The 57,471-nt window shown below is 61.0% G+C and carries 47 protein-coding genes (2 of these 47 cut by a window edge); 29 read left to right on the forward strand and 18 right to left on the reverse strand.

The window, feature by feature from the left end; all coding sequences use genetic code 11:
* A protein-coding gene (locus BLL36_RS04410; protein WP_076950264.1) for a DUF2937 family protein crosses the window boundary here: on the forward strand, positions 1–27 show its final stretch. The gene continues 516 nt to the left of window position 1, outside the view; only the last 27 of its 543 coding nucleotides appear in the window; the start codon falls outside the window, past its left edge; it ends in the stop codon at positions 25–27.
* A gap of 277 nt (positions 28–304) precedes the next feature.
* Here the strand turns inward: BLL36_RS04410 and BLL36_RS04415 are convergent, their stop codons facing one another.
* Positions 305–1,225: a LysR family transcriptional regulator gene (locus BLL36_RS04415; RefSeq protein WP_076950265.1), complete on the reverse strand. Its 921-nt coding sequence runs from the start codon at positions 1,223–1,225 to the stop codon at positions 305–307.
* Between the two features lie 176 nt (positions 1,226–1,401).
* Here BLL36_RS04415 and BLL36_RS04420 point away from each other — a divergent pair, with 176 nt between their 5' ends.
* From BLL36_RS04420 to BLL36_RS04430, 3 genes are read left to right on the forward strand one after another with little or no spacing between them, the layout of a single operon-like run.
* Entirely contained in the window at positions 1,402–2,142 is a 741-nt protein-coding gene (locus BLL36_RS04420) for a 5-oxoprolinase subunit PxpA (RefSeq protein ID WP_076950266.1), read from the forward strand.
* Positions 2,139–2,843 (forward strand): 5-oxoprolinase subunit PxpB, encoded by a 705-nt coding sequence (gene pxpB, locus BLL36_RS04425; RefSeq protein ID WP_076950267.1) that lies wholly within the window; start codon positions 2,139–2,141, stop codon positions 2,841–2,843. The genes BLL36_RS04420 and pxpB overlap by 4 nt, the downstream gene beginning before the upstream one ends.
* Positions 2,840–3,754: a 5-oxoprolinase subunit C family protein gene (locus tag BLL36_RS04430; RefSeq protein WP_076950268.1), complete on the forward strand. Its 915-nt coding sequence runs from the start codon at positions 2,840–2,842 to the stop codon at positions 3,752–3,754. The genes pxpB and BLL36_RS04430 overlap by 4 nt, the downstream gene beginning before the upstream one ends.
* Before the next feature lie 108 nt (positions 3,755–3,862).
* Here the strand turns inward: BLL36_RS04430 and BLL36_RS04435 are convergent, their stop codons facing one another.
* The 3 genes from BLL36_RS04435 to BLL36_RS04445 all read right to left on the reverse strand — a co-directional run bounded on the left by BLL36_RS04435 (position 3,863) and on the right by BLL36_RS04445 (position 7,204).
* Complete coding sequence (locus BLL36_RS04435; protein ID WP_076950269.1) at positions 3,863–5,041, reverse strand: vWA domain-containing protein; 1,179 nt, start codon at positions 5,039–5,041, stop codon at positions 3,863–3,865.
* Complete coding sequence (locus BLL36_RS04440; RefSeq protein ID WP_012722829.1) at positions 5,041–5,886, reverse strand: AAA family ATPase; 846 nt, start codon at positions 5,884–5,886, stop codon at positions 5,041–5,043. Before BLL36_RS04440 ends, BLL36_RS04435 begins: the two co-directional genes overlap by 1 nt.
* Before the next feature lie 241 nt (positions 5,887–6,127).
* Positions 6,128–7,204 carry a DUF748 domain-containing protein gene (locus BLL36_RS04445; protein ID WP_076950270.1) on the reverse strand — a complete coding sequence of 359 codons (1,077 nt, stop codon included), beginning with the start codon at positions 7,202–7,204 and terminating at the stop codon, positions 6,128–6,130.
* 125 nt (positions 7,205–7,329) lie between these two features.
* On the opposite strand from BLL36_RS04445, the gene cysK reads away from it, so the two are divergent.
* Both cysK and BLL36_RS04455 read left to right on the forward strand, forming a co-directional pair.
* Positions 7,330–8,304: a cysteine synthase A gene (gene cysK / locus BLL36_RS04450; RefSeq protein ID WP_076950271.1), complete on the forward strand. Its 975-nt coding sequence runs from the start codon at positions 7,330–7,332 to the stop codon at positions 8,302–8,304.
* A 242-nt stretch (positions 8,305–8,546) separates the two neighbouring features.
* Positions 8,547–9,485, forward strand: coding sequence for an aspartyl/asparaginyl beta-hydroxylase domain-containing protein (locus BLL36_RS04455; protein ID WP_076950272.1), 939 nt, complete (start codon positions 8,547–8,549; stop codon positions 9,483–9,485).
* Between the two features lie 128 nt (positions 9,486–9,613).
* Here BLL36_RS04455 and acnA read toward each other — a convergent pair whose 3' ends face one another.
* On the reverse strand, positions 9,614–12,355 hold the full coding sequence (acnA, locus tag BLL36_RS04460; RefSeq protein ID WP_076950273.1) for an aconitate hydratase AcnA: 2,742 nt from the start codon (positions 12,353–12,355) through the stop codon (positions 9,614–9,616).
* Positions 12,356–12,543: 188 nt separating this feature from the next.
* Here acnA and rlmM point away from each other — a divergent pair, with 188 nt between their 5' ends.
* Both rlmM and tusA read left to right on the forward strand, forming a co-directional pair.
* Positions 12,544–13,620, forward strand: a complete 1,077-nt coding sequence (gene rlmM, locus BLL36_RS04465) for a 23S rRNA (cytidine(2498)-2'-O)-methyltransferase RlmM (RefSeq protein ID WP_076950274.1) — start codon at positions 12,544–12,546, stop codon at positions 13,618–13,620.
* Between the two features lie 141 nt (positions 13,621–13,761).
* Positions 13,762–14,007, forward strand: a complete 246-nt coding sequence (gene tusA, locus BLL36_RS04470; RefSeq protein WP_076950275.1) for a sulfurtransferase TusA — start codon at positions 13,762–13,764, stop codon at positions 14,005–14,007.
* Here the strand turns inward: tusA and BLL36_RS04475 are convergent.
* Positions 14,004–15,398, reverse strand: a complete 1,395-nt coding sequence (locus tag BLL36_RS04475; protein ID WP_076950276.1) for an MATE family efflux transporter — start codon at positions 15,396–15,398, stop codon at positions 14,004–14,006. The two genes, tusA and BLL36_RS04475, sit on opposite strands and share 4 nt — an antisense overlap.
* Before the next feature lie 170 nt (positions 15,399–15,568).
* On the opposite strand from BLL36_RS04475, the gene pdxB reads away from it, so the two are divergent.
* Complete coding sequence (gene pdxB, locus BLL36_RS04480; RefSeq protein ID WP_076950277.1) at positions 15,569–16,711, forward strand: 4-phosphoerythronate dehydrogenase PdxB; 1,143 nt, start codon at positions 15,569–15,571, stop codon at positions 16,709–16,711.
* 55 nt (positions 16,712–16,766) lie between these two features.
* Here pdxB and BLL36_RS30975 read toward each other — a convergent pair whose 3' ends face one another.
* Complete coding sequence (locus tag BLL36_RS30975) at positions 16,767–16,940, reverse strand: PA1571 family protein (protein ID WP_165448106.1); 174 nt, start codon at positions 16,938–16,940, stop codon at positions 16,767–16,769.
* A 252-nt stretch (positions 16,941–17,192) separates the two neighbouring features.
* Between BLL36_RS30975 and BLL36_RS04485 the strand changes: the two genes are divergently transcribed.
* Entirely contained in the window at positions 17,193–18,980 is a 1,788-nt protein-coding gene (locus BLL36_RS04485; protein WP_162279232.1) for an ABC transporter transmembrane domain-containing protein, read from the forward strand.
* Between the two features lie 158 nt (positions 18,981–19,138).
* On the opposite strand, the gene BLL36_RS04490 is transcribed toward BLL36_RS04485, so the two are convergent.
* Positions 19,139–21,067 (reverse strand): transglycosylase SLT domain-containing protein, encoded by a 1,929-nt coding sequence (locus BLL36_RS04490; RefSeq protein WP_076950279.1) that lies wholly within the window; start codon positions 21,065–21,067, stop codon positions 19,139–19,141.
* A gap of 213 nt (positions 21,068–21,280) precedes the next feature.
* On the opposite strand from BLL36_RS04490, the gene BLL36_RS04495 reads away from it, so the two are divergent.
* Positions 21,281–23,200, forward strand: a complete 1,920-nt coding sequence (locus BLL36_RS04495; RefSeq protein WP_076950280.1) for an ATP-binding cassette domain-containing protein — start codon at positions 21,281–21,283, stop codon at positions 23,198–23,200.
* 182 nt (positions 23,201–23,382) lie between these two features.
* Here BLL36_RS04495 and BLL36_RS04500 read toward each other — a convergent pair whose 3' ends face one another.
* Positions 23,383–23,823 (reverse strand): universal stress protein, encoded by a 441-nt coding sequence (locus BLL36_RS04500; RefSeq protein WP_076950281.1) that lies wholly within the window; start codon positions 23,821–23,823, stop codon positions 23,383–23,385.
* A 105-nt stretch (positions 23,824–23,928) separates the two neighbouring features.
* On the opposite strand from BLL36_RS04500, the gene BLL36_RS04505 reads away from it, so the two are divergent.
* From BLL36_RS04505 to BLL36_RS04535, 7 genes are all read left to right on the forward strand, one after another.
* Entirely contained in the window at positions 23,929–24,366 is a 438-nt protein-coding gene (locus BLL36_RS04505; RefSeq protein WP_076950282.1) for a hypothetical protein, read from the forward strand.
* A 484-nt stretch (positions 24,367–24,850) separates the two neighbouring features.
* On the forward strand, positions 24,851–26,998 hold the full coding sequence (gene fadB / locus BLL36_RS04510; protein WP_076950283.1) for a fatty acid oxidation complex subunit alpha FadB: 2,148 nt from the start codon (positions 24,851–24,853) through the stop codon (positions 26,996–26,998).
* Between the two features lie 29 nt (positions 26,999–27,027).
* Complete coding sequence (fadA, locus tag BLL36_RS04515) at positions 27,028–28,203, forward strand: acetyl-CoA C-acyltransferase FadA (RefSeq protein ID WP_076950284.1); 1,176 nt, start codon at positions 27,028–27,030, stop codon at positions 28,201–28,203.
* 97 nt (positions 28,204–28,300) lie between these two features.
* Entirely contained in the window at positions 28,301–28,537 is a 237-nt protein-coding gene (locus BLL36_RS04520; protein ID WP_076950285.1) for a DUF1653 domain-containing protein, read from the forward strand.
* 114 nt (positions 28,538–28,651) lie between these two features.
* Positions 28,652–31,273 carry a type I DNA topoisomerase gene (gene topA, locus BLL36_RS04525; protein WP_076950286.1) on the forward strand — a complete coding sequence of 874 codons (2,622 nt, stop codon included), beginning with the start codon at positions 28,652–28,654 and terminating at the stop codon, positions 31,271–31,273.
* A gap of 129 nt (positions 31,274–31,402) precedes the next feature.
* The gene (locus tag BLL36_RS04530; RefSeq protein WP_076950287.1) at positions 31,403–31,924 is read left to right on the forward strand and encodes a DUF6586 family protein; all 522 of its coding nucleotides are present in this window, start codon (positions 31,403–31,405) and stop codon (positions 31,922–31,924) included.
* Positions 31,925–32,041: 117 nt separating this feature from the next.
* A complete protein-coding gene (locus BLL36_RS04535) occupies positions 32,042–32,275 on the forward strand; it encodes a hypothetical protein (RefSeq protein WP_005786160.1) in 234 nt (77 codons plus the stop codon).
* Positions 32,276–32,493: 218 nt separating this feature from the next.
* On the opposite strand, the gene sulA is transcribed toward BLL36_RS04535, so the two are convergent.
* Both sulA and lexA read right to left on the reverse strand, forming a co-directional pair.
* Entirely contained in the window at positions 32,494–32,967 is a 474-nt protein-coding gene (sulA, locus tag BLL36_RS04540) for an SOS-induced cell division inhibitor SulA (protein WP_076950288.1), read from the reverse strand.
* A gap of 10 nt (positions 32,968–32,977) precedes the next feature.
* The gene (lexA, locus tag BLL36_RS04545; RefSeq protein ID WP_003172575.1) at positions 32,978–33,586 is read right to left on the reverse strand and encodes a transcriptional repressor LexA; all 609 of its coding nucleotides are present in this window, start codon (positions 33,584–33,586) and stop codon (positions 32,978–32,980) included.
* A gap of 263 nt (positions 33,587–33,849) precedes the next feature.
* Between lexA and BLL36_RS04550 the strand changes: the two genes are divergently transcribed.
* From BLL36_RS04550 to BLL36_RS04560, 3 genes are all read left to right on the forward strand, one after another.
* Positions 33,850–34,557 carry a TetR/AcrR family transcriptional regulator gene (locus tag BLL36_RS04550; RefSeq protein ID WP_076950289.1) on the forward strand — a complete coding sequence of 236 codons (708 nt, stop codon included), beginning with the start codon at positions 33,850–33,852 and terminating at the stop codon, positions 34,555–34,557.
* Positions 34,558–34,683: 126 nt separating this feature from the next.
* Positions 34,684–35,694, forward strand: a complete 1,011-nt coding sequence (gene nagZ, locus BLL36_RS04555) for a beta-N-acetylhexosaminidase (protein WP_076950290.1) — start codon at positions 34,684–34,686, stop codon at positions 35,692–35,694.
* A gap of 93 nt (positions 35,695–35,787) precedes the next feature.
* On the forward strand, positions 35,788–39,096 hold the full coding sequence (locus tag BLL36_RS04560) for a DEAD/DEAH box helicase (protein WP_076950291.1): 3,309 nt from the start codon (positions 35,788–35,790) through the stop codon (positions 39,094–39,096).
* 101 nt (positions 39,097–39,197) lie between these two features.
* Here the strand turns inward: BLL36_RS04560 and BLL36_RS04565 are convergent, their stop codons facing one another.
* Genes BLL36_RS04565 through mfd form a run of 3 tightly spaced genes read right to left on the reverse strand, consistent with a single transcriptional unit; the run spans position 39,198 to position 45,943 of the window.
* A complete protein-coding gene (locus tag BLL36_RS04565) occupies positions 39,198–41,906 on the reverse strand; it encodes a DEAD/DEAH box helicase (protein WP_076950292.1) in 2,709 nt (902 codons plus the stop codon).
* A 9-nt stretch (positions 41,907–41,915) separates the two neighbouring features.
* Positions 41,916–42,482, reverse strand: a complete 567-nt coding sequence (locus BLL36_RS04570) for a CsiV family protein (RefSeq protein ID WP_076950293.1) — start codon at positions 42,480–42,482, stop codon at positions 41,916–41,918.
* 11 nt (positions 42,483–42,493) lie between these two features.
* Positions 42,494–45,943, reverse strand: coding sequence for a transcription-repair coupling factor (gene mfd / locus BLL36_RS04575; RefSeq protein ID WP_076950294.1), 3,450 nt, complete (start codon positions 45,941–45,943; stop codon positions 42,494–42,496).
* Positions 45,944–46,283: 340 nt separating this feature from the next.
* Here mfd and BLL36_RS04580 point away from each other — a divergent pair, with 340 nt between their 5' ends.
* Both BLL36_RS04580 and sthA read left to right on the forward strand, forming a co-directional pair.
* On the forward strand, positions 46,284–47,747 hold the full coding sequence (locus BLL36_RS04580) for a glyceraldehyde-3-phosphate dehydrogenase (RefSeq protein ID WP_076950295.1): 1,464 nt from the start codon (positions 46,284–46,286) through the stop codon (positions 47,745–47,747).
* A gap of 382 nt (positions 47,748–48,129) precedes the next feature.
* A complete protein-coding gene (sthA, locus tag BLL36_RS04585; RefSeq protein WP_076950296.1) occupies positions 48,130–49,524 on the forward strand; it encodes a Si-specific NAD(P)(+) transhydrogenase in 1,395 nt (464 codons plus the stop codon).
* Between the two features lie 42 nt (positions 49,525–49,566).
* Here sthA and BLL36_RS04590 read toward each other — a convergent pair whose 3' ends face one another.
* Both BLL36_RS04590 and BLL36_RS04595 read right to left on the reverse strand, forming a co-directional pair.
* Positions 49,567–50,289: a glycerophosphodiester phosphodiesterase gene (locus BLL36_RS04590; protein WP_076950297.1), complete on the reverse strand. Its 723-nt coding sequence runs from the start codon at positions 50,287–50,289 to the stop codon at positions 49,567–49,569.
* 43 nt (positions 50,290–50,332) lie between these two features.
* Positions 50,333–50,917, reverse strand: a complete 585-nt coding sequence (locus BLL36_RS04595) for a PilZ domain-containing protein (RefSeq protein ID WP_076950298.1) — start codon at positions 50,915–50,917, stop codon at positions 50,333–50,335.
* A 94-nt stretch (positions 50,918–51,011) separates the two neighbouring features.
* On the opposite strand from BLL36_RS04595, the gene BLL36_RS04600 reads away from it, so the two are divergent.
* The 5 genes from BLL36_RS04600 to queF all read left to right on the forward strand — a co-directional run bounded on the left by BLL36_RS04600 (position 51,012) and on the right by queF (position 55,809).
* Positions 51,012–52,262, forward strand: coding sequence for a lipoprotein-releasing ABC transporter permease subunit (locus BLL36_RS04600; protein ID WP_076950299.1), 1,251 nt, complete (start codon positions 51,012–51,014; stop codon positions 52,260–52,262).
* A gap of 7 nt (positions 52,263–52,269) precedes the next feature.
* Positions 52,270–52,953, forward strand: coding sequence for a lipoprotein-releasing ABC transporter ATP-binding protein LolD (gene lolD, locus BLL36_RS04605; protein ID WP_165448107.1), 684 nt, complete (start codon positions 52,270–52,272; stop codon positions 52,951–52,953).
* Positions 52,954–53,013: 60 nt separating this feature from the next.
* Positions 53,014–54,258, forward strand: coding sequence for a lipoprotein-releasing ABC transporter permease subunit (locus BLL36_RS04610; RefSeq protein ID WP_076950300.1), 1,245 nt, complete (start codon positions 53,014–53,016; stop codon positions 54,256–54,258).
* Between the two features lie 137 nt (positions 54,259–54,395).
* Positions 54,396–54,908 (forward strand): copper-resistant cuproprotein CopI, encoded by a 513-nt coding sequence (gene copI, locus BLL36_RS04615; protein WP_076950301.1) that lies wholly within the window; start codon positions 54,396–54,398, stop codon positions 54,906–54,908.
* 70 nt (positions 54,909–54,978) lie between these two features.
* Positions 54,979–55,809 carry an NADPH-dependent 7-cyano-7-deazaguanine reductase QueF gene (gene queF, locus BLL36_RS04620; protein ID WP_076950302.1) on the forward strand — a complete coding sequence of 277 codons (831 nt, stop codon included), beginning with the start codon at positions 54,979–54,981 and terminating at the stop codon, positions 55,807–55,809.
* Positions 55,810–55,945: 136 nt separating this feature from the next.
* Here queF and BLL36_RS04625 read toward each other — a convergent pair whose 3' ends face one another.
* Positions 55,946–56,212 (reverse strand): DUF4404 family protein, encoded by a 267-nt coding sequence (locus BLL36_RS04625; RefSeq protein WP_076950303.1) that lies wholly within the window; start codon positions 56,210–56,212, stop codon positions 55,946–55,948.
* 110 nt (positions 56,213–56,322) lie between these two features.
* Positions 56,323–56,931, reverse strand: a complete 609-nt coding sequence (locus tag BLL36_RS04630) for a phosphatase (protein WP_076950304.1) — start codon at positions 56,929–56,931, stop codon at positions 56,323–56,325.
* A 195-nt stretch (positions 56,932–57,126) separates the two neighbouring features.
* Here BLL36_RS04630 and BLL36_RS04635 point away from each other — a divergent pair, with 195 nt between their 5' ends.
* A protein-coding gene (locus tag BLL36_RS04635; protein WP_076950305.1) for an MlaA family lipoprotein crosses the window boundary here: on the forward strand, positions 57,127–57,471 show its 5' end (the start). The gene runs 345 nt beyond the window's last position; the window shows 345 of its 690 coding nt (coding positions 1–345); its start codon is at positions 57,127–57,129; its stop codon lies off the right edge, out of view.

A 57,471-nucleotide genomic window follows, 5' to 3' on the forward strand; every position in this document is an offset into this window, starting at 1 on the left:
GAAGAGCGTGACCTCAAAGGCCTCTGAAGGCCGACTCGGTCAATGTGGGAGCTGTGATAGCCATTGGTATCTACATCACTTTCAAGGCTGACATATCTCTCTGTAGTGAGCGGGCTTGTCCCGCGCTGGGTGGCGAAGCGGCCCCAAACCAGGCGAATTGGCTTTGTCTGAAACTGCGCGGTGTCTTTATTGGGGCGGCTTCGCCACCCAGCGCGGGACAAGCCCGCTCACTACACATTGCTTATGCGCCTCGGAAGATGTGTAGATACCAGGCTGCAATGCAGGCAAGCCAGCTCCCACAGTTTTAATCCGGTTTCGTCAGTACCATCCGCTCTTCGCCGACCTCTTCGGCATACCGCGCCACCACCTTCTGGCACAACCCCACAATCTCCTCCACCAACTCCACCCCCACGCGCCACGACACCACCACCTGCAAATTCGGCAGGCGTTGCGCCATCGGCAGCATCACCAACTCCCCGCGCGCCAGTTCCTCCCTGACCAGCACCGGCGGCAACGCGCCAATCCCGAAGCCATCGCGCAACAACCGGGTAATCGCCGAGACCGAGTTCACACAGTTCATCCGTGGTGCGGCCACACCGTTGGCCTGCATCAGGCTGATCACGTCCTGGTGCGGGTGGGAGTTTTTCGAGTAGGTGATGATGCGCTCCTGGGCCAGTTCGGCGAGGGAGGCATAGTCGCGGTGGTAGATCGACTGGCTGGCGACGATCCAGGCCATGGGGTGGCTGGCCAGCTCCAGGCTGCGCACGGTTTCGAGGCGCAGCAGGTCGGTTTGCAGGATCAGGTCGAGGAAGCCTTTTTGCAGCTGATCGCTGAGGTTCAGTGCGGTATCGGCGACCAACTCGATTTCCACCCGCGGGAAATGGTCCATCAGTTCCGCCACCAACGGGCTGAGCCAAGTGTGGATCACTGTGTCCATTGCGCCGATGCGGATACGCCCGACCTTGCTGCTGGACGTCTCCAGGGACTGCTTCAGGCCCTGCATGGTGACCATCATCTGCTCGGCGTAATCGAGCACCTTCAAGCCCTCCGGCGTCAGGCTGACACCGCGTGAATCGCGCAGGAACAACTTCACGCCCAACTCGCTTTCCAGCACGGCGATGCGGCTGGAAATCGAGGCCTGGGTGGTGAACAGCTTCTCGGCGGTCAGGCGGAAACTCTTGAGCTTGGCCACCCAGACGAAGGTTTCAAGAAACTTCAAATTCATGGGATCAACTTTTTCTTATGCATGGATCGGTTTTTATTAGTTGGACGCCGCACCTGGCCAGCGCCAAAAATCGAGCCATTCCACGATAAGCGCCGTTGGGGTACGAGGACAAGTTGCGCGTTCCGCGTAATAAATCCCACACTACAAAATAACAAAGCCTACAGGAGCACCCAGCCGTGAGCCGTCTTTTACTGAATTGCGACATCGGCGAAAGCTTTGGCAATTGGACCATGGGTCTGGATGCCGAGGTCATGCCGTTCATCGATTGCGCCAACGTGGCCTGCGGCTTTCATGCCGGCGACCCGAGCATCATGCGCAAGACCGTCAGCCTGGCGCTCAAGCATGGCGTGCAAATCGGCGCGCACCCGGCGTACCAGGACCTGCAAGGCTTCGGCCGCCGCTCCATGGCCTACACGCCGCAGGAAATCCAGGACCTGCTGCACTACCAGATCGGCGCCCTCGACGGCATCTGCCGTGCCCAGGGCGGGCGTGTCAGCTACGTCAAGCCTCACGGCGCGATGTACAACGACATGATGGCCAACCCTGTGCAATTGCGCGCGGTGATCCAGGCCGTAGCGGCCTACGGCGAACTGCCGCTGATGCTGCTCGCCACCCGCGACAACAGCGCGGCCCAGGCCTTGGGTGACGAATACGGCGTAACCCTGTGGTTCGAAGCCTTCGCCGATCGCGCCTACGACAGCCAGGGGCATTTGGTCTCGCGCCAGTTGCCCGGCGCCGTGCACCATGATTCCGAGATCATCGTGCAACAAGCCCTGACGATTTCCCGTGGCGAAAACCTGACGGCCAGTGACGGCAGCCCGTTGATCCTGCAAGCCGATACCCTGTGCGTGCACGGCGACAACGCCAGCTCGGTCGCGGCCGTGCAGCGCATCCGCGAGGCATTGAAGCCAGCATGAAGCCGCGCATTGAAGTGGTGGCCATCGACTGCCTGATGGTGCGTCTGTTTGATGAAATTGCCGAAGCCAACATGCCGTGGATGCTCGCCGCTGCCCAAGGCCTGCGCAGCGGGTTTGGCGCAGCGCTGGTGGACCTGGTGCCGTCCTACACCACCTTGATGGTGCATTACGACCTCAGCGCCTTGAGCCCGGCCCAGGCACGCGAGCTGATCGACCACGCGCTTACCGACCTGCAACCGCACACCCAGGGCAGCGGCCAGCGCCACGTGCTACCGGTGTGGTACGACCTGAGCGTCGGCCCGGAGCTGACATTACTCAGCCAGCGCAGTGGCCTGGCCATAGACGACGTGATCCGCCGCCACAGCGTCCATGAGTACCAGGTATTCGCCCTCGGTTTCGCGCCTGGCTTCGCCTTTATGGGGCTGGTGGACGAGCGCCTTGCCACGCCGCGCCTCAATACCCCGCGCAAACGTGTGGCCGCCGGCAGCGTCGGCATTGCCGAACGGCAAACCGCCGCCTACCCAGTGGTGTCGCCTGGGGGCTGGAACCTGATCGGCCGCACCCCGGCCAAGCTCTTCGACCGCGAGCGCGACGGCTACAGCCTGATGCAGCCCGGCGACACGGTGCGTTTCGAGCCGGTCGACCACGCCGAATTCATCAAACTGGGTGGCGATGACACGCCGTTGGAGGCGCAGGCATGAGCCGCTTGATCATCGAGGCCAGCACACCGCTGTGCCTGTTGCAGGACGCCGGCCGCTTTGGCGTGCGTCACCTGGGCGTGACCCAGGGTGGGGCGCTGGACTGGGTGTCGATGTCCTGGGCCAACTGGTTGTTGGGCAACGCGCTCGGCGCGCCGGTGGTGGAGATTACCCTGGGGGGCTTCACCGTGCAGGCCGAGGATTATTGCCTGCTGGCCCTGGCCGGCGCGGACCTCGGCGCCTGCATCGACGACCGCGCCATCAGCCCCGGACGCGGTTTCATCCTGCAAAAAGGTCAACGTTTGCGCTTCACCCAGCCGATCAACGGTGCGCGGGCCTACCTCGCGGCACCGGGTGGGTTTGATGCGCCGGATGTGCTGGGCAGCTGCGCCACTGTTGTGCGCGAAGCACTGGGTGGAATAGACGGTTTTGGCAAGGCATTGGCCGAAGGCGGGCGCCTGGCTTATTCCGGTACGGGCGGTGCGATGAAGGTGCTGAGGGATCCAGGCCTGCAGACCAAGGTCCCATTGGACGTGATTATCGGCGCACAGATCGGCCAGTTCAGCGGGCAGAGCCTGTTCGATGCATTCAATACCGAATGGGCCGTGGACAGCCGCGCCGACCGCATGGGCATGCGTCTGCTGGGTACGCCATTGCAGTACCAGGGCCCTTCGTTGATTTCCGAAGGGATTCCATTGGGGGCGATCCAGGTGCCTCCGGACGGGCAGCCGATTGTGTTGCTCAATGATCGCCAGACCATTGGCGGCTACCCGCGCCTGGGCGCCTTGACGCCCTTGGCGCTGGCGCGTCTGGCGCAGTGTCTGCCGGGGGAGAAGGTGCGGTTGGCGCCGATGGTGCAGGAGACGGCGCATCGGCAGCATGTCGATTTTTTGCAGCGTTTTGTAGACTGCTAAGAGCATCGCAGGCAAGCCAGCTCCCACATTCAGACTGTATTTCAACCCTGGAATACAGTCTGAATGTGGGAGCTGGCTTGCCTGCGATGACGCCGGTCAATACACCGCCTATTTCGAGAGAAACCGCATCCCTTCCTCAAGCCCGCGCAGCGTCAATGGATACATCTGGTCCTCCACCAACTCCCGCACGATCCCGGTCGACGCCGTATACCCCCAGGTGTCTTTCGGATACGGATTAATCCAGATCAGCTTCTTGTACTTGGCCATGAAGCGCTGCATCCACACATACCCGGCTTCCTCATTCCAGTGCTCCACGCTGCCGCCGGCCTGGGTGATCTCATACGGTGCCATCGACGCGTCGCCGATAAAGATCACTTTGTAATCGGCGCCGTACTTGTGCAGCAGGTCCTGGGTGGAGGTGCGTTCGGAGGTGCGGCGCAGGTTGTTCTTCCACACCGACTCATAGACGAAGTTGTGGAAGTAGAAGTACTCCAGGTGCTTGAACTCTGTCTTGCACGCCGAGAAAAGCTCTTCGCAGATCTTCACGTGAGCGTCCATCGAGCCGCCGATATCAAACAGCAGCAACAACTTGATGGTGTTACGCCGCTCCGGGCGCATCTGGATATTCAACAGCCCGGCATCACGCGCCGTGTGGTCGATGGTGCCGTCGATATCCAGCTCTTCTGCCGCGCCCTGGCGTGCAAACTTGCGCAGGCGGCGCAGGGCGATCTTGATATTGCGCGTACCCAATTCGACCTGGTCGTCGAGGTTCTTGTACTCGCGCTGGTCCCACACCTTGACCGCCTTGCCCTGGCGTTTGCCGGCATCGCCCACGCGAATGCCTTCGGGGTTGTAGCCGCCGGAACCGAACGGGCTGGTGCCGCCGGTGCCGATCCACTTATTGCCGCCGGCATGGCGTTCCTTCTGTTCTTCCAGGCGTTTCTTGAATGCTTCGATCAACTTGTCCAGGCCACCCAAGGACTGGATCTGTGCGCGTTCTTCATCGGTCAGCGAGCGCTCGAATTCCTTGCGCAACCAGTCTTCGGGGATCAGCGCCTGCAAATGGTCGTCGAGCTTTTCCAGGCCGTTGAAGTAGGCGCCGAAAGCTCGGTCGAACTTGTCGAAATGCCGCTCGTCCTTGACCAGGATCGCCCGGGCCAAGTAATAGAACTCGTCCATGTCGGCGAAGGTCACGCGCTGTTTCAGCGCGTTGATCAAATCGAGCAGCTCGCGCACCGACACCGGCACCTTGGCTGCGCGCATCTCGTTAAACAGGTTGAGCAACATCAGCGGTTACCGCGACGGCTCATGAACGCCAGACGCTCGAGCAACTGCACGTCCTGCTCGTTCTTCACCAGCGCGCCGGCCAGCGGTGGGATGGCCTTGGTCGGGTCGCGCTCGCGCAGCACCGCTTCGCCGATGTTGTCGGCCATCAGCAGCTTGAGCCAGTCGACCAGTTCGGAAGTGGAGGGTTTCTTCTTCAGGCCCGGCACTTTGCGCACGTCGAAAAACACGTCCAGCGCTTCGCTGACCAGGTCTTTCTTGATGTCGGGATAGTGCACATCGACGATCTTTTGCAGGGTGGCGCGATCCGGGAAGGCAATGTAGTGGAAGAAGCAGCGGCGCAGGAACGCGTCCGGCAGCTCTTTTTCGTTGTTGGAAGTAATGATGATGATCGGGCGCTTTTTGGCCTTGATGGTCTCGTCGATTTCGTAGACGTAGAACTCCATCTTGTCGAGTTCTTGCAACAGGTCGTTGGGGAATTCGATGTCGGCTTTATCGATTTCATCGATCAGCAGGATCACCCGCTCTTCGGACTCGAAGGCTTCCCAGAGCTTGCCCTTTTTCAGGTAGTTGCGCACGTCGTGCACTTTGTCCACGCCCAATTGCGAGTCGCGCAGGCGGCTGACCGCATCGTACTCGTACAGGCCCTGATGGGCCTTGGTGGTGGATTTGATGTGCCAGGTAATCAACCTGGCGCCGAAGGATTCGGCCAATTGCTCGGCGAGCATGGTCTTGCCGGTGCCGGGTTCGCCCTTGACCAGCAATGGACGCTCCAGGGTAATGGCGGCGTTCACGGCCAGTTTCAGGTCATCGGTGGCAACGTAGGCCTGGGTGCCTTCGAACTTCATCGGTCATTCCTCGGATTCATCAATGCCCGGACTATACCGCGCAGCCCTGGCGACTGTGAACGCAGACGGGTTATTCAGTCTCTGAATGGCCAGTCACTCCAGCTGTGGAGGCGTGCTTGCGTGGGAGTCGGGCCTCTGTGGGAGCCGGGCTTGCCCGCGATGCAGGCACTGCGGTGTAGCAGTTGCACCGCGGTGATGCTATCGCAGGCAAGCCAGCTCCCACACAAGTCCGCTCCCACATTTAGTCCGCGCTTGGCTTAGGTTGTTCATAGCGTGCGTTGAACGCCTGGATGAAGCCGTTGCGCAATATCGCCAGGAACGCAGAGAACGCGCTGACATCCTGCTGGTGCACGCTGCCGCTTAATTCAACCCGCGTGGCGAACTGGTTCTTGCGCTGGTTTTTCAACACCGTCTCGCTGGCGCCGACCACGGCTTCCCAGATCGAGCGGAAGATGTTCTTGTCCTTGTCTTCCACGTCCTGCTTCCAGTCGAAGACTTCCACATCGCGCAGCAAGGGCTTGATGTAGCCGCTCAGCTGGCCTTTTTCCGCCTGCGCTTCGACCACCACGTCGCCGGTGCCGGACTTGAAGTCGAACTTGCCATAGGCGGAGGCGAAGTCATTCATGCGTTTGAGTTGCAAGTCACGGGCGCGGAAGCGGAACTCGAATTCCTCGAAGTCACTCAGCGGGTCAAAGGTGGCCGTGGCTTCCAGCGGCGCCTGGCCTTGCAGCAGGGCCTTGCCTTCGAAACGCGCGTCGCGCTTGCCTTTGACGTCCACCACGTTGGTAAGGTTGTAGAAACTCGCGTTGACCGCCGTCGCGTTGATGTTCACCGCGGGTTTGGAGTTGAAATTGTGAAAGGCGATCTTGCCGTCCTCGATGCGCATTTCATTGAGGGTGATGGGCAGTAACTTGCTCAACTGTTCCTGCCAGTCGGTGCCTTTACCGGTCTGGGACGCCTGCTTGTTTGCACCGCCATCGACGAAGTTGATCTCAGGATTGACGAAATGCCCCTCGGCGACCACGGCATGGTCGTACCACAGCGAGTGCCAGCTCACGGCGAATTCGATCTGCGGCGCGTTGACGAACGGCACCGGTACCTTGCCATCCACCTTGACGATCTTCAGGCCATTGATGCGGTACGCACCGCGCCACAAGGCCAGGTCCACGTCGGTGATTTCGCCACGGTAGTCACCCATGTCGGCGAGCTTTTCATTCAAATAGTTACGCACCAGGTAGGGCAGCGCGATGTTCAAGGCAACCAGCACCACCACCAGCCCGGCGATGGTCCATAGCGGCCAACTGTAGCGACGTTTCATGGGGCAGTTCTCCTAGCAGTTAGGAGGTTGACTGTTCGGGAGGCGCCAACGTTCCTCCGACTGGACGCCTTGAAAGGTGAGGCTTACCCTTGGACCTTCCTGAAAACCGCCCAATAGGACCCGTCATGAGCCGCATCTTTGCAGACAACGCGCACTCCATCGGTAATACGCCCCTGGTTCAGATCAACCGTATCGCACCGCGTGGCGTGACCATCCTGGCCAAGATCGAAGGGCGTAACCCGGGGTATTCGGTGAAGTGCCGCATTGGCGCCAACATGATCTGGGACGCCGAAAGCAGCGGCAAACTCAAGCCGGGCATGACCATTGTCGAGCCCACCTCCGGCAACACGGGCATTGGCTTGGCGTTTGTCGCCGCCGCCCGTGGCTACAAGCTGTTGCTGACCATGCCGGCGTCGATGAGCATCGAGCGGCGCAAGGTGCTCAAGGCCCTGGGCGCCGAACTGGTGCTGACCGAGCCGGCCAAGGGCATGAAGGGCGCTATCGAGAAAGCCGCTGAAATCCTCGCCAGCGACCCGGCCACCTACTTTATGCCGGCCCAGTTCGAAAACCCGGCCAACCCGGCGATCCATGAGAAAACCACCGGTCCGGAGATCTGGAACGACACCGACGGCGCGGTAGACGTGTTGGTGGCGGGCGTGGGCACTGGCGGCACCATCACTGGTGTGTCGCGCTATATCAAGAACGTCCAAGGCAAGCCGATCTTGTCGGTCGCCGTTGAACCGAGCGTCTCGCCGGTCATCACTCAGGCGCTGGCCGGTGAAGAGATCAAGCCCAGCCCGCACAAGATCCAGGGCATCGGCGCCGGTTTCGTGCCGAAAAACCTCGACCTGTCGATGGTCGACCGCGTCGAGCTGGTGACCGACGACGAATCCAAGGCCATGGCCCTGCGCCTGATGCAGGAAGAGGGGATCCTGTGCGGTATCTCGTGCGGCGCCGCGATGGCCGTGGCGGTGCGCCTGGCCGAGAAACCGGAGATGCAGGGCAAGACGATCGTGGTGATTCTGCCAGACTCCGGGGAGCGCTACCTGTCGAGCATGCTGTTCAGCGATTTGTTTACCGAGCAGGAAAACCAGGCTTGATGATCGTTCCCTCGCTCTGCGTGGGAATGCCGCCCCGGACGCTCCGCGTCCTGCGGTCGCCGCAAGATTTGGGCCCTGCGCAGGGGTGACGCGGAGCGTCGCGGGATGCATTCCCACGCAGAGCGTGGGAACGATCGAGCTCCCTCGCCACAAGGTTGATGTGTATCAGTCGGTCGGTCTAGGCCTTCTGCATACTGGCCCAACTGTTTATGATGCAGGCGCTTATTTTCAGGAGTTGCTGCATGACCTTTTCTTTGGCCACCAAACTGTCGGTATTACTGCTGTTCATCGGCAGCACGCTGTACGTGCACCTGCGCGGCAAGGCGCGTTTGCCGATGTTGCGCCAATTCGTCAACCATTCGGCGCTGTTCGCCCCGTATAACGCCTTGATGTACCTGTTCTCGGCCGTGCCGTCCAAGCCGTACCTGGACCGCAGCAAGTTCCCGGAGCTGGATGTGCTCAAGGACAACTGGGAAGTGATCCGCGAAGAGGCCATGCACCTGTTCGACGAGGGTTACATTCGCGCCGCCGAAAAGAACAACGATGCCGGGTTCGGTTCGTTCTTCAAGAAGGGCTGGAAGCGGTTCTACCTCAAGTGGTACGACAAGCCCCTGCCATCGGCCGAAGCGCTGTGCCCCAGGACCGTGGCCCTGGTGAGCAGCATTCCCAACGTGAAGGGCGCGATGTTCGCGCTGTTGCCAGGCGGCAGCCACCTCAACCCGCACCGCGACCCCTTTGCCGGCTCGCTGCGTTATCACCTGGGGCTGTCCACGCCGAACTCCGACGACTGCCGCATCTTTGTCGACGGCCAGGTCTACGCCTGGCGCGACGGCGACGACGTGATGTTCGATGAGACCTACGTGCATTGGGTCAAGAACGAAACCGAACAGACCCGCGTGATCCTGTTCTGCGACATCGAACGACCGCTGAGCAATCGCCTGATGACCCGCATCAACCGCTGGGTCAGTAAGCAACTGGGGCGCGCGACCGCGCCGCAGAACCTGGATGACGAGCGGGTGGGCGGGATCAACCAGGCCTATGCGTGGAGCAAGACGTTCAGCGACAAATTCAGTGGCGTGGTCAAGCAGTGGAAGCGCAAGCATCCTAAAGCGTACAGGATCGCGCGGCCGGTGTTGGCGGTTGTTGTGCTGGTGCTGCTGTGGAAGTGGCTCTTCGGCTAATTGTTTGGAATGCGATCAACATTGTGGGAGCTGGCTTGCCTGCGATAGCGGTCTATCAGTGAATGTGTGGGGGCTGATCCACCGCTATCGCAGGCAAGCCAGCTCCCACACCTGATTTGTGTCGTGGTTCAGGACGCGATCAGTTGCCGCAACACGTAGTGCAAAATCCCGCCCGACTTGAAGTACTCCACTTCATTCAGCGTATCAATCCGGCACAGCACCTCGACCTTCTCGCTGCTGCCATCCTCCCGCGTAATCACCAGGGTCAGGTTCATCCGCGGCACGATCTCAGCGTCGGTCAGCCCAAGAATGTCGATCTTCTCCTTGCCCGTCAGCTTGAGTGACTTGCGGTTCTGATCCAGCTTGAATTGCAACGGCAGCACGCCCATGCCCACCAGGTTGGAGCGGTGAATGCGCTCGAAACTCTCGGCAATCACCGCCTTGACGCCCAGCAGGTTGGTGCCCTTGGCAGCCCAGTCACGGCTTGAACCCGTGCCGTATTCCTGGCCGGCGATCACCACCAACGGCGTGCCCGAGGCCTGGTACTTCATCGAGGCGTCATAGATCGCCATCTTCTCGCCGGTCGGGATGTACAGCGTATTGCCGCCTTCTTCGCCGCCGAGCATTTCATTGCGGATGCGGATGTTGGCAAAGGTGCCGCGCATCATCACTTCATGGTTACCGCGGCGCGAACCATAGGAGTTGAAGTCGCGCGGCTCCACGCCTTTTTCCCGCAGGTAGCGGCCGGCGGGGCTGTCGGTCTTGATGTTGCCGGCGGGGGAGATGTGGTCGGTGGTTACCGAATCACCGAGCAAAGCCAGCACATTGGCGCCTTTGACGTCCTGGATCTGCGGCAGCGGCCCGGCAATGTCATCGAAGAACGGCGGATGCTGGATATAGGTCGAGTCCTCCTGCCACACGTAGGTCGCCGCTTGCGGCACTTCGATGGCCTGCCACTGCTCATCGCCGGCGAACACTTCGGCGTATTCCTTGTGGAACATGCCCGTGGTGACCTGTGCCACCGCGTCGGCGATTTCCTGGCTGCTGGGCCAGATGTCCTTCAGGTACACCGGATTGCCATCCCGATCGTTACCCAAAGGCTCGCTGCTGATATCGATGCGCACGGTACCGGCCAGCGCGTAGGCGACGACGAGGGGCGGCGAGGCCAGCCAGTTGGTTTTCACCAGCGGATGCACGCGGCCTTCGAAGTTGCGGTTGCCGGACAGCACCGAGGCGACGGTGAGGTCGGCTTTCTGGATGGCTTTCTCGATTGGCTCCGGCAACGGCCCGGAGTTGCCGATGCAGGTGGTGCAGCCGTAACCCACCAGGTCGAAGCCGAGCGTGTCCAGGTACTGAGTGAGGCCCGCCGCCTTGTAGTAGTCGGTAACCACTTTGGAGCCTGGGGCCAGGGAGGTTTTTACCCACGGCTTGCGGGTCAGGCCCTTTTCCACGGCTTTTTTCGCCACCAGACCGGCGGCCATCATCACGCTGGGGTTGGAGGTGTTGGTGCAGGACGTGATCGCGGCGATCACCACAGCGCCGTTTTTCAGGCGATAGGTCTGGCCGTCGTACTCGTAATCCGCTTCGCCCACCAAGTCGGCATTGCCGACGGCAACGCCACCGCCGCCTTCGCTTTCCAGACGGCCTTCTTCCTTATTGGTGGGTTTGAATTGCAGGTCAAGGAAGTCGCTGAACGCCTGGCCGACGTTCGGCAGGGCCACACGGTCCTGCGGCCGTTTCGGCCCGGCCAGGCTGGCCTCTACGCTGCCCATGTCCAAGGCCAGGCTGTCGGTGAACACTGGCTCCTGGCCGGCGTTGCGCCACAGGCCTTGGGCCTTGGTATAGGCCTCGACCAGTTTGACCGTTTGTTCCGGACGACCCGACAGGCGCAGGTAGTCCAGCGTCACTTCATCTACCGGGAAAAAACCGCAGGTGGCGCCGTATTCCGGGGCCATGTTGGCGATAGTCGCGCGATCCGCCAAGGGCAGGTCGGCCAGGCCGTCGCCATAGAATTCGACGAATTTACCCACCACGCCTTTTTTGCGCAGCATCTGGGTCACGGTCAACACCAGGTCGGTGGCAGTGATGCCTTCCTTCAATTTGCCGGTGAGCTTGAAGCCGATCACCTCTGGAATCAGCATTGACACCGGCTGGCCGAGCATCGCCGCTTCCGCTTCGATACCGCCCACGCCCCAGCCCAATACGCCGAGGCCGTTGATCATGGTGGTGTGGGAGTCGGTGCCCACCAGCGTGTCCGGGAAGGCATAGGTACGGCCGTCATCGTCCTTGGTCCAGACCGTGCGGCCCAGGTATTCGAGGTTGACCTGGTGACAGATGCCGGTGCCCGGTGGCACCACGCTGAAGTTGTCAAAAGCGCTCTGGCCCCAGCGCAGGAAAGCGTAGCGTTCGCCGTTGCGCTGCATTTCGATGTCGACGTTTTGCTCGAAGGCGTCGGCGTTGCCGAACTTGTCGACCATCACCGAGTGGTCGATCACCAGGTCCACCGGCGACAGCGGGTTGATGCGCTGCGGGTCGCCCCCGGCCTTGGCCACGGCGGCGCGCATGGCGGCCAGGTCGACCACGGCGGGTACGCCGGTAAAATCCTGCATCAATACACGGGCGGGGCGGTACTGGATCTCGCGGTCGGACCGGCGTTCCTTGAGCCAGGCCGCAATCGCCTTGAGGTCGGCGCCGGTGACGGTCTTGTTGTCTTCCCAGCGCAGCAGGTTTTCCAGCAGCACCTTGAGCGACATCGGTAGCGTGTCCAGGTCGCCCAGGCTCTTGGCGGCCTCTGGCAGGCTGAAGTAGTGATAAGTTTTGCTGTCTATTTCCAGGGTCTTAAGGGTTCTCAGGCTATCAAGCGATGACATGATATGGCTCCTTATGGTCCGCACGGCTACGGACCTGACGGGACGAACAGAGCTATCAAGGTAGCCCTGTTTTCATTAGCAGACTAATAACTGGACTCTATGGTTAAGTCCAAGGTTCCGATCAGCTATCATGCGCGCGTTTTCATGACAGGCATTGCGATAGCGCAAGCCGGTTACCAGGAGAGTTGATGAACACCCTTTTTATGCACTGCCGCCCGGGTTTTGAAGGCGAAGTCTGTTCCGAGATAGCGGAGCACGCCGCGCGCCTGAACGTCTCCGGCTACGCCAAGGCCAAGACCGGCAGCGCCTGCGCCGAATTTGTCTGCACCGAGGACGACGGCGCCCAGCGCTTGATGCACGGTCAGCGCTTTGCCGAGCTGATCTTCCCCAGGCAGTGGGCGCGCGGGGTGTTCATTAACCTGCCGGAAACCGACCGCATCAGCGTGATCCTGGCGCACCTGCAAGGGTTCCCGCTGTGCGGCAGCCTGTGGCTGGAAATGGTCGACACCAACGACGGCAAGGAACTGTCGAACTTCTGCAAGAAATTCGAAGTGCACCTGCGCAAAGCCTTGTTGAATGCCGGCAGACTGGTGGACGACCCGAGCAAACCGCGCCTGCTGTTGACCTTCAAGAGCGGCCGCGAAGTGTTCATGGGCCTGGCCGAGTCGAACAACTCGGCGATGTGGCCGATGGGTATCCCGCGCCTCAAGTTCCCGCGTGACGCGCCCAGCCGTTCGACGCTCAAGCTGGAAGAGGCCTGGCACCACTTCATCCCCCGCGACCAATGGGACGAGCGCCTGCATGGCGACATGACCGGCGTCGACCTCGGCGCAGCCCCTGGCGGCTGGACCTGGCAACTGGTCAACCGTGGCATGCTGGTGACCGCCATCGACAACGGCCCCATGGCCGAAAGCCTGATGGACACCGGCCTGGTGCAGCATTTGATGGCCGACGGCTTCACCTTCGTGCCCAAGCAGCCGGTGGACTGGATGGTCTGCGATATCGTCGAGAAGCCGGCGCGTAACGCGGCGCTGCTGGAAACCTGGATTGGCGAGGGGTATTGCCGTGAAGCGGTGGTGAACCTGAAATTGCCGATGAAGCAGCGTTACGCCGAAGTGAAGCGCTTGCTGGAGCGTATCGAGGAAGGCTTCAAGGCGCGCGGCATTCGCGTAGAGATCGGTTGCAAGCAGCTGTACCACGACCGCGAGGAAGTGACCTGTCATTTGCGCCGGTTGGTGGATGTGAAAAAATCCAAAAGACACTGATATCCAATGTGGGAGCTGGCTTGCCTGCGATAGCGGTATAACTGTCGAAATTTATAGTGAATGTGCCCCCGTCATCGCGGGCAAGTCGAATCGTCGAACCGCCGCTCCCACAGGAGATCGGGTTGGTTTTAGGAGTGAAGTATGAGTCTCGAACTGCCCGTCGACGCGACCTTGGACGCCACCGGCCTCAACTGCCCGGAACCCGTGATGATGCTGCACCAGCACATCCGCGACCTGCCGGCCGGCGGGCTGCTCAAGGTGATCGCGACCGACCCGTCGACGCGCCGCGATATCCCCAAGTTCTGCGTGTTCCTTGACCACGAACTGGTGGATCAGCAGGAGCAGGCCGGTACTTACCTGTACTGGATTCGCAAGAAAGCCGATTAAGCCCGCGCCTTGTCGGCGCGGATGCGCCGGCGTGCGCTGCGCGCCAGGCGCACCAGCAGCATCCCCGCCGCACAGCTCAGGCCCACGATCAGGCCTTGCCACAAGCCGCTCGGGCCGCTCGGCTCGCCCAGCCAATCGGTCAGCCCCAGGGCGTAACCGACCGGCAGGCCCACGCCCCAATACGCGAACAGGGTCAGCACCATGGTCACCCGCGTGTCCTGGTAGCCACGCAGCGCGCCCGCCGCGGTGACCTGGATCGAGTCGGAGAACTGGAACAGCGCCGAGAACACAATCAGCATCGACGCCAAGTGAATCACCACCGGGTCCGGGGTATAGATCGCCGCGATCTGCTCGCGAAACACCAGCATCAGGCTGCAGGACAGGCAAGCGTAGGCCAGCGCCGTGCCCATGCCGACGCCGGCGGCGAAGCGTGCCTCACGCGGCTCGCCACGCCCCAGCGCCTGGCCGACGCGCACGGTCACGGCCATGCTCAGGGAGTAAGGGACCATGAACACCAGCGAGCTGACATTCAGCGCGATCTGGTGGCCGGAAACCACGGTGGCGCCCAGGCTGCCGAGCAGCAGGGCGATCACCGCAAAAATGCTCGACTCGGCAAAGATCGCAATGCCGATGGGCAGGCCGATGCCCAGTACTCGCTTGATCACCGCCCACTGCGGCCAGTCGAAACGCTTGAACAACTCGCTGCTCTGGTAGGCCGCGCCCCAACGGGTCCACACCGCCAGGCCCAGCAGCATCACCCACATTGCAATGGCCGTGGCCCAGCCACACCCGACGCCGCCCATGGCTGGCACGCCCAAGTGACCGTAGATGAAGATGTAGTTCAGCGGAATATTCAGCGCCAGGCCGCACAGACCCATGACCATGCTCGGCCGCGTGCGGCCCAGGCCGTCACTGAAGCAGCGCAGCACGTAATACAACGCAATGGCCGGCATGCCGGCGGCAATGCCGTGCAGGTAACCCATGGAGGGCTCGATCAGGTCCGGCTCGACCTTCATCGCCTGCAGGATCGGTTCGGCGCAGAGCAGCAACAACGCCCCCGAGATCCCGACCACCACGGCCAACCACAAGGATTGACGCACCAGCGGCCCGATTTCACTGAACTGGCCGGCACCGTAGCGCTGGGCGACTTTTGGTGTAGTGGCCAGCAGCGTGCCGGTCATCAGCAGGTACACGGGGATCCAGATCGAGTTGCCCAGGCCCACCGCCGCCAGGTCCTGCGGGCTGACACGCCCGGCCATCACCGCATCGACAAAGCTCATCGCGGTGGTGGCCAGTTGGCCGATGATGATCGGCAAGGCAAGCGTCAGCAGGCCGCGCACTTCCCGGCGGATGCGGGCGGGACGGGTGAGGGGGGCGGTGGCAGTGTTCACGTACGGGTGTCCAGTCAAAAGGCAGGTCAAGGACGGCGCAGTCTACGCCTTGACGCATCGGTCAGGAAAAAACCTGTGTTGGCGATTTGTAAACGATCCCCCATGCACTGCAGCTCCCACAGGAAAGCCATCAAGCCTGTACACTGCGGTTCCGCCAAAAGGAGCCCGCCATGCTGATTGTTGCCGACGAAAATATTCCGCTGCTCGATGCATTCTTCCAGGGATTTGGCGAGATTCGCCGCGTACCCGGCCGTTCCATCGACCGCGCCACGGTCGAGCAGGCCGATGTGCTGCTGGTGCGCTCCGTGACCAACGTCAACCGCGCTTTATTGGAGGGCTCCAAGGTGCGCTTCGTCGGCACCTGCACCATCGGTACCGATCACCTGGACCTGGACTACTTCAAGCAGGCCGGTATCCAATGGTCCAGCGCCCCCGGCTGCAATGCGCGCGGCGTGGTGGACTATGTGTTGGGCAGCCTGATGACCCTGGCCGAGATCGAAGGCGCCGACCTCAACCGGCGCACCTATGGCGTGGTCGGTGCCGGTGAAGTCGGCGGGCGGTTGGTCGAGGTGCTCAAGGGCCTGGGCTGGAACGTGCTGGTCTGCGACCCGCCCCGGCAGATCGCCGAAGACGGCGATTACGTCAGCCTGGCGCAGATCATCGAGCAATGCGATGTGATCAGCCTGCACACGCCGCTGACCAAGTCCGGCAACGGCTCTACCTGGCACCTGCTCGACCGTCAGCGCCTCGACCAGCTCAAGCCCGGCACCTGGCTGATCAACGCCAGCCGTGGCCCGGTGGTGGACAATGCCGCGCTGCGCGAAGTGCTGCTCGAGCGTGAAGACCTGCAAGCGGTGCTGGATGTGTGGGAAGGCGAGCCCGAAGTCGACGCCGACCTGGCCGACCTGTGCGTACTGGCCACGCCGCACATCGCCGGTTACAGCCTGGACGGCAAGCAGCGCGGCACCGCGCAGATCTACCAGGCGTTCTGCGCGCACCTGGGCCGGGAGCCGAGCATTCAATTGAGCGACCTGTTGCCGCCGCCCTGGCTGGCCGAGGTGCACCTGAACGCGTCGACCGATCCGGCGTGGGCGCTGGCGACCTTGTGCCGCAGCGTGTACGACCCGCGCCGCGATGATGCGGATTTTCGTCGTAGCCTTGTAGGAACTGTGGATGAACAGCGCAAGGCCTTCGACCTGCTGCGCAAGCACTATCCCGAGCGGCGTGAGATCGATGGCCTGAAGGTGCGTATTAACGGCGAGTCGAGCGTGTTGTCGAATATCGTTTGCGCACTGGGCGCGGTGTCCGTTTAGACAACCCATAAAAAACCCGGCCACCTGGGCCGGGTTTGAAAAGAGCGTCTGCGCTTCAGCCTTGCTGTGCAGGCTTGACCAGGCGCTGCTCCAGTTCGCTGCACGCTTGCTGGATCATCTCTTCGGTAATCTGCACTTCGTGGCCCTTGGCGTCGATATACGAGCAGGGCAACTCCTGCGGTTGGCGGATCACTTCAATCTTGGCGTCGCTGCTATTTTGCAAGGTCATGGCCTGTCTCCTCATCAGGTTGTGTACCCACATTAATCCCCCCGCGTGACCAGGCTGTTACAGCTCCCTGCAAGGCCACGGGTTCGAATGCCCAGTCCACCAGAAAGCGCTATAAATATCCAGCCTGGGGTTAGATCGATAGCCTCTAGCGGCGCATATCAGTGAGCATAATTAATCTGACTCATTACCTTTAGGAAAGTTGTTATTCAGCCAAGTTCCCCCCATGTGGGTGTACAGGTTCCTCCATTGGTGATGCCCTCCATGTTCTCAGTCCGTCAACGCCGTGCGATTCGCCTGGCCAGCCGCTTTATTGCGCCGTACCGCTGGCAGGCGCTCGGTGCCCTGTTGGCGCTTATCGTCACGGCCGGTATTACCTTGTCCATGGGGCAGGGCATTCGCCTGCTGGTGGACCAGGGCTTCATGACCCAGTCACCGCATCTGCTCAACCAATCCATCGGCCTGTTCATGGTCCTGGTCCTGGGCTTGGCGGTGGGTACGTTTGCACGGTTTTACCTGGTGTCGTGGATCGGCGAGCGGGTCGTGGCGGATATCCGTCGCCAGGTGTTCAACCACCTGATCTACCTGCACCCCGGTTTTTATGAGAACAACCGCAGCTCGGAGATCCAGTCGCGGCTGACCACCGACACCACCCTGCTGCAATCGGTGATCGGCTCGTCGCTGTCACTGTTCTTGCGCAACGCCTTGATGGTCATCGGCGGCATCGTGTTGCTGTTTGTGACCAACCCCAAGCTCACCAGCATTGTGGTGGTGGCGTTGCCGTTGGTGCTGGCGCCGATCCTCATTTTTGGCCGGCGCGTGCGCAGCTTGTCGCGCCAGAGCCAGGACCGCATCGCCGACGTCGGCAGTTACGTGTCCGAGACCCTCGGCCAGATCAAGACCGTGCAGGCCTATAACCATCAGGTGCAGGATGAACAGCGCTTCGCCGTGACCGTGGAAGAGGCATTCATAACCGCGCGCAAGCGCATTACCCAGCGCGCCTGGCTGATTACCCTGGTGATCATGCTGGTGCTAGGCGCCGTGGGCGTAATGCTGTGGGTCGGCGGCATGGATGTCATCAGCGGGCGCATTTCCGGCGGCGAGCTGGCGGCGTTCGTGTTCTACAGCCTGATCGTCGGCGGTGCGGTCGGCACGCTCAGTGAAGTGCTCGGTGAATTGCAGCGCGCCGCCGGCGCCGCCGAGCGGATTGGCGAATTGTTGCAGTCGAACAACGAAATCCAGGCGCCCGCCACTGGAACCGTGCAATTGCCTGCGCGGGTCAGCGGTCGCATGGCGCTGCAAGACCTGCGCTTTGCCTACCCCTCACGGCCGGACAGCTACGCCATCGACGGCTTGAGCCTGAGCATCAACCCCGGAGAAACCTTGGCGCTGGTGGGACCGTCCGGTGCCGGCAAGTCGACCCTGTTCGACCTGTTGCTGCGTTTCTACGACCCCCAGCAGGGCCGCATCCTGCTCGAAGGCCACGCGCTGACCGAACTCGACCCCATGGACCTGCGCCGCCACTTCGCCCTGGTGTCCCAGAGCCCGGCGCTGTTCTTTGGCAGCGTTGAAGAGAACATCCGCTACGGCAACCCTGCTGCCACCACCGAACAAGTCGAAGCCGCCGCGCGCATTGCCCATGCCCACGACTTCATCCTGCAAATGCCCGACGGCTACCAGACCCACCTTGGCGACGGCGGCATGGGCCTTTCCGGCGGCCAGCGCCAACGCCTGGCCATCGCCCGCGCCTTGTTGGTGGACGCCCCGATTCTGCTGCTCGACGAAGCCACCAGCGCGCTGGACGCCCAGAGTGAACACCTGATCCAGCAAGCGTTGCCGCAGTTGATGCAGGGGCGCACCACGCTGGTGATCGCCCATCGACTGGCGACGGTCAAGAACGCCGACCGGATTGCGGTGATGGACCAAGGTAAATTGGTGGCGGTGGGCACGCATCAGCAGTTGGTTGCGAACAACCCGCTGTATGCGCGGTTGGCGGCGTTGCAGTTCAGTGATGGAGCTGAGGCCGCGAAAGGCGAGGGCTAGCAGGCCTATGCCTGTAGTGAGCGGGCTTGCCCCGCGCTGGGGGGCGAAGCCGCCCCAAATGAGGCGACCCAGTTGTATCTGAAGCACCGCAGTGTCTTTATTGGGGCGGCTTCGCCGCCCAGCGCGGGGCGAGCCCGCTCACTACAACGGCCTAGTTGTTACTGGTCGTCGAAGTAGCGCTCATGCCAATCCACCAACGGCTGCGGTGAATTGAGCTTCTGCCCGTAGATCACCGAATAAGACAGCACGTTCTGCACGTACTGGCGGGTTTCGTCGAATGGAATGCTTTCCACCCACACGTCAAAACTCAGGTGATCCGCACCGCGCAGCCATTGGCGCACGCGCCCTGGGCCGGCGTTGTAGGCAGCGGAGGCGAGCACGCGGTTGCCGTTGAACTGGCTGTGCACCTGGCTCAGGTAGGCGGCGCCGAGCTGGATGTTCTTGTCCGGGTCCAGCACCTGGGCCGGGGAGGCCAGGGGAATGCTGAACTTGCGTGCGGTTTCCTTGGCGGTGCCGGGCATCAGTTGCATCAGGCCGCTGGCGCCGACGCCGGAGCGGGCGTCGTCCATGAACGCGCTTTCCTGGCGGGTGATGGCAAAAATCCAGCTGGAATGCAGGCCACGTACCTTGGCCTCGCGCACCAGGGTGTCGCGGTGGGCCATCGGGAAGCGGATGTCCAGGTCGTCCCAGTACTGCGCCTGGCTGATGGTGCGGATCGCCGGGAAGTACCACTTCATGTCATAGGCCAGCTTGGCCTGGGCGACCATTTCGTCGCGGTTGAAGTGGCGGCTGACGTGGTACCACTCGCGACGCCCGTCGACGATCTGGCCACGCGCATAAAACTCAAGCGCACGCCGCACGCCGGGGGTGTTGCGGACCTTGTTGACCAGCGCCTGGCTCATCACCAGCGGCTTGTTGTTCAATTGGTAGGGGGACTTGGAGCGGTCAGCCGCGAGGAACCCGTAGAAATCCCGTTCCTTGGCCACGTTCTTGTACAACACCAGCGCTTGCGGGTTCTTCGGCTCAGCCAGTTCCAGGCTGCGGGCCTGCCAGTAGCGCCAGCGGTTGGTGGTGGCCAGGTCCTGCGGCAGCTTGCGGGTCAACTGGTAGGCATCTTCCCAGCGGGCCAGGCGCAACAACAGGCGCAAGCGCCATTCGGAGACGGTGTTGTCACGCAGTTCGGGGTCGTATTGGGTCATCACCTCAAGGGCGCGCGGGTCGTAGCGCTTGGCCAGGGTCAGGCCGATTTCCCTGGCGATCGACACTTTTTCGTCACGGGAGAAGCGCATGCTGCTGGCGTAGCCATCGAGCAGGGCCATGGCTTTGTCGGGATCCTGGCGTGCCAGGCGGCGCAGGCCCAGGCCCACGGCGTCCGACATGGCCTCGGTGGCCGGCAGGAACCGCGATGGATCGCTGAGCATGTCGGGCTTTTGCGCGACGTCCACCATCAAGCGGCCTTGGGCGCCGAGGGTGGGCAGGGTTTTGACCAGGCTGTTGGCCAGCGCATAGTTGCGCGCTTCGGCGGCGAGCTTGGCGCGGTCCCAGATCTTCTGTTCGGTGAGTTGGCCGTCCGCCGCCCATTGGCCGAATGTGACATCGCAGGCCGCCGGCTGGGACTTGCCGGTCATCCAGAGTTTTTCGGCGGTCTTGTAGCCTTCGGCTTTCTGGTTGTGGGTGAGCTGGTACTGGCCATGCAGGCAGTCCAGTTCGACGAAATTGAGCTTGGCGTCGTAGTACTTTTCAAAGGTCTGCCAGTCGCCGCGCTCGGCCAGCCAGCGCAACCAACGCAATTTCATCCAGTTGGCCTGGGGCAGGTCACCGTTTTTGGCCAGGAACTGTTCGATTTCCTGGTTGCTCGCGGTTTTCAGGCGTGCCGTCAGTTCGTCGTAGGCCAGGTACGGCGTCAGCGGATAGTCGGCCAGGGCCTGGCTGTATTGCATGTAAGGGCCGGTGTCGCCTTTGGCCAAGGCGCGTTTGGCTTCATCGTAATATTGACGTTGGGTGGTGAGGTCCACGGCCTGGGCGGATTGAACGGCGGTGGCGGAAAGAAGCAGACAAGATAAAAAGTTGAAAAGGCGACTGCGCATGAGACGTCCGTGCAGAGAAATCACGACTAGCACCGGCACCGCCGACACTGATTGCCCCTAGCTTAGCCTTTTGCCCGACGCCTGAGAAAGCTTTGCTGGCCGGTTCATTCAAGTTCGTTGGAAATGTCCTACAGAACGTGTCGGCAGCGAAAATGCCAGCCGCATCCCACCCTCAACTCAGGTAGAATGCGCGCCCAGTTTTTGGAGAAGCGTATGACCCTGCTCAAATTCAGCGATGTGTCCCTTGCTTTCGGCGCTATGCCGTTGTTGGACAAGGTGTCCTGGCAGATCGCCCGTGGTGAGCGGGTGTGCATCATCGGCCGCAACGGCACCGGCAAATCCAGCATGATGAAGCTGGTCAAAGGCGACCAGAAGCCCGATGAGGGCTCTGTCTGGCGCGCGCCGGGCCTCAAGATTGGCGAATTGCCGCAGGAATTGCCGGTAGCCGACGAGCGGACAGTGTTCGACGTGGTTGCCGAAGGCCTCGATGGCGTGGGCGCCTTGCTAGCCGAGTACCATCACCTGGCGCAGAACTGCGTGACCGAAGCCGACCTGGACAAATTGATGCACGTCCAGCAAGACCTCGAAGCCCGCGACGGTTGGCGCTTGCAGCAATTGGTCGACAGCACCCTGAGCCGCCTGCAACTGCCGGCCGACAAGACCCTCGCCCAGTTGTCCGGCGGCTGGCGTCGTCGCGTGCTGCTGGCCCAGGCTCTGGTGTCCGAGCCGGACCTGCTGCTGCTCGACGAGCCGACCAACCATCTGGATATCGGCGCGATTGCCTGGCTCGAAGAAGCCCTCAAGGACTTCCAGGGCGCCGTGCTGTTCATCACGCACGACCGGTCCTTCCTGCAAAACCTGGCTACCCGCATTCTCGAATTGGACCGTGGCGGCCTGATCGACTGGAACGGCGACTACGCCAGCTTCCTGGTGCACAAGGAAGCCGCACTCTCGGCTGAAGAGACCGCCAACGCCCTGTTCGACAAGAAACTGGCCCAGGAAGAAGTCTGGATCCGCCAGGGCATCAAGGCGCGCCGTACCCGCAACGAAGGCCGCGTGCGTGCGTTGAAAGCGCTGCGTGTCGAGCGCAGCGAACGCCGCGAGCGTACCGGCAAGGCCAATATCCAGCTCGATACCGCCGACAAGTCGGGCAAGCAAGTGATGGTGCTGGAAAACGTCAGCTTCCATCACCCGGAAGGCCCGTTCCTGATCAAGGACTTTTCCATGGTCCTGGCACGCGGCGACCGTATCGGCCTGCTGGGCGCCAACGGCACCGGCAAGACCACCTTGCTCAAGCTGATGCTTGGCGGTCTGCAGCCGACCAGCGGCAAGGTGGAAGAGGGCACGCGGATCGATGTGGCCTACTTCGACCAGTTGCGTCACCAGTTGGACCTGGAAAAGACCGTGATCGACAACGTCGCCGAAGGCCGCGACTTTATCGATATCGACGGCCAGAGCCGCCACGTCCTCAGCTACCTGGGTGACTTCCTGTTCAGCCCGCAACGTGCGCGTACACCGGTCAAAGCCTTGTCCGGTGGTGAGCGTGCACGCCTGCTGCTGGCCAAGCTGTTCAGCAAGCCGGCCAACCTGCTGGTGCTCGACGAACCGACCAACGACCTCGACGTGGAAACCCTCGAGCTGCTGGAAGAGGTGCTGCTGACCTTCAACGGCACCGTACTGATGGTCAGTCACGACCGGGCATTCCTCGACAACGTGGTCACCAGCACCCTGGTCTTCGAAGGTGAAGGCAAGGTGCGGGAATACGTTGGTGGTTACCAGGACTGGCTGCGCCAGGGCGGCTCGCCGCGTCTGTTGGGCGTGACCGAGAGCAAGTCCGGCAAGGCCGACCTGACCTCGGCGGTTGTCGCGCCCGTGGCCGCTGCTGCTCCGGCACAGGAAGCCGCACCCTCCACCAAGAAAAAACTCAGCTACAAGCTGCAACGCGAGCTGGAAGCCTTGCCGGGCGATATCGACGCCAAGGAACAGCAGATCGCCGCGGTGGAAGCGCAAATGGCTGACGCGGGTTTCTACCAGCGTCCGGCGGCGGAGACGGCCGAAGTTATTGCTTCCCTGGAGAAACTGAACCAGGAGCTGGAAGTGCTGGTTGAGCGCTGGGCCGAGCTGGATGGCTGAGTGATCGGCACGCAATAAAAAACCCGGTGTTCATCTGATGAGCACCGGGTTTTTCATATGGAATACAGTTAAAAATGTAGGAGCTGGCTTGCCTGCGATAGCGGTGTATCAGCCACCAGATGCATCAACTGACAGACTGCTATTGCAGGCAAGCCAGCTCCCACATTTGATCTTCAGTGTTCTTAAGGTGCCTTCACCAGCTTCACGGCCAGCACATCACACGGCGCGCCATGCAGCACATCATTGGCGGTGGAACCCAGCAACAACGCCAGGCCGTGACGGCCATGGCTGCCGACCACGATCAGGTCGCAGTTGTGTTCCTTGGCCAGATGATGGATTTCCTGACGCGGTTGGCCGTAGGTGAGGTGGCACGCTTCTTTGTTCAATTTGGGATATTTGAGGATCAGGCGCTCAAGACGCTCCTTGGCCTGGTCAAATTGCTGTTGCTGCAACTGGGAAAGATCCATGGGCACGTCGCCGCCGAAGGCCATGGCCATTGGCTCAACGATATGCACCAGTGACAGTTTGGCGCCATTGGCGATGGACGATTCCTGCGCGCGTTTGATCACTGGATCGCACTCTTCGGTCAGGTCGACGGCGACCAGAATATGTTCGTAGGGCATGGGGCGTTCCTCCAGGGGACTGCAATAAATTCAGTATGGCTGCTTTCAAGCGGATGGGGTTGCCCCAAGTCAAATCCGCTCATCGGGAAAATCGGGAGTACACATATGACGGTCTGGATAGTGGTGTCAATCCTTCTGGTGGTTCTGAGCCCTCTGGTGTGGCTGCGTCCTTCGCGCCATCAGAGCGGGCGCATGGCCCTGCGCATGGAGGCGCGACGCATCGGCCTGGCCATGCAACTGTCGCCGCAGGCGTGGCCGCACTGGCTCAAGCACCAGCCGCCGAGCCCCTGCGCGCAGTACTGCCGGCCACGGCGCAGCAGCACGCCGACGGTCTGGAGCTACTGGCAGCTGGAGCCGGGGGTGTGGGTGAATCAATGGCGCGAAGTCTGCGTTGATGAAAAGTTGTTGCCGTATTTTGCGAAGCTGCCGGGCAACGTCTACAAGATCGAGGCCGACAAGCAAATGATCGCGCTGTACTGGGGCGAGAAGGGCGAGGCGAGCGTCCTGCAGGAGATCGATGCGCTGCTCAAGGCCCTGGCCTGACAAACCGGCAGGCAATAAAAAGCCCGATATCATCATCGGGCTGGAGTTGGCCAGGCAGGCCGGTAATTTCGGTGTTGCCCGCGTTGGATGTTCATCCCGTCGCGTTACGCTTGTCGCTAGCCTAGCGGCATATGCGGTTCTGTACAGTCCTTTCCGAGATCTTTTGTCTTATTGATTCTATGAATAATCAAATATTGACGTGTCGCATTCAGGGCTGGGGTTCTTAAATGACTGGAAAGTCGCGTTTTTCCTAGCCTTTGGAGCGATTGACAATTGCCTGGAATTGGATGAAGGTGGCGTACCCAAATCAAACGGGCGTATGAATTGAGCGTTTGTCTGTCAGGCGACTCATACAGAATCCCGACTATCGCATTGGCGGGTGTGCCTGGTGCAATGGCATGAGCATTGACGAATTCATCAATGTCCAACCAGAGGCCAGCGTCCAGTGTGTACTGTTCAGCTTCCATATCGTGGAGATCAGTTGATGATTTACGAAGGTAAAGCCATCACGGTTAAGGCTCTTGAAAGTGGCATCGTCGAACTCAAGTTCGACCTCAAGGGTGAGTCCGTCAACAAGTTCAACCGTCTAACCCTGAATGAATTGCGTCAGGCCGTAGACACCATCAAAGCAGATGCATCGATTAAAGGCGTGATCGTCTCCAGCGGCAAGGACGTGTTTATCGTCGGCGCGGACATCACCGAATTCGTCGACAACTTCAAGCTGCCCGATGCCGAGCTGGTGGCTGGCAACCTCGAAGCCAACAAGATTTTCAGCGATTTCGAAGATCTCAACGTACCGACCGTCGCCGCAATCAATGGCATCGCGTTGGGCGGCGGCCTGGAAATGTGCCTGGCGGCGGACTTTCGCGTCATGTCGGCCACGGCCAAGATCGGCCTGCCTGAAGTCAAGCTGGGCATCTACCCGGGTTTCGGCGGCACCGTCCGCTTGCCGCGTCTGATCGGTGCCGACAACGCCATCGAATGGATCGCCGCCGGCAAGGAAAACCGTGCTGAAGACGCGCTGAAAGTCGGCGCCGTCGATGCCGTGGTTGCCCCGGACAAACTGGCCGAAGCGGCACTGAACCTGATCAAGGGCGCCATCAGCGGCGAATTTGACTACAAGGCCAAGCGCCAGCCGAAGCTGGAAAAACTCAAGCTCAACGCCATCGAACAAATGATGTCGTTCGAAACCGCCAAGGGTTTCGTGGCAGGCCAGGCCGGCCCGAACTACCCGGCGCCGGTCGAGGCGATCAAGACCATCCAGAAAGCCGCGAACTTCGGTCGCGACAAAGCCCTGGAAGTGGAAGCGGCAGGCTTCGTCAAACTGGCGAAAACCTCTGCGGCCCAGAGCCTGATCGGCCTGTTCCTGAACGACCAGGAACTGAAGAAGAAGGCCAAGGCCTACGACGAAATCGCCCGTGACGTGAAACAGGCGGCCGTGCTCGGCGCCGGTATCATGGGCGGCGGTATCGCCTATCAGTCGGCGTCAAAAGGCACGCCGATCCTGATGAAGGACATCAACGAACACGGTATCGAGCAGGGCCTGGCGGAAGCCGCCAAGCTGCTGGTGGGCCGCGTTGATAAAGGTCGCATGACCCCGGCGAAAATGGCTGAAGTGCTCAACGGCATTCGTCCTACGCTGTCCTACGGCGATTTCGGCCATGTCGACCTGGTGGTCGAAGCGGTTGTCGAGAACCCGAAGGTCAAGCAAGCCGTACTGGCCGAAGTCGAAGCCCAGGTCAAGGACGACACCATCCTGGCGTCCAACACCTCGACCATTTCCATCTCGCTGCTGGCCAAGGCCCTCAAGCGTCCGGAGAACTTCGTCGGCATGCACTTCTTCAACCCGGTGCACATGATGCCCCTGGTGGAAGTGATCCGTGGCGAGAAGTCCAGCGAGGAGGCGATTGCCACCACCGTTGCCTACGCCAAGAAAATGGGCAAGAACCCGATCGTGGTCAACGATTGCCCGGGCTTTTTGGTCAACCGCGTGCTGTTCCCGTACTTCGGCGGCTTCGCCAAGCTGGTCAGCGCCGGTGTGGATTTCGTGCGCATCGACAAAGTCATGGAAAAATTCGGCTGGCCAATGGGCCCGGCGTACCTGATGGACGTGGTGGGCATCGACACCGGCCACCACGGTCGCGACGTGATGGCTGAAGGCTTCCCGGACCGCATGAAGGACGACCGCCGCTCGGCGATCGACGCGCTGTACGAGGCCAAGCGCCTGGGCCAGAAGAACGGCAAGGGTTTCTACGCCTATGAGGTCGACAAGAAGGGCAAGCAGAAGAAGGTCGCCGACCCGTCGGTGCACGAAGTGCTGGCCCCGGTCATCTACGAACAGCGTGAGGTGTCGGACGAGGACATCATCAACTGGATGATGATCGCCCTGTGCCTGGAAACCGTGCGTTGCCTGGAAGACGGCATCGTCGAGACCGCCGCCGAAGCCGACATGGGCCTGGTGTACGGTATTGGTTTCCCTCCATTCCGTGGTGGTGCGCTGCGTTACATCGACTCGATCGGTGTGGCCGAGTTCGTTGCCCTGGCTGACAAATACGCTGATTTGGGCCCGCTGTACCACCCGACCGCGAAGCTGCGTGAAATGGCCAAGAACGGCCAGAGCTTCTTCGGTTAAGTGCCCAGACGACTAGAGCGAGAATATTTATGAGCTTGAATCCAAGAGACGTCGTGATTGTCGACTTCGGTCGCACACCGATGGGCCGCTCCAAGGGCGGCATGCACCGCAACACCCGCGCCGAAGACATGTCGGCGCACCTGATCAGCAAACTGCTGGAACGCAACGTCAAGGTCGACCCGAACGAAGTCGAGGACGTGATCTGGGGCTGCGTCAACCAGACCCTGGAGCAGGGCTGGAACATTGCGCGCATGGCGTCGCTGATGACCCAGATCCCGCACACCGCGGCCGGCCAGACCGTGAGCCGCCTGTGCGGTTCGTCGATGAGCGCGCTGCACACTGCCGCGCAAGCGATCATGACCGGCAACGGTGATGTGTTCGTGGTCGGCGGCGTGGAGCACATGGGCCACGTGAGCATGATGCACGGCGTTGACCCCAACCCGCACATGTCGCTGTACGCGGCGAAAGCCTCGGGCATGATGGGCCTGACCGCTGAAATGCTCGGCAAGATGCACGGCATTACCCGCGAAGCCCAGGACGCGTTCGGCCTGCGCTCCCACCAGCTCGCCCACAAGGCGACCGTGGAAGGCAAGTTCAAGGATGAAATCATCCCGATGAACGGTTACGACGAGAACGGCTTCCTGAAACTGTTCGACTACGACGAGACCATTCGTCCGGACACCACCCTGGAAAGCCTGGCGGCATTGAAGCCTGCGTTCAATCCAAAGGGCGGCACCGTGACAGCCGGTACTTCGTCGCAAATCACCGACGGTGCATCGTGCATGATCGTGATGTCGGCGCAGCGTGCCCAGGACCTCGGCATCCAGCCTCTGGCCGTGATCCGTTCGATGGCCGTAGCGGGTGTGGACCCGGCGATCATGGGCTATGGTCCAGTGCCGGCCACCCAAAAAGCCTTGAAGCGCGCGGGCCTGACTATCGCCGATATCGACTTCTTCGAGCTCAACGAAGCTTTCGCCGCACAGGCCCTGCCGGTGCTGAAAGATTTGAAAGTACTCGACAAGATGAACGAGAAGGTTAACCTGCACGGCGGTGCGATTGCCCTGGGCCACCCATTCGGTTGCTCCGGTGCGCGTATCTCCGGTACTTTGCTCAACGTGATGAAGCAAAATGGCGGCAACCTCGGGGTAGCTACCATGTGCATTGGTCTCGGCCAAGGCATTTCGACCGTCTTCGAACGCGTTTAAGCGTTGGGTTGACGGAAGCCGGGGCCCAGTGCCCCGGTTTTTGTTTTTTGGGAATTTTTAATATTTTTTTCAACACATTTTGTAAGAGGGCCAGAGCATGAAAGTCGAACCCGGGCTCTATCAGCATTACAAAGGTCCGCAGTACCGTGTTTTCAACGTGGCGCGGCATTCCGAAACCGAAGAAGAAGTCGTGTTTTACCAAGCGCTGTATGGCGATTACGGCTTTTGGGTGCGCCCTTTGAGCATGTTCCTGGAGACCGTCGAAGTTGACGGCGAGCAGGTCCCGCGCTTTGCTTTGGTCCAGCTTGAACCCAGTCTTTTTTCAGGGCAATAACGGCCAGTCGCGCAGAATGCTGCGCTTGACCTCACCTTGTTGCCACTATATATAGCGTTGCCGCGACAGGCGCCAACTGCCTTTCACTTCTCGAATTCAGGAATTTTCCGATCCATGGGCAAATCGCTGGTCATTGTGGAATCCCCGGCTAAGGCCAAGACCATCAACAAGTACTTGGGCAACGAGTACGTGGTGAAGTCGAGTGTCGGCCATATCCGAGACCTGCCCACCAGCGGTTCGGCTAGCGCCAGCAAGGAGCCTGCCGCCAAGCGCGGCAAGGCCGCCGCGGGCGAAGGTCCGGTACTCACCCCTAAAGAGAAAGCGCGCAAGCAGCTGGTCTCGCGCATGGGTGTGGACCCGGATCATGGCTGGAAGGCCAAGTACGAAATCCTTCCAGGCAAGGAAAAGGTCATCGAGGAGCTGCGCCGGCTCGCCAAGGATGCTGACACCATCTATCTCGCAACCGACTTGGACCGCGAGGGGGAAGCCATTGCCTGGCACCTGCGCGAAGCCATCGGCGGTGACGACAGCCGCTACAAGCGCGTGGTGTTCAACGAAATCACCAAGAAAGCCATCCAGGAAGCCTTCTCCAAGCCGGGCGAGCTGGACATAGACCGCGTCAACGCCCAGCAGGCCCGTCGTTTCCTCGACCGCGTCGTGGGCTACATGGTCTCGCCGCTGCTGTGGGCCAAGATCGCCCGTGGCTTGTCCGCCGGCCGCGTGCAATCGGTCGCGGTGAAGCTGGTGGTGGAGCGTGAGCGCGAGATCCGCGCGTTCAACCCTGAAGAGTATTGGGAAGTCCACGCCGACCTGGGCACCGCCAAGGGCGCCAACGTGCGCTTCGAAGTGGCTCGCGAGAAGGGCGAAGCCTTCAAGCCGCTGAACGAAGCCCAGGCCATGGCCGCGCTGGAAAAGCTCAAGGCTTCCAGCTACAGCATCGTCAAGCGTGAAGACAAGCCGACCAGCAGCAAGCCGTCGGCACCGTTCATCACCTCCACCCTGCAACAGGCCGCGAGTAACCGCCTGGGCTTTGGCGTGAAGAAAACCATGATGATGGCCCAGCGTCTCTACGAGGCCGGCTACATCACCTACATGCGTACCGACTCCACCAACCTGTCGCAAGACGCGGTGGCGATGGCGCGTACTTATATTGAAACCGAGTTCGGCAAGAAATACCTGCCGGAGAAGCCGAACGTCTACAGCAGCAAGGAAGGCGCGCAGGAGGCTCACGAAGCGATTCGTCCTTCCGACGCCAACACCGAGCCAAGCAAGCTCAGCGGCATGGAGCGCGACGCCGAGCGCCTCTACGAGCTGATCTGGCGCCAATTCCTGGCGTGCCAGATGCTGCCGGCGCAATACCTGTCGACTACCGTCAGCGTTGCTGCATCCGACTTCGAGCTGCGTGCCAAGGGCCGTATCCTCAAGTTCGACGGCTACACCCGCGTCATGCCGCAGATCGCCAAGCCAGGCGATGACGATGTGCTGCCGGACATGGCCCAGGGCGATACGCTCAAGCTGATCAAGCTCGACCCGTCCCAGCACTTCACCAAGCCGCCGGCGCGTTACTCGGAAGCCAGCCTGGTCAAAGAGATGGAGAAACGCGGCATCGGTCGTCCTTCGACCTACGCGGCGATCATCTCGACGATTCAGGATCGCGGCTACGTGGCGCTGCACAACCGTCGTTTCTACTCGGAAAAGATGGGCGACATCGTTACCGAGCGTCTGTCCGAGAGCTTCTCCAACCTGATGGACTACGGCTTCACCGCCGGCATGGAAGAGAACCTCGATGACGTCGCCCAAGGCGAGCGCGACTGGAAAAGCGTGCTGGACGAGTTCTACGGCGACTTCAAGAAAAAGCTCGAAGTGGCAGAAAGTCCTGAAACCGGCATGCGCGCCAACCAGCCGGTGATGACCGACATTCCGTGCCTGACGTGCGGCCGGCCGATGCAGATCCGTACCGCGTCCACCGGCGTGTTCCTGGGGTGCTCGGGCTACAGCCTGCCGCCGAAAGAGCGCTGCAAGGCCACCGTCAACCTGGTGCCGGGTGATGAAATTGCCGCGGACGACGAAGGCGAATCCGAATCGCTGGTACTGCGTGGCAAGCACCGTTGCCCGATCTGCAGCACGGCGATGGACGCCTACCTGTTGGACGAGAAGCACAAGCTGCACATCTGCGGTAACAACCCCGATTGCAATGGCTACGAGATCGAAGAGGGCACCTACCGCATCAAGGGCTACGAAGGCCCAAGCCTGGAATGCGACAAGTGCGGCAGCGAGATGCAGCTCAAGACCGGCCGTTTCGGCAAGTTCTTTGGCTGCACCAACCCCACGTGCAAGAACACCCGCAAGCTGCTCAAAAGCGGTGACGCGGCGCCGCCGAAGATGGACCCGGTGAAGATGCCCGAACTCAAGTGCGAGAAGGTCAACGACACCTACATCCTGCGTGACGGCGCTTCTGGGCTGTTCCTGGCCGCCAGCCAGTTCCCGAAAAACCGCGAGACCCGTGCGCCGTTGGTGCTGGAGATCGTGCCGCACAAGGACGAGATCGATCCCAAGTACCACTTCCTGTGCGAAGCGCCGAAGAAGGACCCGGATGGTCGCCCGGCCGTGATCCGCTACAGCCGCAAGACCAAGGAGCAGTACGTGCAGACCGAAGTGGACGGCAAGCCTACCGGCTGGAAAGCCTTCTACGACGGCGGCAAGTGGAAGGTCGAGGACAAGCGCCAGGGCGCTTGACCGACCCATAAGCTGCGAAAACAAAGGCCGCCTGTAACAGGCGGCCTTTTTTTACGCTTGCAGTGCGCTCGGCTGATCCGTGACACTGTTCAGCCAGCATCACGCCTCATTCGTTGTGGAGACAGCCTTATGGCCAACGAACTCTATACCCGTACCAATCAGAAAATTTACTTTGCGGGTTTATCCCTGGAAGCCCTTGGCCGCGCCGAGGAAGGGAAAGAGATGAATGCCATCGCGTTGATCCAGGCCGGGCGCGAAGCGGCGTTGTTCCACTTGTATGGCGCCTTGCTGGGCCTGTGCCATGAAATCGCCGGGTTCTATCGCTTGCCTCAAGCCGGCTCGCCTCGTGCAGAGATGATCATGAACCGCGAAGTGCTCGAATCCATGGCGATTCCTGAATTGGCCGAGCTGGTTGAAATGGCGCAAAGCCCCGACAGTTGGATTGCGCGCTTGCTCAAGGCGCATGCCGATATGTTCCAGCCGCCGCGGGTTCCTCATGTGCCCAAGGGTGATGTGACCCAGCCGTTGATCGTGGCGGTTGCGATGCAAGAAGATGAGCCCAAGCCGTTAAGCCGCGAAGAGCTGGAAGGCTGGCGCCAGGCGTTGAAAAAGATGGCACTGCGCTTTCGTGAAGGCTTGAACGAGTGCTAATGCCTGTTCAGGCCTGAAAGCACCGTTCATCAAGCTGTAAAGAAACCTGTTCAGATCCTCTGCGGGGCTGGGTGGATGACTGATATAATCCCGGCCTTTCGTGGAGAACAGACTTTTATGCCAACGTCCTTTCTGGAAATTGTTGAGTTGCCTGACGGCCGTATCGAGCTGCGCCGGGCGGAGGACGAGGGTTCTCTGGTTATTCTGGATTTTTCCGAGGACGCCAAGGTGTTCTTGCAGGGCCAACACGTGGAAGTGGCAAAAGCCATGTTGAGCGTGGGTGTGCAGATGGCGGGTCGTTTGGCGGAAGGCGAGCCGGAGAAGGACGATGGGCCGCGGGTGCTTCACTGAGGTCTGCGACGATCAGGCTTTTTGTGCCGCATTGATTTTGTAGTGAGCGGGCTTGCCCCGCGCTGGGCTGCGAAGCGGCCCCAAAACCAGACACTGTGGATTAACTGATATACCGCATTCATCTATGTCAGGGCCGCTTCGCAGCCCAGCGCGGGGCAAGCCCGCTCACTACAGAGCCCATCAGAGACGCCCGATTTTCAAAGGGCCGCCTCAAGTAATTATCCCAATCGAATATTCAAGCTCTGTGCATCGCCCACGCGCGCGGCGCTGATCAGCTGCTGCTTGGCGCTGGCATTCAGTGGGTTCAGCCAACTCACCACCGTATGGCTACGGCCCAGGCGCAAGGCTTCGCAAGTCAACTGCTGGGCACTTTGCATGCCGCGCGGTTGCAGCAACAGGATACGCTCACGGTTTAGACCGGCGTCTCGCAACCAGGCCTGGGTCAGGCTGGCGGGCGGGGCGATCAGTGTCAGCCAGCGGGCGTCCTGCTCTTCGCTTAATTCACGCAGGATCGGCGCCAGCAGGCTCAGGCAGCTCCCCGCTGCACCGCGCAACGACAATTCACTGAACGCCTCCGGCTCGGCGCTCCAGGGCGCCTCGACCGTTTCCTTGAGGATAGGCGCGAGGGGTTGGGCCATGAAGGCCTCGAACAGCGACAGTTGTGTGTGTTGTGGGGTGTGGACGAGCTGCATGATGCCTCCTTTAGCGGCGAATAACGCCGACGCTCAAGCCTTCGATCACCAGGTCCTGGTCTTTAAGGTTCACTTCAATCGGGGCGAACTCAGGGTTCTCGGCCAGGAGCCAGACCTTGCTGCCTTCGCGCTTGAAGCGTTTGACGGTGACCTCATCGCCGATGCGGGCGACGACGATCTGGCCATTACGGGCTTCGCGGGTGGTATGGACAGCCAGCAGGTCACCGTCGAAGATGCCCACGTCCTTCATGCTCATGCCATGGACCCTTAGCAGGTAGTCGGCGCGAGGATGGAAGAAGGTCGGGTTGATATTGCATGACTCTTCGACGTGCTGCTGTGCCAGGATCGGCGCACCGGCGGCGACGCGGCCGATGATGGGCAGGGTCGATTCGTCGGCCTTGGCTTCGAAGCCAGGGATGCGGATACCGCGCGAGGCACCGGGGGTCATCTCGATCGCGCCTTTGCGAGCGAGGGCCTTGAGGTGTTCTTCGGCGGCGTTGGGGGACTTGAACCCCAGTTCCAGCGCAATTTCCGCTCGCGTCGGCGGGTAGCCGTTGTCATCGAGGCAGCGCTTGATAAAAGCCAGAATCTCAGCTTGGCGTGGCGTCAGTTTTAGCATGTTGATCGCTCTGTCTTTTTATACAGTGACTGGGATTATATACAGTGAACTGCGCTTGGCAATCATCCTTTTCCAACGCTCCGCTGGACGGTCATCGCGTTAGCTTCCTACAAGGCAGAGATAGCGCTGCCTACAGACCGTCAGGGATGTGATTAAATAGGGATGAAATACATGACTGACCGGCCGGAAAGCGAACCCGCAGGCTTGACAAGACACAAACTGAAACGTATGTTTCAAACAAGTGTTTGTCAGGCGGAGTAGCCATGGCCCAGTCGGAAACCGTTGAACGCATTCTCGATGCTGCCGAGCAATTGTTCGCGGAAAAAGGATTTGCTGAAACTTCACTGCGGCTGATCACCAGCAAGGCTGGCGTCAACCTTGCTGCGGTGAACTACCATTTTGGCTCGAAAAAGGCCCTGATCCAGGCGGTTTTCTCGCGTTTCCTGGGGCCGTTCTGCGTCAGCCTCGACCGTGAGCTGGAGCGTCGCCAGGCCAAGGCCGACCACAAGCCGACCCTGGAGGACTTGCTGGAGATCCTGGTCGAGCAAGCCCTGGTGGTCCAGCCCCGCAGCGGCAACGACCTGTCGATCTTCATGCGCTTGCTGGGCCTGGCTTTCAGCCAGAGCCAGGGGCACCTGCGGCGTTACCTGGAAGACATGTACGGCAAGGTATTCCGTCGCTACATGTTGCTGGTCAACGAAGCCGCTCCGCGCATCCCGCCTATCGAACTGTTCTGGCGCGTGCACTTCATGCTCGGTGCGGCCGCGTTCAGCATGTCCGGGATCAAGGCCCTGCGCGCCATTGCCGAGACCGATTTCGGCGTCAACACCTCCATCGAACAAGTGATGCGCCTGATGGTGCCGTTCCTCGCCGCTGGCATGCGCGCCGAAACCGGCGTGACCGACCTGGCCATGGCGGCCGCCCAGTTACGCCCGCGCAGCAAAACCACGCCAGCCCCCGCCAAGGTTTGACCGCCGCGGGTGTGCGCGGCCGCTTGCATCCGCTAAGCTAGCCGCCATGTTGATTTCAGCTATTTACTCACGACCCGTTGCCTTTACTGAGGGCAACGGGTCGTGTGCGTTATTTAAGGAAGGTTTATGACTGTTGCCCTGCAAGGTTCTTTGATGGTTGACGTTGCCGGCACCTGGCTGACGGCCGAGGACCGCCACCTGTTGCGCCAGCCTGAAGTGGGCGGCCTGATTATCTTCGCACGCAACATCGAACACCCACGGCAGGTGCGCGAACTGAGCGCGGCGATTCGTGCGGTGCGCCCGGATCTGCTCCTGGCGGTCGACCAGGAAGGCGGTCGCGTGCAGCGTTTGCGCCAGGGGTTTGTACGCCTGCCAGCCATGCGCGCCCTGGCGGCTCACCCCAACGCCGAGTACCTGGCCGAGCAGTGCGGCTGGATCATGGCCACCGAAGTATTGGCGGTGGGCCTGGATTTGAGTTTCGCCCCGGTGCTGGACCTGGACTACCAGCGCAGCGCCGTGGTCGGCACCCGTGCCTTCGAAGGCGACCCCGAACGCGCCGCCGTGCTGGCAGGTGCCTTTATCCGTGGCATGAACAGCGCCGGCATGGCCGCCACCGGCAAACACTTCCCGGGCCATGGCTGGGCCGAGGCGGATTCCCACGTCGCCATCCCCAATGACGAACGCAGCCTGGAACAGATTCGCGCCAATGACCTGGTGCCTTTCGCACGCCTGAGCAAGCAGTTGGCGGCCGTGATGCCTGCCCACGTCATCTACCCGCAGGTCGACGCCCAGCCCGCCGGCTTCTCGCGCCGCTGGTTGCAGGACATCCTGCGTGGCGAGTTGCAGTTCGACGGCGTGATCTTCAGCGACGACCTGTCGATGGCGGGCGCCCATGTGGTGGGGGATGCGGCCAGCCGTATCGAAGCGGCGTTGACAGCGGGTTGCGATATGGGCCTGGTGTGCAACGATCGAGCGGCTGCCGAGCTTGCACTCACAGCCGCTCAACGCATGAAGGTCACACCATCGGCTCGCATTGCACGCATGCGTGCTCAGGCAAAGGCTTCGACGGATTACAAGCAGGATCCGCGTTGGATGCTGGCAGTGGGCGCGCTCCGAGACGCTCAGTTGATCGAGTGACGACAGGTATTCAGTCGAGACTCAAAGCAATTCGTACTCGGATGCTGGAAGCATCGGTTTCGATCTCTCTAACGCTTTGTCTAAAATGCGCCCATGAATAACCTGATGACACGCCTCGCTGGTCTTGACTGGCAAGAGAATTTCTCCCCTCGCACCCTTGATCGTGGTTTTGAGTATGCGGCTGAAGGTCGTGTCCAAATCGTCGAAGTCGGGACGCAGCGACTCATCGCAAAATGTAAGGGATCGGGCGGCAGTGTCTATTCGCTGCTGATCAGTCTGGCCGCCAAGGAAGACCCGCGCTGGACCGATATCGATTGCGTGTGCGCTTGCCCCGTGGGAGTCAATTGCAAACATGCCGCAGCGGTGCTGTTCGAGGTAATTACGCTGGCGCAAGGGCTGAGTGAGTCAGAAAATGCACCGGGCGAGCGCCTCAATCCGCAGATCGAGCAATGGCTTAACAATATCCCTGCCGCACGTCCAGAAGTTGAATCGTCACCCAAGGGCAGCAGCACCTGTTTGCTGTACCAGCTCAACCCTGACGCTCATTCAAACCGCTGGTCGCTGGCCGTCTACCGGGCGCGCACCCTGAAAAAAGGCGGTTACAGCGAAATCAAGGCGCTGTACTCGCTTGATGACACCTTGGCGCGTTCCCCCGGTTACATGCTTGAAGTAGACAAGCGCATCTGTCGGCTACTCTTGCTTGGGCGAGCGTACGGACGCTACGGCAGTACGTTCCCGCTGGAGGGCGAGGACGGCGCCGAAATTATGAAACTGGCGCTCAAAAGCGGGCGGCTATTCATGGAATTTGAGGCTCAGTTACCGCTTAACCCTGGGCCTAAGCGTATTGCCCGTTTCAATTGGGCCGTACAGCCCGACGGCAGCTATCGACCGCAGTGGTCCAGCGACGAACTGCAGCTGCACGAGATCCTGCCGCTCAAGCCGCTTCATTATTTGAACATGGACACCATGGAGCTGGGGCCGCTCGAGTATGAGATGGATGACCGCCTGGCTATTCACTTGTCTAGCTTGCTTGAGGTGCCGGCCAACCAGGTTGCGTTATTCAGCCACCGCATCAGTGCAGCGGGCACTGCGATTCCACCGCCGCGTGCGTTGACCGAGCGAATAATCGATACGATCGAGCCGCAGGCGCGCCTGACATTGGGTAGCGACGAATCCTATTCTTATAACTCCGAATATCGTCGGCCAATGCCGACGCTCGAACACCGTGCCGCGCTGGCCTTTCGTTATGGCGATAGCTTGGCCAGCGATAAGGCTGGCACTGAGATACGCTTGTTGAGTGGTACCGAAACCCAGCGTATCCAACGCAAGCCTTTGGCCGAGAGAGCATTGCGCAAAGTCCTGACCAAACTGGGCTTTGCCAAGGTCAATCGCAAGACGCGCGCGTTGCCGGAAAGCGCCGGCGAGATGTTTGACCTGCCCGCGGATGAATACTGGTTAAATTTCGTCGAGCATCATGTGCCCGCCCTTCGCGAGTCGGGTTGGGATATCGTCCTCGATCCTGGCTTTTATTACGACGTGGAAGCCGTGGACCACTGGTACGCCGACATCGAGGAGTCGCCCGGTCACGAGTGGTTTGACCTTGAGCTGGGCATCGAAGTCAACGGCGAGCGCCACAGCCTGCTGCCAATCGTACTTGACTTGATGCGCCGTCAGCCCAGGCTGCTCGATCCCACCTACATGGCCGAGCGTGGCGACGATGAGCGCGTACTGGTCAGCCTGGGGGCGCGTGATAACACCAAGGTCGCGCTGCCCTACGGTCGCATCAAACCGCTGATGGCCACCCTCGGCGAGCTCTACCTGCGTGCACCCGAAGGTGACACATTGCGGCTGCGCGCGCCGGATGCGGCACGGCTGAGTGATCTGGAAGGCATTCCCCTGGTCTGGCAGGGCGGCGAGCGGCTGCGTGATTTCGCCAAGCGTCTGAAAGATGCCGTCCATGTGCATGTACCCGCCCCCCAGGGGTTGAGCGCCGAACTTCGCGGCTATCAGCTCGAAGGCTTGAACTGGATGCAAACCCTGCGCGAGCTGGAAGTTGGCGGGATTCTTGGGGATGACATGGGCCTGGGTAAAACCCTGCAGGCCCTTGCGCATCTGCTCTGCGAAAAGCAGGCCAGCCGCTTGCAGGCGCCCGCACTGGCGGTGATGCCCACCAGCCTGATCCCTAACTGGATGGATGAAGCCGCGCGTTTTACCCCGCAGCTCAAAGTGTTGGCGCTGCATGGCACCCAACGCCAGAGTGATTTCACGCGCCTGAGCGATTATGACCTGGTGCTCACCACCTACGCGCTGTTGCCGCGAGACCTTGAAGTGCTGCAGCCACAGCGCTGGAGCGTGCTGATCCTCGACGAAGCGCAGAACATCAAGAACCCCAACAGCAAGGCAGCCCAGGCGGCTCGTCAGTTGGAGGCCGGCCAGCGGTTGTGCCTGAGCGGTACGCCGCTGGAAAACCATCTGGGCGAGTTGTGGTCGCTGTTCCACTTCCTGTTGCCGGGCTGGTTGGGTGACAGCAAGACCTTCAATCGTGATTACCGCACGCCGATCGAAAAACATGGCAATGCCCAGCGTATGCAGCACCTCACCGCACGTATCAAGCCGTTTCTGTTGCGGCGCAAGAAAGAACAAGTGGCCACCGAGCTGCCGACCAAGACCGAAATCGTCCATTGGGTTGATTTGAGCGATGCACAGCGGGATGTCTACGAAACCGTCCGAGTGGCCATGGACAAAAAAGTGCGCGATGAAATCAGTCGCCACGGTGTCGCACGCAGTCAGATCATCATTCTTGAAGCGTTGCTCAAGTTGCGTCAGGTGTGTTGTGACTTACGGCTGGTCAAGTCGGCACCGGTGACCAAGGCCGCGAAAGCCGGCACCGGCAAGCTGGGCAGTTTGATGGATATGTTAGAGGAACTGCTCAGCGAAGGGCGGCGAGTTCTGCTGTTCTCGCAATTCACGTCGATGTTGGCGTTGATTGAAGAAGAACTGAAACAGCGTGCGGTCGAGTATTCGATTCTCACCGGTGAAACCCTTGATCGGCGCACGCCGGTGAAGAACTTCCAAGAGGGCAGGACGCCGTTGTTCCTGATCAGTCTGAAAGCGGGTGGCACCGGCTTGAACCTGACCGCTGCGGATACGGTGATTCACTACGACCCTTGGTGGAACCCTGCGGTGGAAAATCAGGCGACGGATCGGGCTTACCGGATTGGACAGGATAAGCCCGTGTTCGTGTACAAGATGATTGCCCGGGGAACGGTCGAAGAAAAGATTCAGGCGCTGCAGTTGGAGAAAGCGGCGTTGGCCGATGGGGTGCTGGAAGGGGGCGCCAGTGCTGGCTGGAAGCTGGAGCAGCGGGATATCGAGGCGCTGTTTGCACCTTTGCCTGGCTGAAAATCGCGTTGAGTCCATCGCAGGCAAGCCAGCTCCCACACTTGAATGTATTCACAAATCAAAAGGTGGGAGCTGGCTTGCCTGCGATGACGGTCTAACAGTCAGCGCTTCTCTTGCTTATTGGGCAACGGCGCAAACAACGCCTCGATATCCTCATTGCCCAACTGCCAGTCCTCAGTCGTGCGCCCATCCAGCACACCCGCCGCCAAATCTGACTTCTCCTTTTGCAGGTGCTGGATTTTCTCCTCCACCGTCCCGCGCGCAATCATCTTGTACACGAACACCGGCTTCTCCTGGCCGATGCGGTACGCACGGTCAGTCGCCTGGTTTTCCGTGGCCGGGTTCCACCACGGGTCGTAGTGGATCACCGTGTCGGCTTCGGTCAGGTTCAGACCTACACCGCCGGCCTTCAGGCTGATCAGAAAGATCTGCAACTTGCCGCTCTGGAAGTCCTTCACCGGCGTGCGCCGATCACGGGTCTGGCCGGTCAACAAGGCGTAGGCGACGCCGCGCTTTTGAAGCTCGATTTCGATCAGGCTCAGCATCGAGGTGAACTGGGAAAACAGCAGGATGCGCCGACCTTCCGCAAACAGCTCCTCGAGCATCGCCATCAGGCTATCAAGCTTGCCCGAGCTGCCGCCACGGGCGGGCAGGGTGGCGTCATTGACCAGCCGCAAATCGCAGCACACCTGACGTAACTTGAGCAGTGCTTCAAGAATGATGATCTGGCTGCGCGCCACGCCCTTGCGGGTGATCTCGTCGCGCACCTTCTTGTCCATGGCCAGACGCATGGTTTCGTACACGTCGCGCTGGGCTTCGCTGAGGTCCACCCAGTGGATGATCTCGGTCTTGGGCGGCAACTCCGTGGCCACCTGTTCCTTGGTGCGGCGCAGCAGGAAGGGTTTGATCCGACCGTTGAGGTGCTGCAGTCGTACATCGCTGGCGCGCTTTTCGATGGGTACGCGGTAATCGCGATTGAAGCTTTTCACGTCACCCAGCCAACCCGGCAGCAGGAAGTGGAACAGCGACCACAACTCGCCCAAGTGGTTTTCCAGCGGCGTGCCGCTCAGGCACAAACGCTGCCGGGCATTCAGCTCGCGCGCCGCCTGGGCCGCCTTGCTGGACGGGTTCTTGATGTATTGGGCTTCGTCGAGGATCAGCACGTGCAAGGGCAGGGCGGCCAACGTGTCGATGTCTTTGGGCAGCAGGGCATAGGTGGTCAGCAGCAGGTCATAATCCTGCAGGGCGTTTTCCTTTAAGGGCGGGAAATACTTCTTGCGTGACGCGCCATACAGCGCCAACACCTTCAGTTGCGGTGTGAAGTGCGCCGCTTCATCGAGCCAGTTGGGAATCAGGCTGGTCGGCATCACCACCATGCAGGGTCGATCCAGGCGCCCGGCGTTTTTTTCCGTGAGAATATGCGCAAGGGTCTGCAGGGTTTTACCCAGGCCCATGTCATCCGCAAGAATGCCGCCGACATCAAGCTGACGCAGCGACTGCATCCAGCTCAAGCCTTCCAGTTGATACGGGCGCAAGGTCGCATTCAGCCCTTCGGGCGCCACGCAGGTGAAGTCCTTGATATCTCGCAGGCGCTGGGCGAAGTTGCGGATCTTTTCGCCGCCTTCCCATTGCAGCGGCAGGTCTTCCAGCGGGTTCAGGCGAATCGCATCGGCCTTGGCCAGGCGTAACGTGGTCGTACCGGGCTCTTGCAGGTAGAACTCGCCCAAGGTGGCCAGCACCGGCTTCAGGCGTCCATAAGGCAACGCGACTTGCAGCGGACCATGGCCGCCGTTGGGCAGGCCAGGGATATTCACCAGGATCAGTTCATCATCGCGGCGCCGCGCCAGTTTCTCTGGGTTGAGGATCTCGGTGTGGGAGCGCATCAGGTTCAGCAGAATCGGCAGCAGGCTCAGGCGCTCACCGTTGACGATGATCCCCAGCTCCAGGTCGAACCAATCGCGCTCCGGGCCTTCGTCGACGGTGGCGTACCAGTCATCGACGGCGCTCAGGTCGAAGCCGAAATCTTCTTCGATCTGCAGCTCCCAACCCTCGGCCCGCAACGTGGGCAGGGCATTGAGGGTGAAGTTGAGCCAGGCGCTGTCATTGACCAGCTCGAACAACTCGCCGGCGCTTTCCGGCAAGGCCTTGCTCTGGCGCGTGGCGATCTTGAAACCGAGCAGGCGCAGGCGCTCGCGGTACGGCTGCTCAAGCTCGGGATGGCGCTTGATGCGCAGGCTCTGGGTGTCCTGGCGCACGATGATGTCGGCGTTTTTCTGCCCGCTGACATAGTTGCCCAGGTAGTTGAACGACAACGCCGCGCGATGCTGGATATAGCGCTGCATCTTGCCGTTGCGCGGTTCAAAGGCGCTGAATTCGACACTGGCCAGCCATAGGCGTGGCACGGGCAGCACATCCTCCATGACCACCTGCGGCAGTACCGGGCGGTTTTCCAGCACGGCCTGGAGTTTTTCCAGCAACTCGGCATCCTGGGTCGCGGCCGGGTAGGCCAGGGTTTCCTGGACCTTGAGCAGCACCGCCGCGATGTGTTTGCAGTTGGTGTGCACCGGGCAGGTACAGCGGCTGTCCACCAGGATCAGCATGCCCTTGGCCGACTCGCGCAGCGAGATGGTCTGCCGATAGACGTTGCCGCCCGAGCCTTCGCAGCTGGCGGTGATGGTGCTGTCGCCGGACTCGACGATGCGCACCCGGTTCTCCAGGGCATACCGCCGTCCGCGCTCGAGGCTCTGCTCTTTGAAGCGATTGGCCCACGAAGGGGCCAGGGGTTTGGTCAGCGACGACGTCAGGGGCATGGCGCTGGATCAGTCCTGCAGGTCGGGCGGTGGTGCGCTGGGTGGCTTGGCGGTCAACGAGGTGATCTTGATCAGCAGCGCCAGGTGGCCGCCGTCCAGGTAGTTGAGCTGGTTGTTCTTGGTGCGCACGTCCTTCTGGGCCAGGTGTTCGCTGGCGATCACGCTGCCGTTGCCGTCGAACTGGTTGATCCAGAAGTCTGCGTCGATATCGGTGAAGCGGCCCAATTGCAGGTTCAACACGCCTTCGATGGGGAACTGCCCGAACTGCTCCTGGCCGTCGGTAATCGCCAGCTTCACCGGTTGCTCGCCGAGGTTCTGTTCCCACGCCTTGTGCAACAGCACGGTGTAGGTGGAGTCGGCGCGCAGCTTGTCGACAATGCTGGAAAGGCGCGGTGGGCTCAGCTTATCGCCCAGGCGCAGCGCCCCGGTGTCCCAGTCTTCCGGCGCGGCGCGGCTATTGATCACCGGCTCGGCGTTCTGGCGCACCAGGATCATCTCCACCTGGTACGGGCTGTCGGCGAACGCCGCGGGTGCCGCTACCAGCAACAACAGGCTCAACATGCGGAACAGGCGCATCGGGGCGTCCTTCAAGCAGATTTCGGGATGAGGCGCTCGAACAGCGCCTCCAATGTATTAAAGCGTTCTTCGGCACGTTCCATCGGCACCATGAACTTGAACAGCGTAGCCCCTTCGAACTTGTAGCGGTTGGGCTGGCCCTGGATCAGCTTGATCAGCACCAACGGGTCCACCGGCGTCTGCGCTTCGAACTCGATACGCCCACCCTGCGGCCCGGCGTCGACCTTCTTGATGCCCAGTTGCTCGGCCTGCAATTTGAGCAGGGTCAGGCGCACCAGGTTCTTGGTCGGCTCCGGCAGCAGGCCGAAGCGGTCGATCATCTCCACCTGCAGGTCCTTGAGGCCCTCTTCGTCAGTGGCCGAGGCGATGCGCTTGTACAGGATCAGCCGCGCATGCACGTCCGGCAGGTAGTCTTCGGGAATCAAGGCCGGCAAGCGCAGGTTGATTTCCGGGCCGCCGCCCAATGGTTGGTCGAGGTTCGGCTGCTCGCCCTTGCGAATGGCTTTCACCGCGCGTTCGAGCATCTCCATATACAGGGTGAAACCCACCGCCTGGATCTGCCCGCTCTGGCCGTCGCCCAGCAGTTCGCCGGCGCCACGAATTTCCAGGTCGTTGGTGGCCAGCACAAAACCTGCGCCCAGGTCCTGGGTATTGGCGATCGCCTCCAGGCGCTTTTCCGCGTCGGAGGTAATCTGTTGCCGTGGCGGCGTCAGCAAATAGGCGTAGGCCTGGTGATGACTGCGCCCGACCCGGCCGCGCAACTGGTGCAACTGGGCCAGGCCGAACTTGTCGGCGCGCTCGATGATGATGGTGTTGGCGCTCGGCACGTCGATGCCGGTCTCGATGATGGTCGAGGCGATCAGCACGTTGAAGCGCTTGTGGTAGAAGTCGCTCATCACCTGTTCGAGTTCGCGCTCGCGCATCTGCCCGTGGCCGATGGCGATACGCGCTTCGGGCACCAGTTCGGCGAGGTCGGCGGCGCATTTTTCGATGGTCTTCACGTCGTTGTGCAGGTAGTACACCTGGCCGCCGCGCAGCAGTTCACGCAGCAACGCTTCCTTGACCGTGCTTTTGTTCTGCTCCATCACGAAGGTGCGCACCGACAAGCGCCGCGCCGGCGGCGTGGCGATGATTGACAGGTCGCGCATGCCCGACACGGCCATGTTCAACGTGCGCGGGATCGGCGTGGCGGTCAGGGTCAGGATGTCGACTTCACTGCGCAGGTTTTTCAGCTGTTCTTTTTGACGCACGCCGAAGCGGTGTTCTTCGTCGATGATCACCAGGCCCAGGTTCTTGATCTTCACATCGTCCGACAACAGCTTGTGGGTGCCGATGACGATATCGATCTTGCCTTCCGCCAGGTCGGCGATGGCCGCATTCACTTCCTTGGCGGACTTGAAACGGCTCATCACTTCCACGCTCACCGGCCAGTCGGCAAAGCGGTCGCGGAAGCTGTTGTAGTGCTGCTGGGCGAGCAGGGTGGTCGGCACCAGGATCGCCACTTGCTTGCCGCCATGCACCGCGATGAAGGCGGCGCGCATCGCCACTTCGGTCTTGCCGAAGCCCACGTCGCCGCAGACCAGGCGGTCCATCGGCTTGGGCGCGAGCATGTCGGCGCGCACGGCTTCGATGGTGGTTTGCTGATCCGGGGTTTCTTCGAATGCGAAGCCGGCGCTGAAGGTGGCGTAGTCGGCTTTCGGGTCGGCGAACGCATAACCTTCGCGCGCGGCACGGCGGGCGTAGATGTCGAGCAGTTCGGCGGCGACGTCGCGCACTTGCTCGGCGGCCTTGCGCTTGGCTTTCTGCCAGGTTTCGGAGCCCAGGCGGTGCAACGGCGCCAACGCGTCGTCGCTGCCGGTGTAGCGCGCGATCAGGTGCAGGCTGGCCACCGGCACGTAGAGCTTGGCGCCCTCGGCGTATTCCATGGTGAGAAATTCGGCCGCCTGGTTGTCGATCTCCAGGGTTTGCAGGCCCAGGTAGCGGCCCACGCCATGGTCGATATGCACCACCGGCGCGCCTTCGCGCAGTTCGGTGAGGTTCTTGATCACGGCGTCGTTGTTGGCGTCGGCGCGTTTTTCGCGGCGTCGGCGCTGCATCACGCGCTGGCCGAACAGCGGGCTTTCGGCGATCAGCGCCAGGGCCGGGTCGTCCAGCAGAAGGCCTTCATCGAGCGGTGCGATGGTGATTGCCAGGCGTTCTTTGCTTTTTACAAAATCCGGCCAACTGTCGACGGTCTTCGGTCGCAGCTTCAGGCGCTCAAGCAGTTCCAGCAGCACTTCGCGACGACCGGCGGATTCGGCGGTAAACAGCACGCGGCCGGGGAAGTCAGCGAGGAAGTTGGACAGCGCTTCCAGCGGTTGCGTGGCCTTGGCCTGGATCGCCAGGTCCGGCAGAGTGCCCGCCGGGAAGCGTTCGCGGCCGCCGCCTGCGTCCACGTCCTGCTGGCTGGCGACCACCCGCGGCCAGTTTTTCAGGCGTGCGAAGCAATCTTCCACCGGCAGGAACAGCTCGGCCGGCGGCAATAAAGGACGGGACGGATCGACGCGGCGCTCTTCGTAGCGGTTACGCACGTCGTTCCAGAAGTTTTCCGCCGCCTGTTCGATACCCGGCAGCGAGAACACTTGGGTGTCCTGGGGCAGGTAGTCGAACAGGGTGGAGGTTTCGTCGAAGAACAGCGGCAGGTAGTACTCGATACCGGCCGGTGTAATCCCGCTGCTCAGGTCCTGAAAGATCGGGCAGCGACGGAAGTCCACGTCGAAGCGCTCGCGAAAGCGTGCCTTGAAGCGCGTGACCGCGTCTTTTTGCAGCGGGAATTCACGGGCCGGCAGCAGCTTGACCGATTCCACCTTGTCGATGGAACGCTGGTTTTCCGGGTCGAAGGTGCGCAGGGTCTCGATTTCGTCATCGAACAGGTCGATGCGGTAGGGCAATTTGCTGCCCATCGGGAACAAATCGATCAGCGCACCGCGCACCGCGAACTCGCCGTGCTCGTACACCGTATCGACGCAGCGGTAGCCGCTGGCTTCCAGGCGCATGCGCATCTGCTCGACGTCGAGCTTCTGGCCGATATCCAGCACCAGGCTGCTGCCCAGCAGGAACTTGGTCGGCGCCAGGCGATGCAACGCCGTGGTAATCGGCACCACCAGCACGCCGTGGGCCAGTTCCGGCAAGCGGTACAGGCTGGCGATGCGCTGGGAAATGATGTCCTGGTGCGGCGAGAACAGGTCGTAGGGCAGGGTTTCCCAGTCGGGGAAATGCAGCACCGGCAAATCGGGGGCGAAGAAGCTCAGCTCCTGCTCCAACCGTTCGGCGCTTTGGCTGTCGGCGGTGAGCAGCAGGGTAAAGCGCTTGGCTGCGCTGGCAGCCTCGGCAATGGCCAGGCTCAGGGCGGCACCGGGCAGATTGCCCCAATGCTGTTTACCTGCCGCGGCAGGGAGTAGCGGTAGACGCAGAACGGGCACGGAAGGTTGAGCTCCAAGCGTTGCGACAAAGTCGGTAATTGTAACGGCCAGAGGTGCCGCCTGTCAGTTGCTGACTGTGCCTAATGCGGTTTGTAGGAAATGTAGTGGCTAAGACAAACAAAGGCGTGTTTTGACTCAATATGTAGTGCCAAAAGACGCGATTGTTTTGGAGTGTTACAGACAAGTTGGCCGGCTCGCTGAACTGATGGCCTTCTGGAGCCCGCGTATTTGCTGGGCTGTAGCGGGGTGGTATTTTTTGGCAAGGGCTTTTTGTTGGTCGTTGCGCATTGCTCAACCGGCAGTCGGACGACATAATGTAGCCCCTTTTTTCAGCCCCTACATGTGGAAGGTTACCGTGACTCAGAAGCCCGACCAGTGTCTTGGTGAATGGATCGACCGTGAAGCACTCGCAGAAGCGATGATCCCGCTCATCGGTCAGCTGTACCGCAATAACAATGTGGTGAGCTCGATCTACGGCCGCAGCCTGATCAACCAGTCCGTCATCGCGATTCTCAAAGCGCACCGCTTTGCGCGTCACCGTTCCGCCGACGACAGCGAACTCTCCGTCCACGAAACATTCCCCCTGCTCAAGGCCATGAGCGAGCTCAAGCTCGGCGCGGCTTCGGTCGACCTGGGCAAGCTGGCCTATAAATTCCGCCAGGAAGGCGCCGGCCGCAGCGCCGAGCAGTTCGTGCGTGAAGAAATGGCCGATGTGGTTGGCCAGCAAAGCGCCGCCGCGCGCAAAGGCACCGACGTTGTCCTGTACGGCTTCGGTCGTATCGGCCGCCTGCTGGCGCGCATCCTGATCGAAAAAACCGGTGGCGGCGACGGCCTGCGCCTGCGTGCCATCGTGGTGCGCAAAGGCGCCGAGAACGACCTGACCAAGCGCGCCAGCCTGTTGCGCCGCGACTCGGTGCACGGTTCGTTCAATGGCACTATCACCATCGACGAAGAAAACAACACCATCACCGCCAACGGTAACCTGATCCAGGTGATCTACGCGAAGAACCCGTCCGAGGTGGATTACACCCAGTACGGCATCAAGGACGCCCTGCTGGTGGACAACACCGGTGTATGGCGTGACGCCGAAGGCCTGGGCCAGCACCTGGCCTGCCCGGGGGTCGACCGCGTTGTCCTGACCGCGCCTGGCAAGGGCAAGCTCAAGAACATCGTGCACGGCATCAACCACGCTGAAATCACCGCTGACGACAAGATCGTGTCCGCCGCGTCCTGCACCACCAACGCCATCGTGCCGGTGCTCAAGGCCGTGAATGACAAGTTCGGCATCGTCAACGGCCACGTCGAAACCGTTCACTCGTACACCAACGACCAGAACCTGATCGACAACTTCCACAAGGGCGACCGCCGTGGTCGCAGCGCCGCGTTGAACATGGTGATCACCGAGACCGGTGCCGCCACGGCCGCCGCCAAGGCCCTGCCTGAACTGGCCGGCAAGCTGACCGGCAACGCGATTCGTGTGCCGACGCCAAACGTGTCGATGGCCATTCTCAACCTGAACCTTGAGACAGCCGCCACCCGTGAAGAGATGAACGAGTACCTGCGCTACATGGCGCTGCACTCCGATCTGCACAAGCAGATCGACTTCGTCAATTCCCAGGAAGTGGTGTCCACCGACTTCGTGGGCTCGCGCCACGCCGGTGTGGTGGACGCCGAAGCGACCATCAGCCAGGACAACCGCGTTGTGCTGTACGTGTGGTACGACAACGAGTTCGGCTACAGCTGCCAGGTGGTGCGTGTGATGGAAGACATGGCTGGGGTCAACCCGCCGGCGTTTCCGCGCTAAGTATCAGTGGTAAATGAGAAAGCCCCGACTGGTTCGGGGCTTTTTCATGGCTGGGGATTTGTGTTGCCCCGGCCGGCCTCTTCGCGAGCAAGCCCGCTCCCACATTTGACCGAGTACATCCTGAAGAAACGCGGTCGAATGTGGGAGCGGGCTTGCTCGCGAAGGCGGTGGTGCAGTCGATGCATAGGTGACTGTCGCACCTATTTCCAGCAGGATGGACTGGCCTACGACGCGACCAAGGGTTAATGTGCGCGGCGTTGAGCCTTATATAGACTGTGCCCCGGTTCACACACTTGAGCCAAATTGTCCTTCATGCCCGCTGGCCGCGGCATGATTTAGCCCGGCGTCCAACCGTACGCCTGGCCTGTTCTGAGGAGTACGCATGGCTGTCTACAACTACGACGTGGTGGTACTGGGTTCCGGCCCGGCTGGAGAAGGTGCGGCGATGAATGCCGCCAAGGCGGGGCGCAAGGTGGCGATGGTCGATAGCCGTCGCCAGGTCGGCGGTAACTGCACCCACTTGGGTACCATCCCGTCCAAGGCCTTGCGTCACTCCGTGCGCCAGATCATGCAGTTCAACACCAACCCGATGTTCCGGGCCATCGGTGAGCCGCGCTGGTTTTCGTTTCCGGATGTGTTAAAAAGCGCCGAAAAAGTCATCTCCAAGCAAGTGGCATCGCGTACCGGTTACTACGCCCGTAACCGCGTCGACCTGTTCTTCGGCACCGGCAGCTTCGCCGACGAGCAAACCATCGAAGTCGTCTGCCCCAACGGCGTGGTCGAAAAGCTGGTGGCCAAGCACATCATCATCGCCACCGGTTCGCGCCCGTATCGCCCGGCAGACATCGATTTCCATCACCCGCGCATCTACGATAGCGACACCATCCTGAGCCTGGGCCACACCCCGCGCAAACTGATCATCTACGGCGCCGGCGTGATCGGCTGTGAATACGCCTCGATCTTCAGCGGCCTGGGTGTACTGGTGGAGCTGGTGGATAACCGCGACCAGTTGCTGAGCTTCCTCGACTCGGAAATTTCCCAGGCGTTGAGCTACCACTTCAGCAACAACAACATCACCGTGCGCCACAACGAGGAGTACGAGCGGGTCGAAGGCCTGGACAACGGCGTGATCCTGCACCTCAAGTCCGGCAAGAAGATCAAGGCCGACGCCTTGCTGTGGTGCAACGGCCGTACCGGCAATACCGACAAGCTGGGCATGGAAAACATCGGGGTCAAGGTCAACAGCCGTGGCCAGATCGAGGTGGACGAGAACTACCGCACCTGCGTGGCGAACATCTACGGCGCCGGCGACGTGATCGGCTGGCCGAGCCTGGCCAGCGCCGCCCATGACCAGGGCCGTTCGGCGGCCGGCAGCATCATCGACAACGGCAGCTGGCGCTACGTGAACGACGTGCCGACCGGGATCTACACGATTCCCGAGATCAGCTCGATCGGCAAGAACGAGAACGAACTGACCAAGGCCAAGGTGCCTTACGAAGTGGGCAAGGCGTTCTTCAAGAGCATGGCGCGTGCGCAGATCGCCGGCGAGCCGCAAGGCATGCTGAAGATCCTGTTCCACCGCGAAACCCTGGAAGTGCTCGGCGTGCATTGCTTCGGCTACCAGGCCTCGGAGATCGTGCACATTGGCCAGGCGATCATGAACCAGCCGGGTGAACTGAATACGCTCAAGTATTTCGTCAACACCACCTTCAACTACCCGACCATGGCCGAAGCCTATCGGGTAGCGGCCTACGACGGCCTCAACCGGCTTTTTTGAGCGGCTCCGGCCGGTGGCCTGAGCCGGCCGGGGAGACCGATTTCAGTAATTCCCGAGGGTGGCAGTGGCCAAACCGGGAAAGTCTGTAATCAGGCTATCTACGCCGAAGTCGGCGAGCCTGCGCATCAGCGCGGGTTCGTTGACGGTCCACACGGACACGTGCAAACCCTGGCGCTGGGCTTTTTGCAGGCGCTCGGGGGTGCACAACGTCCAGTTCAACGCCAAATACTCACAGCCATAGTTCTGCGCGACCTTCAGTGGGTCGAGCCAGGCATATTCGGCGACCAGGCCACGTGACAGGTCGGGGGTGAGCTCAATCGCCGCTTTCAGCACTTCCCGCGAACTTGAGGTGACGGTGACTTTGTCCATCAGGCCAAAGCGCACGGCCATCTCGCGGATTGCCAATACAGTGGTGGCGGCGCGGGTGCGCGAGGCGCTTTTGACTTCCAGTTGCCAATGATCGAAGTCGCATTTTTCGAACAACTCCTCCAGGCGCGGGATCGGGCAGGGCTGGACCCAGCCTGGGCCACCCTTGCGCGCATCCATCTTGGTCAGGTCCGCCGCCGAATACTCGACAACCTTGCCCCGCCGGTCGGCGGTGCGCTTGAGGGTCGGGTCATGGATGACCATCAGCTCGCCGTCCATGGACAAGTGCAGGTCCAGTTCGCAACGGCGTACACCGTGCTTGAGGCACTCCTGGAAGCTGGTCAGGGTGTTTTCCGGTGCTTCGCCTTTGGCACCGCGGTGGCCGTAGATCAGGGTCACAGTTGCTCCTATGCGCCAGCTCGTCTGGCGGGGTGATACGAATTCAAATGTCTTGGGCGTCGCTCTGTTCCCGTGCCAGGCGCCGCTCCTGGGCCTGTTTCTGCAGGATATAGCGCGCGAGCAACTGGCGTTGGGCATCGGTCATGGATTCGAATTCCGTGCCCACGTCAAAGCCCTCACCCTCGGGATTGCAGTGGGTAACCCGCGCGCGCAACAGCAGGCCGAGCGCCTGGGGCATCAGCACCAGCTTGACCGCCAGGTGTGCGCCCACCGCCAGGGAGGTGGCGTGTTGGAAGTCGATACCGCCCTCGGAAATGATCACCCGCTGCGGCGCGCCGACTTCGTCCAGCAGGCCGCGCGCCATGATCTGGCTGAGCAGGTCCAGGCGTTTGTTCTGCACGCGCAGGAAGGCGGCGAGGGTGCGATCCTTCTCGCTGAGCTGGCGCAGCAGGTGCTGGGCTTCGAATTCGCTCAAGTGCAATTCGCTGAGCAGGTTGAACAGCGGCGAATCATCGAGCAACACTTCCTTGCTCGCCGCTTCGGGGGCAGACAGGCTTTTGATTTGGAGTGCGATCATGTCGTCGATACGGTAGTATTCGCGGCGCTCTTCTTCATCTAATGTCGACATGGCGAACCCCAGGTTACGGTAATGGTCTGAGTGTAAAGCTGCTTACCAGACCCCGCCACCGGGACGTCTTCTTTTCCTCCGAACAAGCCCCGACATGTTCAGACCTCTCTTCGTATTTATCGGCACGCGTTATACCCGTGCAAAGCGTCGCAATCATTTTGTGTCGTTCATTTCCCTGACCTCAATGATCGGGCTCGCCTTGGGCGTGGTCGTGATGATCGTGGTGCTCTCGGTGATGAACGGCTTCGATCATGAGATGCGCACCCGCGTGCTGGGCATGGTGCCCCACGCGACCATTGAGGGCGATGCGCCCATCAGCGACTGGCAAAGCCTGGCCGACAAGGTCAAGCAGAACCCCAAGGTGCTGGCCGTGGCGCCGTTCACCCAGATGCAGGGGCTGCTGACCAACGACGGCAAGGTGCAGAAGATCCTGCTCAATGCCATCGACCCGGCGCAGGAACGCAATGTCTCGATCATCGACAAGTTCATGTTGCAGGGCAAGATCGATGCCCTGGCGCCGGGCAGCTTCGGCATTGTCATCGGCGACAAGGCCGCGGCCAAGCTCGGCGTGGGCATGGGCGACAAGCTGACCTTCGTTGCGCCGGAAGTCACCGTGACCCCGGCCGGCATGTTCCCGCGCATGAAGCGCTTTACCGTGGTCGGCATCTTCCACGTCGGCGCCGGCGAGATCGACGGCTACCTGGGCCTGACCAACCTCACCGACCTGGCGCGCCTGCATCGCTGGCAGCCGGACCAGGTGCAAGGCCTGCGCCTGAAGTTCAACGACTTGTTCGACGCACCGCGCGGCGCCTGGGAAATCGCCCAGCACCTGGGCGAATCCCAGTACTACGCCCGCGACTGGACCCGTACCCACGGCAACCTGTACCAGGCCATCCGCATGGAAAAAGCCATGATCGGCCTGCTGTTGCTGCTGATCGTCGCCGTCGCAGCGTTCAACATCATCTCCACGTTGGTAATGGTGGTGAACGACAAGAAGGGCGATATCGCCATCCTGCGCACCCTGGGCGCCACGCCGGGGCAGATCATGGCGATCTTCATGGTGCAAGGCACGGTGATCGGCGTGGTCGGCACCTTGATCGGCACCGCCGTGGGGATTCTGGCCGCGCTGAACGTCAGTGCCGCGATTGCCTTGCTTGAGAAAGTGATCGGCCACAAGTTTCTCAACGCCGACGTCTACTTCATCGACTACTTGCCGTCCCAGGTTCAGGCTCAGGACGTGTTGATGGTGGGCGGCGCGGCGTTGGTCCTGAGTTTCCTTGCCACCCTGTATCCAGCCTGGCGCGCGGCACGTACCCAGCCAGCACAGGCCTTACGTTATGAGTGAATCGGGCATGAGTGAAAAAGCAATCCTGAGCTGCCGCAACCTGGGCAAATCCTACGAGGAAGGCCCGGAGTCGGTGGTGGTGCTGTCCAACCTGCAACTTGAACTGCACCCTGGCGAGCGCGTGGCGATCGTCGGCAGTTCCGGTTCCGGCAAAAGTACCTTGCTGAACCTGCTGGGCGGCCTTGATACGCCCTCCCAGGGCAGCGTATGGCTGGCCGGTGAAGAACTGTCGGCCCTGAACGAGAAGGCCCGTGGCCAGTTGCGCAACCGTTCGCTGGGTTTTGTGTACCAGTTCCACCACTTGCTGCCGGAATTCACCGCGCTGGAAAACGTGTGCATGCCATTGCTGATCGGCAAGACCGCGATCCCGCAAGCTCGCCAGCGTGCCAAGGCCTTGCTGGAACGCGTCGGCCTGGGCCATCGCCTGGAGCACAAGCCGGCCGAATTGTCCGGCGGCGAGCGTCAGCGTGTGGCCATCGCCCGTGCCTTGGTGAACAACCCAGGCCTGGTGATGCTTGATGAGCCCACCGGCAACCTCGACTCCCACACCGCCCAAGGCATCAAGGACTTGATGCTGGAGCTGAGCACCCAGATGCGCACCGCGTTCCTGGTGGTGACCCATGACATGAGCATGGCCCGGCAGATGGACCGCGTGTTGCACCTGCAGGAAGGTCATCTGGTCGCCATCTGACCTGTTTCAAGCCCGGCTTTTTAACGTCGGGCTTTTTCAATTTTTCAACGGTGCCCGCGAATGTTCAGACCGTTATCGATTTTCATCGGCACGCGCTATACCCGCGCCAAGCGCCGCAACCGTTTTGTTTCGTTTATCTCGATGACCTCGATGATCGGCCTCGCCCTGGGCGTGCTGGCGATGATCGTGGTGTTGTCGGTGATGAACGGTTTCCAGCGCGAAATGAGTTCGCGCATCCTCGGCATGGTGCCCCACGCCACCATCGTCGGCGTAAACCCGATCGACGATTGGCAGCCGGTGGCCGCCGCCGCGATGAAAAATCCGCAAGTGACCGCCGCAGTGCCCTTCACGCAGATGGACGGTATGTTCTCCTACAAGGGTGCGATGCAGCCGATCGAAATCAGCGGTGTCGACCCGGCCCAGGAAGGCAAGGTGTCGATCGTGGCCCAGCACATCGTGCGAGGCAAACTCGATGACCTCAAGCCTGGCGAGTTCGGCGTGGTGGTCGGCGAAATCACCGCGCGACGCTTTCGCCTGAACGTGGGCGACAAGCTGACCCTGATCGTGCCGGAACTGAGCAGCGCGCCCGGCGGTATCACGCCGCGCATGCAGCGCTTGAACGTGGTGGGTATCTTCAAGGTCGGCGCCGAGCTGGATGGCTCGATGGCCCTGATCCACATGGCCGATGCGGCAGAGATTCAACATTGGCAGCCGAACCAGGTACAAAGCGTGCGCCTGGCGGTCAAGGACTTGTACGCGGCGCCCAAGGTCTCGACGGATATCGCCGCCAGCCTGGGCGCAGGCTACAAGCCCGATGACTGGACCCACACCCAGGGCAGCCTGTTCAGCGCGATGAAGATGGAAAAGACCATGATCGGCCTGCTGTTGCTGATGATCGTCGCCGTGGCCGCGTTCAACATCATTGCGACCTTGATCATGGTGGTGAACGACAAGGGCGCGGACATCGCGATCCTGCGCACCATCGGTGCCACGCCACGGCAGATCATGGCGATCTTCATGGTGCAGGGCACGGTGATTGGCGTCGTCGGCACCTTGATCGGCGGTATATTGGGCGTGATTGCGGCACTGAACGTGAGTGAGTTGGTGGGCTGGGTGGAGCGGGTCACCGGGCAGCATATCTTCAGTTCAGATGTGTATTTTGTCAGCAACCTGCCTTCGGAACTGCAAGGTGGGGATGTGTTGCTGATTTGTTCGGCCGGGTTTGTGCTGAGCTTCCTGGCGACGATTTATCCGGCGTATCGGGCGGCGAAGATTGAGCCGGCGCATGCTTTGAGATATTCGTAGTATTTAAGGCCGCTATCGCAGGCAAGCCAGCTCCCACCTTTTGATTTGTGAACACAGTCAAATGTGGGAGCTGGCTTGCCTGCGATAGCGCCCCAACAGCTTGCATCAATCCCCATTGGCATGTTTGGAGAAGTGAGATGGCATTGCGTACCCCCCTGTTATTGGCGGTTTGCTTGTCGGCATTGAGTGTCGATGCGATGGCCGATGCCGCCCACGCCTATGCGTTCGGCCAGCCAGCGCCTGCCAACAAAGCCACGCGCAGCGTGGAAGTGACGCTGCAGGACATCGCTTTTTCGCCCAATTCCGTGGATGTAAAAGACGGCGAGACCGTGCGCTTTGTGCTGGTCAACAAAGGCCGGTTGCTGCACGAATTCAACCTGGGCGACGCGGCGATGCATGCCGAACACCAGAAGGAAATGTTAAAGATGCAAGCCAGTGGCATGCTCACCGCCACCGGTATGGGCGCGATGGACCACAGCGCCATGGGCCATGGTGCAATGAAACATGATGATCCCAACAGTGTCCTGGTCGAGCCCGGCAAAACCGCCGAGCTGACCTGGACGTTCGCCAAGGCCACGGGCCTGGAGTTTGCCTGCAACCTGCCGGGGCATTACCAGGCGGGCATGGTCGGCAAGCTCAATGTCGATTGATCCGCTGGCGCTTAGGCGCGGGGGCAAAGGCTGGTAGACTGGCGCGGTTTTATTCAGCCAGGTTTCCGCCATGCATCCCGCAGCCGAACATTCGCCGCTGGGCAAGTCCAGTGAATACATCTCCACTTACACCCCTTCGTTGCTGTTTCCGATCCCGCGTGCCGCCAAATGGGCCGAGCTGGGCCTGAGCGCCGAAACCCTGCCTTACAAGGGCGTGGATTTCTGGAACTGCTTCGAACTGTCCTGGCTGCTGCCGTCGGGCAAGCCGGTGGTGGCTATCGGTGAGTTCTGCATCCCGGCCGACTCGCCGAACATCATCGAGTCCAAGTCGTTCAAGCTCTACCTAAACTCGCTGAACCAGACCGCGTTCGCCGCTACGGCCAGCCTTGAAGCCACCCTGCGTACCGACCTCAGTGCCGCTGCCGGTAAACCGGTGAGTGTGCGCATCCGCAGCCTGGCCGAGATCGAAGCCGAAGGCGTGTTGGCTTTGCCCGGTGTGTGCATCGACGACCTGGATATCAGCGTCAGCAACTACGAACACCCGCGCCCGGAACTGCTGCGTTGCGATGACTCGCGCATTGTCGAGGAGAGCGTGCACAGTCATCTGCTCAAGTCCAACTGCCCAGTGACCAGTCAGCCTGACTGGGGCAGTGTGGTTGTGGAATATCGCGGCTCGGCGCTGGATCACGCCAGCCTGCTGGAATACATCGTGAGCTTTCGCCAGCACTCGGACTTCCACGAGCAGTGCGTGGAGCGCATCTTCCTGGATTTACAGCGCCTGCTGAAACCGGAGAAATTGACGGTGTATGCGCGGTATGTGCGGCGGGGCGGCTTGGATATCAACCCGTATCGCAGTACGGAAGAGGTGGCGTTCCAAAACGTACGCCTGGCCCGCCAGTAGCCTTCACACAAACCAAATGTGGGAGCGGGCTTGCTCGCGAATGCGGTGTGTCAGTTAAGCATCCAGTGACTGACACCCTGCATTCGCGAGCAAGCCCGCTCCCACATTTTGGTTCTGTGTTTGGCGAGGGATTGTGTTAAATCCCCATGCTACCCAGCGTGTTCATGATATTGCGTAATGTCCCGGAAATGACCGGGTGTTCAGCGTCGAACTCTATGGCAGCTTGATTCACATCGTCCGAAATACTGGGTGACTGGGTGGCCGGCTCCAATTCAAGTTGCACTTCAAACTTGGCAATCAAGGCTTCCAGCGCTTCACGTTTTTCGGCAGGCAGCGGCGGTTCCTGTTCCAACTGCCCGCGCAGGATCTCGACCTGTTCTTCAAGTTTTTTGCGATCAGGCATGACGTCTTCCTTCTTATCAATAGGCACTGGCATAGACCGCGGCACGCCGAGAAAGGTCTACGGACTGACCTGTAGATTAATCCACCGGCGGCAACTGTGCATGATCCGTGTCAGGGCTTCTCGCCTTTGAGCTGGCGCAGGCTGATGTCGGCCAGGCATGTGCCGAGTTCGCCCAGGTGATCGATCACCGAATGCACGCCCAACCCATACAAGGCAACGGTGGCCTTGCCGCGCTTGCGCTCGCGCTCCTGTTCGCTCAGCGCCTGCCATGGCTCGGGCGCCAGGCCGCACAGCGAGCCGCAGGAGGCCAGGCCGATGGTCCACAACCCGGCATTGAGGCCTGATTGCAGCAGGCGCGGTTCGCCGCTGACCAGTACGCAGCCTTCCAGGCGTTCGATGTTCAGCTCCATCAAGGCTTGCCAGCAGGCATGGGGCGCCGGCCAACGAATGGAGGAGGGCGATGCCGCCTTGACCCAGGCCGGCAGCGTGGCGGCCAGCGGCGTGGTGATAGAGGGGGGCAGTTCGTCCAGCCAGGCGCAGGGCACGCCTTGCTCCTTCAGGCTGCGCAGGATCTTCAGCGCGCCGGGCGTGGCCTGGGAGTCGGGCGCGGGCGAATCGGTGCGCGCCCGGGAACCGAAGTCCACCAGGCAGCCACTCAGGCCAAACAGAACGGCAGTCAAGGCGGGAGCGTTGGCGATGGCTATTTCGGCGTGAGGCATGTCGACATCCCTGAAATAGCTCCAACGCTATCGGGCCCGGATGACAAGTCTATGACAGGATTATTAATTGTAGGAATTTTGTGCATTTCGGGTGCGACAGTTCTCGGGAGATGCCTAATTGGCGACTTCCGTCATATACTGCAGGCCTTATTCAGGGCATAGCGCCCATGACAGACTATTCAAGGAGCAAAAGCTATGCGCTGGAGCCACTGTTTCGCTCAGCTATCGGTGTGTGCCACTGTCCTGCTGGCGCCGTTCGCCGCCCAAGCAGCCCCGGAAGACGACCCGTGGGAAAGCGTCAACCGCCCGATCTTTACCTTCAACGACACCGTTGACACCTATGCCCTCAAGCCATTGGCTCAAGGCTACGAGTGGATCACTCCGCAGTTTGTCGAAGATGGCATCCACAACTTCTTCCGCAATATCGGCGATGTCGGCAACCTGGCCAACAACGTGCTGCAGCTCAAGCCCCACAATGCCGGCGTCGACACTGCCCGTTTGCTGGTCAACACCACATTCGGCGTACTGGGCTTTATCGAT

Source organism: Pseudomonas cedrina subsp. cedrina (assembly GCF_001983175.1).
GTDB classification, from domain to species: Bacteria; Pseudomonadota; Gammaproteobacteria; order Pseudomonadales; family Pseudomonadaceae; genus Aquipseudomonas; species Aquipseudomonas cedrina.

Excerpts from the sequence above, each read along its gene's own strand:
- BLL36_RS04415 (WP_076950265.1), bottom strand. The coding sequence starts at position 1,225 with ATGAATTTGAAGTTTCTTGAAACCTTCGTCTGGGTGGCCAAGCTCAAG.
- pxpB (WP_076950267.1), top strand. The coding sequence starts at position 2,139 with ATGAAGCCGCGCATTGAAGTGGTGGCCATCGACTGCCTGATGGTGCGT.
- BLL36_RS04430 (WP_076950268.1), top strand. The coding sequence starts at position 2,840 with ATGAGCCGCTTGATCATCGAGGCCAGCACACCGCTGTGCCTGTTGCAG.
- BLL36_RS04435 (WP_076950269.1), bottom strand. The coding sequence starts at position 5,041 with ATGTTGCTCAACCTGTTTAACGAGATGCGCGCAGCCAAGGTGCCGGTG.
- BLL36_RS04440 (WP_012722829.1), bottom strand. The coding sequence starts at position 5,886 with ATGAAGTTCGAAGGCACCCAGGCCTACGTTGCCACCGATGACCTGAAA.
- BLL36_RS04445 (WP_076950270.1), bottom strand. The coding sequence starts at position 7,204 with ATGAAACGTCGCTACAGTTGGCCGCTATGGACCATCGCCGGGCTGGTG.
- cysK (WP_076950271.1), top strand. The coding sequence starts at position 7,330 with ATGAGCCGCATCTTTGCAGACAACGCGCACTCCATCGGTAATACGCCC.
- BLL36_RS04455 (WP_076950272.1), top strand. The coding sequence starts at position 8,547 with ATGACCTTTTCTTTGGCCACCAAACTGTCGGTATTACTGCTGTTCATC.
- acnA (WP_076950273.1), bottom strand. The coding sequence starts at position 12,355 with ATGTCATCGCTTGATAGCCTGAGAACCCTTAAGACCCTGGAAATAGAC.
- rlmM (WP_076950274.1), top strand. The coding sequence starts at position 12,544 with ATGAACACCCTTTTTATGCACTGCCGCCCGGGTTTTGAAGGCGAAGTC.
- tusA (WP_076950275.1), top strand. The coding sequence starts at position 13,762 with ATGAGTCTCGAACTGCCCGTCGACGCGACCTTGGACGCCACCGGCCTC.
- pdxB (WP_076950277.1), top strand. The coding sequence starts at position 15,569 with ATGCTGATTGTTGCCGACGAAAATATTCCGCTGCTCGATGCATTCTTC.
- BLL36_RS30975 (WP_165448106.1), bottom strand. The coding sequence starts at position 16,940 with ATGACCTTGCAAAATAGCAGCGACGCCAAGATTGAAGTGATCCGCCAA.
- BLL36_RS04485 (WP_162279232.1), top strand. The coding sequence starts at position 17,193 with ATGCCCTCCATGTTCTCAGTCCGTCAACGCCGTGCGATTCGCCTGGCC.
- BLL36_RS04490 (WP_076950279.1), bottom strand. The coding sequence starts at position 21,067 with ATGCGCAGTCGCCTTTTCAACTTTTTATCTTGTCTGCTTCTTTCCGCC.
- BLL36_RS04495 (WP_076950280.1), top strand. The coding sequence starts at position 21,281 with ATGACCCTGCTCAAATTCAGCGATGTGTCCCTTGCTTTCGGCGCTATG.
- BLL36_RS04500 (WP_076950281.1), bottom strand. The coding sequence starts at position 23,823 with ATGCCCTACGAACATATTCTGGTCGCCGTCGACCTGACCGAAGAGTGC.
- BLL36_RS04505 (WP_076950282.1), top strand. The coding sequence starts at position 23,929 with ATGACGGTCTGGATAGTGGTGTCAATCCTTCTGGTGGTTCTGAGCCCT.
- fadB (WP_076950283.1), top strand. The coding sequence starts at position 24,851 with ATGATTTACGAAGGTAAAGCCATCACGGTTAAGGCTCTTGAAAGTGGC.
- fadA (WP_076950284.1), top strand. The coding sequence starts at position 27,028 with ATGAGCTTGAATCCAAGAGACGTCGTGATTGTCGACTTCGGTCGCACA.
- BLL36_RS04520 (WP_076950285.1), top strand. The coding sequence starts at position 28,301 with ATGAAAGTCGAACCCGGGCTCTATCAGCATTACAAAGGTCCGCAGTAC.
- topA (WP_076950286.1), top strand. The coding sequence starts at position 28,652 with ATGGGCAAATCGCTGGTCATTGTGGAATCCCCGGCTAAGGCCAAGACC.
- BLL36_RS04530 (WP_076950287.1), top strand. The coding sequence starts at position 31,403 with ATGGCCAACGAACTCTATACCCGTACCAATCAGAAAATTTACTTTGCG.
- BLL36_RS04535 (WP_005786160.1), top strand. The coding sequence starts at position 32,042 with ATGCCAACGTCCTTTCTGGAAATTGTTGAGTTGCCTGACGGCCGTATC.
- sulA (WP_076950288.1), bottom strand. The coding sequence starts at position 32,967 with ATGCAGCTCGTCCACACCCCACAACACACACAACTGTCGCTGTTCGAG.
- lexA (WP_003172575.1), bottom strand. The coding sequence starts at position 33,586 with ATGCTAAAACTGACGCCACGCCAAGCTGAGATTCTGGCTTTTATCAAG.
- BLL36_RS04550 (WP_076950289.1), top strand. The coding sequence starts at position 33,850 with ATGGCCCAGTCGGAAACCGTTGAACGCATTCTCGATGCTGCCGAGCAA.
- nagZ (WP_076950290.1), top strand. The coding sequence starts at position 34,684 with ATGACTGTTGCCCTGCAAGGTTCTTTGATGGTTGACGTTGCCGGCACC.
- BLL36_RS04560 (WP_076950291.1), top strand. The coding sequence starts at position 35,788 with ATGAATAACCTGATGACACGCCTCGCTGGTCTTGACTGGCAAGAGAAT.
- BLL36_RS04565 (WP_076950292.1), bottom strand. The coding sequence starts at position 41,906 with ATGCCCCTGACGTCGTCGCTGACCAAACCCCTGGCCCCTTCGTGGGCC.
- BLL36_RS04570 (WP_076950293.1), bottom strand. The coding sequence starts at position 42,482 with ATGCGCCTGTTCCGCATGTTGAGCCTGTTGTTGCTGGTAGCGGCACCC.
- BLL36_RS04580 (WP_076950295.1), top strand. The coding sequence starts at position 46,284 with ATGTGGAAGGTTACCGTGACTCAGAAGCCCGACCAGTGTCTTGGTGAA.
- sthA (WP_076950296.1), top strand. The coding sequence starts at position 48,130 with ATGGCTGTCTACAACTACGACGTGGTGGTACTGGGTTCCGGCCCGGCT.
- BLL36_RS04595 (WP_076950298.1), bottom strand. The coding sequence starts at position 50,917 with ATGTCGACATTAGATGAAGAAGAGCGCCGCGAATACTACCGTATCGAC.
- BLL36_RS04600 (WP_076950299.1), top strand. The coding sequence starts at position 51,012 with ATGTTCAGACCTCTCTTCGTATTTATCGGCACGCGTTATACCCGTGCA.
- lolD (WP_165448107.1), top strand. The coding sequence starts at position 52,270 with ATGAGTGAAAAAGCAATCCTGAGCTGCCGCAACCTGGGCAAATCCTAC.
- BLL36_RS04610 (WP_076950300.1), top strand. The coding sequence starts at position 53,014 with ATGTTCAGACCGTTATCGATTTTCATCGGCACGCGCTATACCCGCGCC.
- copI (WP_076950301.1), top strand. The coding sequence starts at position 54,396 with ATGGCATTGCGTACCCCCCTGTTATTGGCGGTTTGCTTGTCGGCATTG.
- queF (WP_076950302.1), top strand. The coding sequence starts at position 54,979 with ATGCATCCCGCAGCCGAACATTCGCCGCTGGGCAAGTCCAGTGAATAC.
- BLL36_RS04625 (WP_076950303.1), bottom strand. The coding sequence starts at position 56,212 with ATGCCTGATCGCAAAAAACTTGAAGAACAGGTCGAGATCCTGCGCGGG.
- BLL36_RS04630 (WP_076950304.1), bottom strand. The coding sequence starts at position 56,931 with ATGCCTCACGCCGAAATAGCCATCGCCAACGCTCCCGCCTTGACTGCC.